The following is a 56,972-nucleotide window of genomic DNA, read 5'->3' on the forward strand; positions in this document are numbered from 1 at the left end:
ATCAATGCCTTCTGGGCGTCCGTGTAGTAGGTTCGCGTCCGATACTTCATCTGCAACACTCCTTCTGCCTCAGCAGTGGTTAGTGTGTTGCATCGACCAGTTGAATCCGCCGCCGAAAGCTGACTACTTGCCATTCAGTGCCAGCCGCTTCTGCGCGGCTTGGAAGATGCGACCCCGTGCGAGTCGCATGGCTTGGCCGCGCTGTTGGCTCTCCGGCGAGACCGTCGAGTTCACGGCCACGACCAAGTCCAGCGGCGGGTGAACCCAAATGACTTGGCCTGCATAGCCGCTTGCGATGTACGTCGGACCGGATGCGGCCCACCAGCCCAGTCCGTACGGCAAGCCGACGGGCGGCCCGCCGGCACTTTGAGGTTTAACCAGCTGCGCCACGAACCCGGGGGACAGAACTTGGTGGTCTGCCCATCGACCGTCATGTAGCAGCAGAGCGCCGACCTTGGCCATATCCACCGTTCTCATCCACGCACTGTTGTGAACGTACTGGGGCTCCCGTAAAGCCAGTGGCGTCACAAGTTGGTCGCGTACCAGCTCGGCGATGCGGCGGCCGGTGATCCGTTCGAGAATGCCTTGAACCATGAGCGGACCGCTGTTGTCGTAAGCGAAGCGCTCGCCTGGGGCTGCACGAATCGGCCGGGCCCAAGCCGCCGCTGGAGCGAGTGGCGCGGCAGTCCCTGCGGCGTCATCGACCTCAAAGCCCGTTGTCATGGCGAGGAGGTGTCGAAGCGTGATGGCCTGCGAACGAGGGTCCGAGTTGAGGGCGCGCCACTCTGGGACGAGGTCGACCACCGGCTGTTCCAACGAAGCAAGCTGCCCGCGCTGCAGCGCGGTTCCCACCAGCAGGGCCATGGCGCTCTTGCTGACAGACTGCGCGTCTCGCAGCGTATCGGGATTGCCATCACGGTCGTACTCGTACACCTTGCGGCCTTGGAGAACGACCACGACGCTTTGGACATCACCCAGGGTCGTGGCAATACCTTCGTCGAAACCCTCGAAGATGGCTGCATCGAGGCGCTGCTCTTGGGGGGTCGACATTCGCCAAGGCGGTAACTCCTGCGCAAAAGCGGTGGCCGCAACCATCGAACAAAGCCAGACGACGAATCTCCGCATCTTGCCCCCGCAGTTTTTTGTCGCGTACGCGGCATGCACGTTGAAACCCTGAAGAGGGTCGGATGTCCGCACGCTCGCGTTCAGACGATTCGCACCGACAGGTTCGGCAAGCCGTCGATGTGGATCTCGATCAGATCGCCGCGCACCACCGGCCCGACGTTTTCCGGCGTGCCGGAATAGATGATGTCGCCGGGCATCAGCTCGAAGGCCTGCGACAGCCGGCTGATCTGCTCGGCCACCGACCAGATCATGTATTTGAGCGTGGCGCTCTGCTTGGTCTGGCCGTTCACCTTGAGCCAGATCGCACCGTCGGCGAAGTGTCCGACCCTCGCCACCGGGTGGATGGGGCCGACCGGTGCCGAGTGGTCGAAGCTCTTGCCGATCTCCCACGGCTTCTTCTGGTCGCCCATCTCACGCTGCAGGTCGCGCCGCGTCATGTCGAGCCCCAGCGAATAGCCGTACACCAGACTCAGCGCATCGGCGGCGGCGATGTTGCGCCCGCCTTTGGACAACGCCACCACCAGCTCCACCTCGTAGTGGTAGTTCTTCGTCAGCGTCGGGTAGGGGTGGTCGGCCACCACGCCGGGCGTGACCACCTGGATGGCGTCCGCCGGCTTCTGGAAGAAGAAGGGCGGCTCGCGCGTGGGGTCGGATCCCATCTCGCGCGCGTGCGCCGCGTAGTTGCGACCGATGCAATAGATGCGCCGCACCGGAAACGCCTGGTCGGTGCCCACGATGGGAATGGTCACCGACGGTACGTCGAACGGCGTCCGGGTCGATCCGCTGCGGCCCGTCGGGCTCGCGCAGCCGGCCAGGGCCCCGGCCACCGTGGCCGCGCCGCCGACCATCAGATGGCGTCGTGTGTTGCTGCTCATGGATGTGTCTCCTGCTGTTGTTGGCATGTCTGCGTCATGGCGTGCCACGGCGAGCGGGCCATTGTGCGAGCCGAGTCACCGGTCCGGCTAGGCGGGAATCCCCCGGGTGCCAAGCCAGCTTCACTCAACTGACGACTCTGCGGCCAGCCAAGCCACCATGGTGTGAAGGACGCCGGCCGCGTTGACATGGGCCAGGCGGGCTGCAGCGCCGCAGCGCCCCGTCCGACGCTTCCGGCGCAGAACGGCCGGTACCTTGCAGCCAACTTCCGGAGCCGACACCATGAAACGATCCCTGTCCCGACAACTCGCCAAGGCACCCGTCCTGCTGGCCGCCGCTGTTGTCGCGGCACTCCTTGTCGCCGGATGCGCCGTGTCGCCGAACACCACGATCCGGTCGGTGCCGCAGGTCGACCTGGAGCGCTTCATGGGCGATTGGTACGTCATCGGCAACATCCCCACGCGGCCCGAGCGCAGTGCCTTCAACGCGGTCGAGTCGTACACGCTGCAGCCCGACGGCACGATCGCCACGCGGTTCCGGTACCGCGAAGGCGCCTTCGACGGCGAGCTCAAGACGATGAACCCGGTCGCTACCGTGGTGCCCGAAACCAACAATGCGGTCTGGGGCATGCAGTTCATCTGGCCGATCAAGGCCGAATACGTGATCGTCGACATCGACAGGGACTACCAGCTGACCATCATCGGCCGCAGCGACCGCGACTACGCCTGGATCATGGCGCGCACGCCGAAGATTCCCGAGACGTCCTACCAGACGGCGGTGGCGCGCCTGAAGGAGCTCGGCTACTCGGTCGACAACCTCCGCCGCGTGCCGCAGCGTTGGCCGGAGGCGCCGGCGACGGCTGCGAGTCCGTAGCGCCTGGCGCCTTCCACGCAGGGCATCCGCCTGCTCTGGGCGCAGCCACGGTGGCTCCCCACCGTTCGCCGACAAGTGTCACGCCCGCTTCATGGGGGCGTCATGCCCGCTGCCTACGCTGCGCGCTTCTCCGACTCCTGTCCTTTCTTCCCATGTCTCAGTCCAACGATCCGCGCGACCTGCGCCCGACACTCCATGGCACCGGCAACCCTGCCCGTACCGATGCCGCACCTGCCGTGAGCGCGAGCGACGGCGAGGCGCGTCGTCGGCTCCTCAAGCTCGGCGCCACGCTGCTCACCGTCGGCAGTGGTTCTCTGCTGGCCGCCTGCGGCGGTGGCGGCGATTCGGCGGCGGCGCCCGCGGCCCCCGGCGCGCCCTCGGGCAACACGCCGACACCCGCGCCTGCCCCGGCGCCCGAAGCCGCGCCGGCACCAACGCCGACGCCGATCTCGAGTTTTGCGCTCGCCGTGCTGCCCGACACGCAGTTCTATTCGCGCTACGCGACCACGGCTGAAAGCAGCCAGTACCAGACGCGCTTCGGCAACGAGCCCTTCTCGGCCCAGACGGGCTGGATCGCAGAGAACGCCAAGGCGCTGAACATTCCCTTCACCATCCATCTTGGCGACGTGGTCGACCAGGTGCGCCTGCCCGATCAATGGAAGGTGGCAGACAGCGCGATGAAGGTGCTGGAAACCGCCAAGCACCCGTACAGCGTGCTGGCCGGCAACCATGACGTGCTCAATGATGTCGACTACGGCATCGACCCGGTCGGCGGCACCGATGCGAACCGCACGCTGGCCAACGAGCCCTACCTGCAGTGGTTCGGCAAGACGCGCGCCGCGGCGCAGTCGACCTTCGGCGGGCGCGACGCGAGCGGCTTCCACGAATACCACGTGTTCGAGGCGCAAGGGCAGAAGTTCATGGTGCTGTCGCTGTCGTGGCGCGCGTCCGACGCCGGCATCGCCTGGGCGCGCAACGTCATCGCCAGCCACCCGACGCTGCCGGTGATCCTGGTCAACCACCAGCTGCTCAACATCGCCGCCGACGGCGTGAGCCCGCTGGAAACCGCGTACGGCCTGATGCTCTGGCAGAAGCTGATCCGCGACAACGACCAGATCTTCATGACGCTCAACGGCCATCACCACGGTGCGGCCCACCTCACGAAGACCAACGATTTCGGCCACGCGGTCGAGGAGATGGTGGTCGACTACCAGATGGCTTACCAGGGCGGCAACGGCCTGATGCGCCTCTATGAATTCGACCTGACGAACAAGAAGATCAAGGTGTTGTCGTTCTCGCCGTGGGTGCCGGAAAAGCCGGCCGCGACGTTGACCTCTTTCGACCAGGCGGTGCTCACCACGGCCAACGAGGCGTTCACCATCGACATGGACTTCAGCCAGCGCTTCAGTGGGTTCAACAAGAGCTTCGGCGTCGGCGAGGCGACCATCGCCACGTCGCTGGTGGCGCAGGCCAAGGCCAAGATCCTGGCGAACTACACCGAGCCGATGGTGACCGCACCGCGCGCCGCGGCGAACACCGAGGACTACCCGAAGGTCGCGAACACGCTGGCCCACTGGCGCTTCTTCGGCGGCACGGTGAACCAGCCGGTGCCGGTGGGCACCGTGATCGCCGACGTGACCGGCGCCAACCCGCTGCGCCGCGACGCGCTGAACCAGGGCGGCAGCCAGGGCGCAGTGGCCGGCGACATTGTGTGGAGCGATGACCGCCACTTCCTGTCGGCCGCGCCAGGTTCGGTGCGCTTCCTCAACACCGACAAGAACCTGCCGCGCCTGAGCTACTTCCTGACGGACGCCGCCGCGCCCCTGAACGCCCAGACGCTGGAGAGCGGCTACACGATCGAGGCCTTCATCAAGATCGACACCGGCTGGACCAGCGGCAAGCAGGCCTGGATGAATGTCATGACGCGCGACGGGCGGCGCGGCAACCTGGCGGGCTATTCGGGCGGTGACCCGGAATCGCCACCGCTGCTGTTCGCCATCTCCAGCCTGCGCGAAGTGCAGTGGGAAATCGTGCCGAGCCAGGGCACGCGTTCGCCGCGCACCAACTGGTCGGGCGAGATCATCGCCGGCGGCTGGGTGCACGTGGCGATCGTCAACGACCCCAGCTCGCACAACACCACGATGTACGTGGAAGGCGCGCCGGTGCTGCGCAATACCAGCAATGCGCAAGGCCTGGCGACGCTGTCGGCGGCGATGCCGTGGGTGGTCGGCGGTGGCTCGTGGGACGGTGCCCGCGCCGACGGCTTCTTCGGCAACATCGGCGAGGTGCGTGTGGTCGCGGCGGCATTGACGCCGTCGCAATGGCTCACCGCCCGCGCCAGTTGACTTGATGCGCTGAGCGGCTAGCTTTCGCCCAGGAAGCCGCCGCTCTGGTGCGCCCACAGGCGGGCGTAGAGGCCATCGCGCGCCAGCAGCGTCTGGTGGTCGCCTTCTTCCACCACGCGGCCATCGTCGAGCACGATGAGCCGGTCCATCGCCGCGATGGTCGAGAGGCGGTGCGCGATGGCGATCACCGTCTTGCCCTCCATCAGCCGGTAGAGGCTCGCCTGGATGGCCGCCTCGACCTCGGAGTCGAGCGCGCTGGTGGCTTCGTCGAGCAGCAGGATGGGCGCGTCCTTGAGCATCACGCGCGCGATGGCGATGCGCTGGCGCTGGCCGCCCGACAGCTTCACGCCGCGTTCGCCGACATGGGCCTGGTAGCCCTCGCGGCCCTTCGCGTCGCCCAGCGTGCCGATGAAGTCGTGCGCTTCGGCGCGCTCGGCGGCGGCGCGGATCGCGTCATCGCTCGCGTCGGGCCGGCCGTAGGCGATGTTGTCGGCCACCGAGCGGTGCAGCAGCGAGGTGTCCTGCGTGACCATGCCGATGTGCTCGCGCAGCGAATCCTGCGTCACTTGTGCGATGTCCTGCCCGTCGATCAGGATGCGGCCACCGTCCAGGTCATGAAAGCGCAGCAGCAGGTTCACCAGCGTCGACTTGCCCGCGCCCGAGCGGCCGACCAAGCCGATCTTCTCGCCGGGGCGCACCACCAGCGTCATGTCGTCGATGACGCGCGGGCGGCCTTCGGCGTAGCGGAAGCTCGCGTGCTCGAAGCGCACCTCGCCGTGCGGCACCTGCAGCGTCTTCGCGGCCGGCTCATCGATCACGGTGCGTGCGCGCGACAGGGTCTTCATGCCGTCCTGCACCGTGCCGATGTTCTCGAACAGGCTGGTCATCTCCCACATGATCCAGTGCGACATGCCCTGCAGGCGCAGCGCCATCGCGGTTGCCGCGGCCACGGCGCCCACGCCGACAGCGCCCTGCGACCACAACCACAGGCCCATGCCCGCCATGCCTGCGGTCAGGCCCATGCTGAGGATGTGGTTGGTGATCTCGAAGGCGCTCACCAGCCGCATCTGCGCCTGGCCGGTGGCCTGGAACGTCTGCATGGCCGATCGCGCGAAGCCGGCTTCGCGCTGGGTGTGCGAGAACAGCTTGACGGTGGCGATGTTGGTGTAGGCGTCGGTGATGCGCCCGGTCATGTCGGCGCGCGCATCGGCCTGCGCCTTGCCGATCACGCCAAGGCGCGGCACGAACCACATCAGCTGCACGATGTAGAGCAACAGCCAGATCACGAAGGGAATCATGAGCTGCGTGTCGAGCACGGCAGCCAGCACGATCAGCGTGATGACGTACACACCCATCGCCACCAGCACGTCGGCCAGCACGAAGATGGTGTCGCGCACGGCCAGCGCGGTCTGCATCACCTTGGCGGTGACGCGGCCGGCGAACTCGTCCTGGTAGAAGGCCATGCTCTGGCCGAGCATGAGGCGGTGGAAATTCCAGCGCAGCCGCATCGGCAGGTTGATGGCCAGCGTCTGGTGCTTGACGATGGTCTGCAGCCCGACCACCGCGATGCTCGCGACCAGCGCGACGGCCAGCCAGGTGAGCGTGGTGCCGCGGTCTTCCCATAGCCTGGCCGGCACCTGGCCACCCAGCCAGTCGACGATGCGCCCGAGCATGGCGAACAGCAACGCCTCGAAGGACGACATGGCGGCCGTGAGCAGCGCCATGGTCGCGATCTTGCCGCGCAGGCCCGCCGTGCAGGCCCAGAGGAAGGCGAAGAAACCGTCGGGTGGCAGCGTGGGCTCGGCGGCGGGGTAGGGGTTGAGCAGTCTCTCGAAGAAGCGGAACAAGGCGGGATGTCTCGGTGGCGGCGCGGCCAGGGCCGGCGCGGCAGTGTCAAGCGGTGAAGGGCATCGACTTTAGCGGCCCCGCCGACGCCGCGCCCGCGTCAGGACTTTGCGGCCACCATCTGCTGCACCCGCACCGCCAGCGCATCGAGCGTGAAGGGTTTGGTCATGACTTCCATGCCCGGGTCGAGGTGGCCGTTGCCGACCACCGCGTTTTCTGCGTACCCCGTGATGAACAGCACCTTGAGATCGGGCCGCCCCGCGCGTGCGGCGTCGGCCAGCTGTCGGCCGTTCATGCCGCCGGGCAGGCCGACGTCGGTGATCAGCAGAACGATCGGTACGTTGCTCTGCAGCAGCGCCAGGCCGGTGGCGCCGTCTTCGGCCTCCAGGATGCGATAGCCCAGCTCGACCAGCACATCGCTCACCAGCGCCCGCACCGTCGGCTCGTCGTCCACCACCATCACGGTGCCGGCGCCGGCATGCGGCGCTTCGCCGGCGCCGGCCGGCAGCTCGTCGACTGCTTCGATCTCGTAGTGCCGTGGCAGGTACACGCACATCGTCGTCCCCAGTCCGGCTTCCGAATAGACGCGCACCTGCCCGCCTGACTGGCGTGCGAAACCGTAGACCATCGACAGGCCCAGGCCGGTGCCCATGCCGATCGGCTTGGTGGTGAAGAAGGGCTCGAACACGCGTTGGGCCACGTCAGGCGCCATGCCGGTGCCGGTGTCGGTCACGCAGAGCGACACGTACTGGCCCGGCTGCAGGTCGCGTTCCTTCGCGACGCGCTCGTCCATCCACTTGTTGGCCGTCTCGATCGTCAGGCGACCACCGCCGGGCATGGCGTCGCGTGCGTTGAGGCACAGGTTGAGCAGCGCGTTTTCGAGCTGGTGCGGGTCCACCTGCGTGATCCACAGGCCCACCGCGCCCACCACCTCGAGCTGGTTCTCCGGGCCGATGGTGCGGCGGATCAGGTCTTCCATGCCGCGCACCAGCCGGTTGATGTCGGTCGCCTTCGGGTCCAGCGTCTGGCGGCGCGAGAAGGCCAGCAGCCGGTGCGTCAGGGCGGCCGCGCGCCGTGCCGCACCCTGGCCGACGTTGATGTAGCGCTCCAGGTCTTCATGGCGGCCCTGCTTCAGGCGGCGCTGCATCAGTTCGAGGCTGCCGGTGATGCCAGCCAGCAGGTTGTTGAAGTCGTGCGCCAGCCCGCCGGTGAGTTGGCCGACGGCCTCCATCTTCTGGGCCTGGCGCAGCGCCTCCTGCGCGGCCTCGCGCTCGCGGGATTCGACGCGCAGGCGCTCCAGCGCGTCCTCCACCTCGCGCGTGCGTTCGCCGATGCGCTGCTCGAGGCTGCTGTTGAGCGCGCGCAGGGCGTTCTCGGCCAGCACCCGTTCGGTCACGTCCGAGCCTTCGGCGAACACGCCGGTGGCCGCGCCGTTGGCATCGAGGATCGGCTGGTAGACGAAGTCCAGAAAGCGCTCGGCCAGCGGCGCGCCGGATTCGCGCTGCAGCATGATGCGGCGCGCGCTGCCCACGAAGGGCGTGCCCCGGGCATAGACCGTGTCGAGCAGCTCGAAGAAGCCCTGTCCGGTCAGTTCCGGCAGCGCGTCGCGCAGCGGCATGCCCTCGACGTTGCGGTGGCCGATGAGCTGCTGGTAGGCGTCGTTCATCAGCTCGATGACATGCGTCGGCCCGCTCAACACGCACATGAAGCCCGGCGCCTTGCGGAACAGGCCACGCAGGCGGTCGCGTTCCGCGGTGCTGGTTTCGAGCGCTTCGGCATTCGAGAGGCTGGGTGCGATCTGCCCGGCCAGCAGCTGCACGAAGCTCAGGTAGTCGGCGGTGATCGGTCGGTAGGGATTCGTTCCGCACACCAGGAAGCCGGCCGGTCGCGCTGCGCCCTGCGGCGGCAGCGACACCACGAAAGCCGCGGGGGACGGAAGGTTCCACGGGCCACGCGGCACGTCGGGCAGCCCGTCGAGCGAGACCACGAACGAGGTCTCGCCCGCCAGCAGCCGCCCGACCTGCCAAGGTGCATCGGCGCCGGGGGCCAGGCGCCGGGGCGCCAGCGCGTGTCCGTCCTCGATGCCCGTCGCGCAACGCAGATGCGCCTCGCCAGCGGCGTCGAACAGGTACATCAGCGCGAAGGGCAGGTCGCGCGGCGCGCGGCCCAGGGCTTCATGGGCGGCCTCGACCACCGCGCGGCGCGTATCGGCGCCCGTCAGGCTCGCGCTGAGCGCGCGCAGCAGTTCGAGCCGCCGCTCGCTGATGACGCGGGCCGTGACCTCCGACACCGCGCAGAAGAGGCCCTCGACCTTGCCCTGGTCGCCCAGCAGCGGGCTGTACGAGAAGGTGTGGTAGGTCTCCTCGGGGTAGCCGGCGCGTTCCAGCAGCAGCATCATCGAGTCGTCCCAGGTCGACTCCCCCTTCTTGTAGACCGTCTCGATGCGGCCCTTGACGTCGTCCCAGATCTCCGCATACAGGTCCCGGGTCGGCATCGCCAGCGACCTCGGATGCTTCTGGCCGAGCGTGGGGCGGTAGGCGTCGTTGTAGAAAAAGGCGACGTCGGGCCCCCAGCCCAGCCACATCTCGAAGCGGGAGGTCAGCAGGATGCGCAGCGCCACCTTCAGGCCCTCGGGCCATTGCGCAGGGGACCCGAGCGGGGTGGACGCCCAGTCGTGCTGCCGCATGAGCTGCGCCATCTCACTGTCGCCCACGAAGATATCGTCGTAGGTGGCGGGCGGACGGGCGGGGTCGATGGCTGGCGGCTGCTGCGTCATTTGGGCGACGACGGTAGCAGCCCTTCGGGCGCTGGCGCGTCGGACAACTGCCACGCCGTGCAGCGGCAGCCAGGCGCCGGGCTCAGCTCTTGTGCGGCGCGATCAGGTACTTCTCGCCGGTGGCACGTTTGTTGTAAAGCGCCATCGCGTCGAGCGACAGCACCTCGGCCAGCGAGAGCTCCCCCGCATAGCGGCTCGCGAAGGTGGTCTTCAACTCGGCCGCCACGCGCTGCTTGAGCACCTGCGCGGCGACCGGGCCGATCTTCTGCAGGAAGGGGAACAGCAGCCAGCCGCCCATGCCCCAGGCCATGCCGAAGTTGCGGCGGAACTCGGTCGGCCGCGTGTCGAGGCCGCCGTAGAGGTAGACCTGCTTGTGCGTGCTGGTGCCGTAGCGGCTGTAGACGGTGGCGGTGCGCACCAGGGCGGCTTCCATGCAGCCGAGGATCTGCCCGGCCAGCGGGCCACCGCCGGTGGCGTCGAAGGCGATCGTCGCACCGGTCGCCACCAGCGCCTCGGTCAGGTCGTCGACAAAGCTCGGGGCACTGGCGTCGCACACGTGCACCGCGCCCTGCGACTTCAGCAGCGCCACCTGTTCGGGCTTGCGCACGATGTTGACCAGGGCGATGCCGTCCTTCAGGCAGATGCGCTGCAGCATCTGGCCGAGGTTCGACGCCGCGGCCGTGTGGACCAGCGCGGTATGGCCTTCGCGCTTCATCGTTTCGACCATGCCGAGGGCGGTCAGCGGGTTGACGAAGCAGGACGCGCCTTCGGCCGGCGTCGCGTCGTCGGGCAGCCGCAGGCACTGGTCGGCCGCGATGACGCGGTACTGTGCGTACATCGCGCCGCCGATCAGCGCGACCGTCTTGCCGAGCAGCGCCTGCGCTGCGGGCGAGGAGCCTGCTTCGACCACCACGCCCGCGCCTTCGTTGCCGACCGGCATCGATTCACCCAGCCGGCCGGTCATCGCCTGCATCGCGGCCTCGGGCACGCGCGCGGCCACCACCGGCCGCGCGGGCGTGCCGGACACGGCGGCTGTCTTCATGTCCGCGGCGCCGAAAAGCAGGCCGAGGTCCGACGGGTTGATCGGCGCGGCCTCGAGCCGCACCACCACTTCATCGGGTCCGGGCGTGGCGATCGTCACCTCGGCCAGGCTGACCTCCAGTTGGCCGGACGGCGTGATGAGGGAACGGAGTTCGAGGGCGGTGCGGTCGGTGGCGAAGGGCATGTCGGAATCTCCGGGGCGGGAAGGGGCGGCCAGTCTAGGCGCTACCTCCATTCATTGCCTGCTCGCGGGCGACAGCGCTTGGCCAAGGAAATCGATGAAGCTGCGCAGCTTGGGCGCCATGTACTGGCGGCTGGTGTAGACGGCAAAGAGCGTCACCGGCGCCACGCTGTAGGCCGGGATCAGTGGCACGAGGCGGCGGGCCGCGATGTCCTCGTCGACCAGCCAGGCCGGCAGGAAGGAGACACCCAGGCCGGCGCGCACTGCGTGCAGCGTGAGGTTGGTGTCGTCGGAGCGCAGCACCGGGCTGAGCCGCAGCGGCGCCTGCCGCCCGCCGGGCCCGCGCAGCGTGAAGCCTTCCAGGTTCACGTAGCTCGGCACGATGGCGCCGAGCCGCGCCAGGTCGGCCGGTGTGGCGGGCACACCGTCGCGCGCCAGCAGGTCGGCCGCGCCCACCAGGTGGAACTGCACCTGGCACAGCGGCCGTGCGATGAGCGCGGGGGAGGGCTCGTGCGTGGCGCGCAGCGCCAGGTCGTAGCCGTCGGCGGCCAGGTCGACCTTGCGGTTCTCCAGGTGCATGTCGACCAGCACCTCGGGGAAGGCTGCACGGTAGTCGGCCAGCACCCGGGCGATGCGCGGCGTGGCACACCACACCGGCGCGCTGACCTTCAACTGGCCGCGCGGCGCCTCGTTCTTGCGGCCGATGGCGGCCTCGGCGGCGTCGAGCAGGTCGAGCGCCTGCGCGCTCTGCGCGTACCAGGCCTCGCCGGCCTCGGTCAGGCTCAGGTGGCGACTGGAGCGGTTGAGCAGACGTGCGCCCAGCGACTTCTCCAGCTGCGCGACATGCTTGCTGGCCATCGGCGCCGAGATGTCGAGCCGACCGGCGGCGGCGGCGAAGCTGCCGGCGTCCACCACCTCGCGAAACACCCGCAGGCTGGTCAGACGGTCCATGGTTGATTTCCTCTGGAGAAATGATGCGTTGAATGCTAGCCCATCGATTTCCAGAGGTGAAATCTCTAGACTCGTGGGCAAGGAGCATTCCATGACCACGAGCGACACGACCCTTCCGACCTATTTCATCTCGCACGGCGGCGGCCCCTGGCCCTGGATGAAGCGCGAGATGGGCGATGCCTACGCCCAACTGGAGGCTTCGCTGGCCGACATTCCGCGTCAGATCGGCCGCACGCCGCGCGCGATCCTCATGGTGTCGGCCCATTGGGAGGCGCCCGTCTTCACGGTGCAGGGCAACCCCCGCCCACCGATGATCTACGACTACGGCGGCTTCCCCGCCCACACCTACCAGGTGCACTACGACGCCCCCGGTTCGCCCGAGCTGGCGCAACGCGTGCGCACGTTGATCGAAGCCGCCGGCCTGCCGTCGGGCATCGACGCGGCACGCGGCTACGACCACGGCATGTTCTCGCCCATGGCCGCGATCTACCCGAAGGCCGACGTGCCGGTGGTGCAGCTGTCGCTCAAGCGCGGGCTCGACCCGGCCGAGCACCTGGCGCTCGGCCGCGCGCTGGCGCCCCTGCGCCGCGAAGACGTGCTCATCATCGGCAGCGGCCTGAGCTACCACAACCTGCGCAATTTCGGCCCGCAGGCGCGCGACGTCTCGAAGGCCTTCGACGACTGGCTCGACCAGGCCGTGGTGCAGGCCAGCCCGGCCGAGCGGGTGGCGCAGCTGATCGACTGGGCGTCGGCACCGGCCGCACGCATCGCGCATCCGCGGGAAGAGCACCTGATCCCGCTGATGGTCGCGGTCGGTGCGGCCGAGGGCGAGCAGGGCGAGCGCGTCTACCACGAGGACGCCTTCATGGGCGGCATCGCGGTGTCGAGCTTTCGCATCGGCACCCTCTGAAGCGTGCCGCGGGAGGCGGGCAGAATCGGTCGGGTGAATCCACCCACCCCTCTCTCCGCTGGCAACGAGGCCGACGCGCTTCGCCTGATCGCGCAGATCGATGCGCTGTCCACCCACCACGACCCGATGCACCAGGGTGTGCGCGTGCGCTGGCGCCGCTTCGGCCCTGCCCAGTCGGATCGGCCTCCGCTGGTGTTGCTGCACGGCGGGCACGGCAGCTGGCTGCACTGGATCCGCAACATCGAGGCCCTGTCGGCCGAACGCGTGCTCTGGCTGCCCGACATGCCCGGCTTTCATGACTCCGACGTGCCGCGCGCCATGGTCGCGGGCGATGCGCCGCTCGACCCCTTGCTCGAAGCGCTCGGCGGCACGCTCGACACCTTGATCGGTGCCGGCACGCCGATCGACCTGGGCGGCTTTTCCTTTGGCGGCCTCAGCGCCGCGAAGTTCGCGGCCCGGCGCGGTGCGGTGCGCAAGCTGGTGCTGCTGGGCAGCGGCGGCCACGGCACGCTGCGTCGCATGGCCGTCCAGATGATCAACTGGCGCGCCGCGTCCGACCGCACCGCCGAAGCTGCCGCGCTGCGCCACAACCTGGCGGCGCTGATGCTGCACGACCCGACCGCCATCGACGCGCTCGCCTTCACCATCCACGACATCTCGTGCCACGGCACGCGCCTGCGCAGCAAGGAGATCTCGCTGGCCGGCGGGTTGCAGCAGGCGCTCGAAGCGCACGCCGGCCCGCAGTTGCTGGTGTGGGGCGAGTTCGACGTGACCGCCGATCCGCGGCCGCTGGTGGCGCAACTGACCGGCGGGCATCCGCAGCGGCGCGGCACGGTGATCGACGGTGCGGGCCACTGGGTGCAGTACGAGCGTGCCGACGAGACCAACCGGTGGCTGGGCGACTTTCTGGCGTAGCCGCGTCGGGTGTCGCGTCCGACAGCGACGGCCACGAGGCATCGCCACAATCCACGCCATGACCCTCGACACCCGAACCCAGAAGCAGCGGATGCTCGCCGGCGATCTGTACGACGCCGGCGACGCCGAAATCCAGGCTGATCTCGCGGCCACGCGCGAATGGCTGGTGCGCTACAACGCCTCGCTGGGCGCCACCAGCGCCGAGCGTCGACAGCTGCTCGTCGAGCGCTTCGCGGCCGTGGGCCAGGGCGCCGGCATCCGCCCGCCGTTCCATTGCGACTACGGCTTCAACATCCGCGTGGGCGAGGGCGTCTTCCTCAATTTCAACTGCGTGATCCTCGACGTCGTCGAGGTGACGATCGGCGACAAGACGCAGATCGGCCCCGGCGTGCAGATCCTCACGGCCGATCATCCCCGCACGCCCGTCGAGCGAGAATCGGGGCTGGAATTCGGCCGGCCGATCCGCATCGGACGCAACGTCTGGATCGGCGGCGGCGCCATCGTGCTGCCCGGCGTGACCGTCGGCGACGATGCGGTGATCGGCGCGGGCAGCGTGGTCACCCGCGATGTGCCCGCCGGTGCTACCGTGGTGGGCAACCCGGCGCGCCAGCGCCCATCCAACCCAGGAGCCTCCCGATGACCGAGTCAGCCGATCCCCGCGATGCCACGCCCGTGACCCCGTTCACCTTGTCCCGCACCTTCGACGCGCCGCGCGACCAGGTGTGGAAGGCCTTCACCGAACTCGCGCAGTTGGAAAAATGGTGGGGCCCCAAGGGCTTCGCGATCCGCCTGGCGCGGCTCGATCTCCGGCCGGGCGGCATGTTCGTCTACGCGATGGAGGCCGGCGGCCAGACGATGTGGGGGCGCTTCGTCTACCGCGAGATCGAAGCGCCGGGCCGCATCGTCTTCGTCAATTCCTTTTCCGACCCGCAGGGTGGCCTGACGCGCGCGCCCTTCGCCGACGCGTGGCCGATGGAGATCCTCAACACCTGGACCTTCACCGAATCGCACGGCAAGACCACCCTTGACATCCAGGGCGTGCCCTTGAACGCCAACGCGGTCGAGACGGCGGTGTTCCTGGCCGGCTTCCCGTCGATGCAGATGGGCTTTGGCGGCACGCTCGACCAGCTCGCTGCGCATCTGGCGGCGCAGGCCTGACCGAGCGTGCCCGGCCCAGCTACCAGCGATAGCCCAGGGTGGCAGTGACCGTGCGGTCCTGGCCGTAGAACTGCGCCCGGTTGGCGGTCGTCACCTCGTCGGTGAGATTGGCGACATTGATCGAGAAGCGCACGGGCCCGGCGTCGTAGCGCACGGCCGCGTCGATCAACGTATACCCCGCGTTCCAGTAGCGGTTGTAGGTGTCGGCCACCGTGGGGCCAACGCGGCGCACACCGGCGCCGACGCTCCAGCCGCGGGCCGCCTCACTGCGAAAGGCGTAGTTCAACCAGAGCTTGGCGGTTTGCCGAGCGGTCTGAAAAGGGCGCTTGCCGAGCTCCGCGGGATCATTGCTGCGCGTGATCTCAGCGTCGAGATACGTGTAGCTTGCGATCAGATCGACGCCGGCGCTCAAGCGCGACTTGCCTTCCAGCTCGAGACCGCGTGCCCTGACCTCGCCCGTCTGCACGCGCAGCAGCGGGTTGGTGGGATCCAGGGTGGTGACATTCTGGCGACGCAGGTCGAACACCGCCGCGGTGAGCAGATGGCCAGCGCCCGCGGGCTCGAACTTCACGCCCAGCTCGAACTGCTCGCTCGTCTCTGGTTGCGGGGTCCCCCGGTAGTTGCTGCCGACGACCGGCACGAAGGCGGTCGCGTAACTGGCGTAGGGCGAGATCCCGTTGTCGAAGCGGTACATGGCGCCCACGCTGCCGGTGGTCTTGCCGTCCTCGGCAGAGGCTTCGGTCGCGCCGGCCCGCCGCACGGTATCGGCCCGGTCATGACGCACCCCGGCGGTCAAGATCCACCGGTCCCAGCGCATCTGGTCCTGGGCATAGAGCCCAAGCTGACGCAGTTCCGCGGTACTTGGGGCGGTCACCGGTGCGCTGAAGGCGCGTCCGTAGATCGGATTGAAGATGTCCAGGACGGGTGCATTGCCAAAGCCGATGTCCTCGCTGCCGGAGAAGCGCTGGTAGTCCAGGCCCAGCAGGAGCGTGTGGCGCAGTGGCCCGGTCGCGGCTTCCTTCTGCAGGCTGGTGTCCACCGTGGTGACATCGCTCTTGCTGCGGGAGATGAGCGATGCCCGGTTGACGCTGCGCTGGTCGCCGCGAACCGCCGTCGCATACACGTGCTGATAATCCAGCTCGAAACTGGCTCGGCGCAGCTGCTGACGCAAGGTCAGCGTCTCGTCGAAGCGATGCTCCAGCAGATAGCCCAGCGAGTGCATGTCCCGGTCGTAGCGGTCGAACGCGGGCTCGCCGGCGAAGGTACGCACAGGAATCCGCCCCTCTGCATACGTGCCGAGAAGTGACTGGTTCGGCCACCAGCTCTTGGGCGTCATGCGGTCGCGCGTGACGTCTGCCAGGATCGTGAGCGAGGTCTGCGCCGTGGGCTTCCAGGTCAGCGCGGGCGCAATGTACATCCGGTCGTCCTGCGAGTGGGCCGTCTGCGTGCGGCTGTCGCGGCCCATGCCATTCAACCGGAACATCAGCGTACCGTCGGCGTCGAGCGTCCGTCCCAGATCGAAGCCGGCCTGATAACGGCCATGATTGCCCGCGCTCAGGCTGACCTCGCTGACCGCATCGCTCGTCGGGCGCTTGGAGACCTGGTTGACGATGCCCCCCGGGCCGCCTTGCCCGTAGAGGACGGCGGAGGGGCCCTTGAGCACTTCGACGCGCTCGACACCCTGGGGTTCGGTGAGCCAATCACCGTAGGTCCCGGTCTTGAAGACCCTCAGGCCATCGCGATAGAGGGTCGCGTCGAAGCCGCGAATGTTCAGGCTCGCGTATCGCAGGTCATAGCCGGTGACCTCGGTCAGCACGCCAGCCGTGTAGCGCAGGGCCTGCTCGACGGTCTGGACACCTTGCGCCTCCATCTGGTCGCGCGTGACGACCGAGATGGACTGCGCGATCTCCGAAATGGGTGTGTCCGTCTTGGTGGCCGTGGCCGTGCGACGCGCGATGAAACCCTCCACCCGGCTGCTGGCCGTCTCCGCCGGGGCGCTCGCCGTGACGGTGACGGCCGCCAGCGTGCTGGCACGCCCGTCACCCGCCGGCAAGACGGTCACCGTCGAGGCGGAGCGAACGTAGGTGAGGCCCGTGTTCTCCAGCGTGCGATCCATCGCCTGCTGCAGATCGAAGGAGCCATTCAAGGCCGGGGCGAGGCGGCCCTCGAGCAGGGCGGCCTCACCCCCGATCGAGACACCGAACTGGCGCGAGAGGACGCCCAGGCGGATGGGAAGTGCCTGCGCGGAAAGGGCCAGTGGCGTTTGTGCCACGGCCAGGGACGAAGCGCTCTGCGCATGGACCTGGCCGCCCGTGAGGACCAGGACGTTGGCACACATCGCGGCGGCCGCTGCCAGCGGCTTGACGCGGGCGATCCAGGCGACGGGATGACGAGTGACGGCATGCGGGAAAGGGAGTAGGGGCTGCGCGGCAGGCTTGCTCATGTTCGAAGGTCCTTGGGGTTGGTTCGAACAGAAGACAAGTTCGAGGGCCAATACCCCCCAAAAACCCCCCAAAAAAGATCCGCTTGACGGACTGGGGGACGCGTTCAGCGGCGAACCTGGATGTCGGTCGCGCCGTCTGCAGCACGCCGGACCTGGACCGGCACCATCAATGCCAATGCATCGAGGAACCCCTGCAGATCGCGGAGGGCAAAACGGCCGGAGACACGCAGCCGCTCAAGGCGTGCGTCCGTGTCGAGTCGAATCGGCTGCCCAAGGTAGTCGTTCCAGCGCGCCACCACCTCGGAAAGCGGCGTGTTGCGAAAGACGAGCCAGCCCTGCGTCCAGGCGGCCACATCGGCCACATCGATCGCCCAGGGTGCCCGCAGGCCCGTTGCATCCGTCTCGACCGCCTCTCCGGGGCCGAGCGCGAGCGAACCGGCCGCAGCTGGCGCGTTCGTCGCACGCACGAGGACGCGTCCCTCGGCAACGGCCACGCGCATGCGGCCCTCGCGTGCCGACACCGTGAAGGTGGTACCCACGACCTGCACGCTGCCCCAGGCGCAGGTCACGATGAATGGCCGCTCCGCATCGTGCGTCACGCCAAAACGCGCCTCTCCCTCGAGGAGATGCACCGTACGCCGATCGCGGAACAATTGCACCCGCGCAGCAGTGAGCGCGTCGAGGTCCAGTCGGGTGCCATCGTCCAGCGTGCGGGTCAGCGTGCGGCCGCGCGGGGTGTGCAGCGCGAAAGCTTCCAGCGGCTGCCCCCAGTAGAACCGGGCGCCTGCGACCGCCGCTGCAGTGAAGCCCAAGACGCCGAGCAGGCCCATGGCCCGGCGTCGAGACAGAGGCCGGTCCTCGGCCCGTGGGGGCATGGGCAGCAGCGCACGTGCTTCGCTTTGCCCCGTCAACTGCCAGATGCGCCATGCGGTGGCGGCCGCCTCTTCGTTCTTGGGGCTTTGCTGGCGCCAAGCCAGGAGCGCCGCCTCGGCCGCCTCTGAAAGCTGCGGATCCGCGCGTTCCATGCGTCCCAACAAGGTGAGGGCGTGCGCCACCAGCCGGCGGGGTGCCCGCCTTTCCTCGGCGCCAAGCAGCCCATCATTGCCTTGAGGGTGGGTCATCGCGGTGCTGGAGGTCTTAGTCAGTGTCTGAAAGCCGGCCGTAGCCGGCGCAGTCGAGCAAGGCGCGCGTCATGTGATGTTCCACGGCCTTGAGGCTCAGGTCCAGGTGGGCACATGTCTGGGCATAGCTCAACCCATGAATGCGCACCAGCACGAAGACTTCACGCCGCTTGCGCGGCATGCTCGAGAGCAGCCGCAAGAGATGCGCCAGCTGCTGTCGCGCCATGACTTCGCGCTCCACGGAAGGGACGCTGTCGTCCCGGACCACGGCCAGCGTCTCGAGCATGCGCAGCTCGGCGGCCCGGCGAACGATCTGGTTGGTCCATATGTTGCGCGCAGCCTGGAAGAGAAGCGCCCGCGGCTCGCGGATGGTGCCGCCGCCATGCTGAAGCGCGAACACGCGCATGTAGGCCTCCTGGACTACATCGGCGGCAGCGTCGCCGTTTCCGGCCTTGCGAATGAAGTACCGCAGCAGTTCTCGGTAGTGACGCTCTGGCACAGGGAGTCAGGAGTTTTGAAAGTCACAGAGGAGCAGCACCGGGGCGCTTGCCAGCCCGGCGCACGCCATGCAACGCCTCCTGAATTGTAAATGAGAATGAGTGTGATTTGCCAATGCTCGGTCGGATGGTCGCCTTGATTTTTCGACGCCGCCTGCCGAGCCCGGCGCGACGGTCACCGCGGCGTTGTCCGCCCCGTGGATGCCGCCTCGTTCAGCGCAGCTCGAACAGCGCCGCCGCGTTGCCCCAGGCCACGCGCTGCGCCACGTCGGGCGGCAGGTCGGCCAGCCAGGTGCGGTAGCCGCGCATGATCTCGTCGTAGGCGCTCCAACGCTGGTTGACCCAGGTGTCGGAGCCGATCACGAAGCGCCCCGGGTACTTCAGGATGAGCGCCCGCCATTCGGGGCACAGGGTGCCGTCGCCGCAGGTCAGGCCCGGCCGGTACGAGAGCTCGCCCATCAGCAGCGGGTAGCGCTCGAGCAGCGCCTGCACCCGCTCGATCGGCGCGCCGCCGATGCCCGTGTGCGCCCAGATCAGGCGAAGGCGCTGCCCCTTCGACGGTGCGTTGGCCATCAGCAGGTCGATCGCCACATCGTCGACATGCGCCAGCACTGCGAGCTGCTGCTGCTCGGCCAGCACCATCAGCTTCCTGGCCACCGGGCCGTTGGCGTTGGCGCTGTCGTACAGGTGGAATTCGCCGAGGCCGCGGTACGGGCCGCTCGGCGTGCCGCGCGCCAGCTCGGCCTGCACCATGTCGTAGATGGTGTCGTCGCGGAACCAGCTGCCGTAGTCGTCGCGGTTGCGGTAGAGCCGCACGAAGGGCACCACGCGCACGCCGGCGGCGCGGGTCTCGCGCGACGCCGCCAGCGTCTGCGTGCCGGCGTTCGGCCGCGAGTTGGCGATGATCGCGCGCACGTCGTTGCGCTGGAAGCGTGCCAGCGCCTCGGCCGGCGGGTAGGGCCCGGTGTTGCCGTCCCACGCCTCCTGGTTGTAGTGCAGGTGCGTGTCGAACAACGGCCCTTGGTAGCCGGCCGCAGCGTTCGTTCGGGGCTGGGCGTGGGCTGCCGGAACAAGCGCCGAGAAGGCGGCGAGGAGCAGGGCGGCGATCGGCGCGGAGACGGTCATGCGGTCCTCGAAGGATGGACGGGTGGGCGGGTGGGCGGGTGAACGAGGCCGATTATCTCGGTCCTTGTCGGGCGCACCGGCCGCACCTGGCGCGCCGCCTCAGAGCCTCTCAGACTGCGCCGTGCGCCTCCACATACAGCGCATAGAGCGAATGGCTGCTCGTCATGTAGAGACGGTTGCGTTTCGGCCCGCCGAACTCCAGGTTGGCGCAGCGCTCGGGCAGGCGGATGAAGCCGATCGGCTTGCCCTGCGGGTTGAAGATCTTCACGCCGTCCATCTCGTCCGAACGGGCGTTCGGCAGGTAGGCCTTCATGCCACCGCCGATGTCGGTCGGCTCGGCCGCCAGTGCGCCGGTGTGGCCCCAGCCGCACCACAGGTTGCCGTCGCGGTCGACGCGGAAGCCGTCGAAGGCGCCCGGGCCGCCAGCGTCGATCAGCTTGGCCTTGTTCGACACGCTGGCGCCGTCGGCCGCGACGTCGTAGCTCCAGATGCTGCGGTTCGGCGTGCCCTTCCACTCGACGACGTAGAGCTTGCGCTCGTCCGGCGAGAAGGCCAGGCCGTTTGGGTTCACCAGGTCGGTGATCACCGCCGCGAGCGTGCCGTCTTTCGCGATGCGGTAGACGTTGGTCGTGGCCTGTTCGGGCGTAGCGCGCGAACCTTCCCATTCGCCGTTGATGCCGAAGGTCGGGTCGGTGAACCAGATGCTGTCGTCGGACCGCACGACGATGTCGTTCGGCGCATTCAGGCGCTTGCCTTCGAAGCTGTCGGCCAGCACGGTCATGCGGCCGTCCTTCTCGGTGCGCACGATGCGCCGCGTCACCGAGTGTTCGCAGCTGATGAGGCGGCCCTGCCGGTCGCGGGTGTTGCCGTTGGCGTAGTTGACGTTGGTCTTGTGCACGCCGAAGGTGTCGGTCTTCTCGTCGTACTTCATCAGCCGGTTGTTCGGGATGTCGCTCAGCAGGAGGTAGCCCTGCTCGGGGAAGTACACCGGGCCCTCGGCCCACCGCATGCCGCTGCCCAGTTGCTCCAGCGTGCTGCTGTAGATGCGGTACTTGGCGAAGCTCGGGTCGAGGATCATCACCGCCGGGTCGGGGTAGCGCTGGCTCGGCCGGAAGTCGAAGGCCTGTGCGCCGGCCAGGCCGCTGAGGGCGGCAGCGCCTGCGCCGGCGGCCGTCTTGAGGAATTGCCGGCGCGGATTGCCGATGGTGTGGTGCATGGTGTGTCTCCTTTTGTGGTTATCGGTTCGGGTCAGTGGGCCGCGCTCACGAGCGGCCTGCCCGCGAAGAAGGCCGCGAGGTTGTCCTCCACCCGTTGCGCCATGGCCGCGCGCGTCTCGTGCGTGTTGCTGGCCAGGTGCGGCAGCAGCACGACGTTGTCGAGCGCGAACAGCGCCTCGGGCACCTTCGGTTCGTCCTCGAACACGTCGAGGCCGGCACCGGCGATGCGGCCGTTCTGCAGGGCTTCGACCAGGGCCTTCTCGTCGACCACCGTGCCGCGCGAGATGTTGACGAGATAGCCCGTCGGCCCAAGCGCTTCGAGGATCTCGCGCGACACCAGGCCGCGCGTCTCGGCGCCGCCCGCGCTCGCCACGACGAGGAAGTCGGCCCATTCGGCGAGTTCCTTCAGCGAGCCCGCATAGACATGGTCCACATCGCTCAGCGGCGTGCGGTTGTGATAGCGCACGTCCATGTCGAAGCCCGACGCGCGGCGCGCGATCACGCGGCCGATGCGGCCCATGCCGAGGATGCCGAGCTTCTTGCCCGATACCTTGGTGGCGAGCGGGAACTGGCCTTTCAGCCAGTCGCCGCGCCGCACGAAGCGGTCCGATGCGCTGAAGCGGCGTGCCACGTCCATCACCAGCGCGAAGGCGGTGTCGGCCACGCAGTCGTTGAGCACGTCGGGCGTGTAGCCGACGGCGATGCCGCGGGCGCGCGCGGCACCGAGGTCGATCGCGTCGAGGCCGACGCCGAAGCTCGAGATGACCTGGAGGTTCGGCAGGGCGGCGATGAGCGCGGCGTCGGCGCCGAAGCGGGCCGAGGTCGCGACGCCGACGAAATCGCGCCCATGCGCCGCGAGAAAGGCTTTCGGGTCGGCCTCCTGGTGCAGCAGATGGACGTCGTAGGTGGCAGCGAGTCGGGTTTCGAGGGCGGGCAGCAGCGGGCCGATCTGGAGCAGGCGTTGGGGCATGAAGAAATTCGCGTCAGAGAAAAAGAAGGAGAAGCGTACCGCTCACTCGGCCTGGATGCCCGCATCCTTGGCGACCTTCGACCACTTCACCATCTCGGTGCCGATGAAGTCGCCGAACTGCTGCGGCGTGCCGTTGCCGGGCTCGATGCCGTTGTCCTGCAGCGTCTTGCGCACCTCGGGCATCGCGAGGATCTTGTTGACCTCGGCATTGAGCTTGGCGACCGTGGCCTTGGGCGTGCCGGCCGGCGCGAGCAGGCCGCCCCAGGTGCTGGTCTCGTAACCCGCCACGCCGGCTTCCTGCATGGTGGGAACGTCGGGCAGCACGGAGGAGCGCTTGGTCGTCGTCACCGCCAGCGCGCGCAGGCGCTCGGCCTTGATCTGCACGTTGGCGGCAGCCACCGTGTCGAACATGAGCGAGGTGCGGCCGCTGATCAGATCGGGGTGCGCCAGCGTGCTGCCTTTGTACGGGATGTGCGTCATGTCGAGGCCGGCCATCGACTTGAACAGCTCGCCCGAGAAATGCGGTGCACCGCCGTTGCCGCTCGACGCGAAGCTCAGCTTGCCGGGGTTGGCCTTGCCGTAGGCGATCAGTTCCTTCACCGATTTCACCGGCAGCGTGGGCGAGACGATCAGCACCAGCGGCACCACGTGCGTCAGCGCGACCGGCTCGAAGCTCTTGACCGTGTCAAAGGGCAGCTTCTTGACCATGCTGGGGTTGATCGCATGGCTGCTGGCGACCAGCACCAGCATGTGGCCGTCGGGCGGGCTCTTGGCGACCAGGTCGGTGCCGATGATGCCGGTCGCGCCCGCGCGGTTGTCGATGACCACCGGCTGGCCCCAGGCCTCGGTGAGCTTCTGGCCGATGAGGCGCGCCGCCAGGTCGATCGCACCGCCCGGCGAGGCCGGCACGACGATGGTGATCTGCTTGCTCGGGTAGGTCTGCGCCTGCGCGGGCAGCACGGCGGCCACCGCCAGTGCGCACGCCAGTTGAAGTGCTCGAAGTGGAGACGCCATGGTCAAACTCCCTTTTCCTTGCGCCAGCCGTCGAAGGCGGCGCGGGTTTCTGCATTGGGTGGGTAGGTGCCGGCCAGCCGGGCACCGCCTTCGATGCGTTCGAGGATGAAGGCCTCCATCTTTTCCTGTTCGACCGCGTCGCGCGACACCTCGTCGGCCAGGTGCTGCGGGATCACGACCACGCCTTCGTCGTCGCCCACCATCACGTCGCCCGGATACACCGGCACGCCGCCGCAGCCGATCGGCACGTTGAGGTCGATGGCATGGTGGTGAATGAGGTTGAGCGGCGCGCTGCCTCCGGCGCAATACACCGGGAAGTCCATCTGCGAGATCGGGCCGCTGTCGCGCACCGGGCCGTCGGACACCAGGCCCGCCGCGCCGCGCACCTTGAGCCGCGTCGTGAGGATCTGGCCACCCGACGCCACGCGCGTTTCGCCGCGGCAGTCGATCACCAGCACATGGCCCGGCGGCACGCTCTCGATGCCCTTGCGCTGCGGATGGTTCGGGTCGTCGAAGGCGCTGATCTGGTCGATGTCCTCGCGCGCCGGGATGTTGCGCATGGTGAAGGCCGGGCCGACCAGGTTGCCGCCGCTGGGCGTCGTGAGGCGGCGCACCTGCTGCAGGTAGACGTTGCGGAAGCCGCGTTTGAAGAGCTGCGTGCAGAGCGTGGCGACGCTCACGTGGCGCAGGCGTTCGCGGGTGTCGTCGGAGAGCGTTGTGGTGTCGGAGAGCGTTGTGGTGTCGGTCATGGATTGATGGGGAAGATGAAAACTCAGTTGGCCGTGGCGCCGGACTTGCGGACGAGCTCGCCCCAGCGCGGGATCTCTTTCTGCATCAGCGCGGCGAGGTCGGCCGGCGAACCCGCCACCACCTCCATGCCGAGCTGATTCGTGAGCTTGTCCTTCACCTCGGGCGTGAGAAGGATCTTGTGGATCTCGGACGCCAGCCGCTGCGCGATGGGCGCGGGCAGGTTCTTCGGCGCATACACCGCCTGCCACGACGCCATCTCGAAGCCCTTCACGCCGGCCTCCTGCATTGTTGGCAGCTCGGGCGCCAGCGCCATGCGCTTGGCGGTGGTCACGGCCAGCAGCTTGAGCTTGCCGGCCTGTACCAGCGGCAGCGCCGCGGTGATCTGGTCGAACATGAAAGTGACCTGGCCCGACGACACGTCGAGCATCGCCGGCGGCGTGCCCTTGTACGGAATGTGCGTGAGCTTCACGCCGATCATGTCGGCCAGCATCTCGCCAGCGAGGTGCGTGGACGTGCCGGCACCCGACGACGCGAAGGTGCGCCGGGCCGGGTCCTTCTTCAGCAGCGCGATCAGGTCGGCCACCGAGTTGACGCCGAGCGCAGGGTCGACGATCAGCACGTTGGGCAGGAAGGCCACGAGCGAGATCGGGTCGAAGTCCTTCACCGGGTCGTAGGGCAGGTTCTTGTACAGGCTCGCGTTGATGGCATGCGTGCTGATGGTCCCGCCGAAGAGCGTGTAGCCGTCGGGCTTGGCCTTGGCGACGTAGCCCGCGCCGACGGCACCCGCCGCACCGGGCCGGTTGTCGACGATCACCGGCTGGCCGAGCGCGTCGCCGAGCTTTTGCGCGATGACGCGGCCGATCACGTCGGTCGAGCCGCCGGGCGTGAAGGGCACGACATAGGTGATGGGGCGCGACGGCCACTTGTCTTGCGCGAGCGCACTGCGTGCGCCGAGCAGGGCGCCAGGTGCCAGCAGCGAGGCGCCGGCGAGGAGCAGGCTGCGGCGATGGGGGTGAGGTGCTGTCTTCATGCTTTTCTTTCGTCTTGTCTCTCTTGTTCGCAAGGGTCGTGGATGTCAGTGGATTTCGGGCTCGCCCTGGCCGGCGCCCTCGGCGTAGTCGGGCGCGAGGAAGTCGAAGTCGCAGCCGGTGTCGGCCTGCTGCACGTGCTTGAGGAACATCACGCCGTAACCCCGGCTGAACTTGGGAATGGGCTTTTGCCAATCGGCGCGGCGCTTCGCGATCTCCTCGTCGCTCACCGCCATGTCGATGCGGCGCGCCTCGATGTCGAGCGTCACCAGGTCGCCGTCGCGCACCAGCGCCAGCGGCCCGCCCACATGCGATTCGGGCGTGACGTGCAGCACGCAGGCGCCGTAGCTGGTGCCGCTCATGCGGGCGTCGCTGATGCGCACCATGTCGCGCACGCCTTCCTTCAGCAGCTTCTGCGGGATCGGCAGCTGGCCCCACTCGGGCATGCCGGGCGCGCCCTGCGGGCCGGCGCTCTGCAGCACGATCACGCTGTCCTTCGTGACCACGAGCTCGGGCGAATCGATGCGCGCGGCCAGGTCGTCGTAGTTCTTGAAGACGACCGCCGGGCCGGTGTGCTTGCGCAGGTGCGGCTCCATGGCCGCGGGCTTGATGACAGCGCCCGAGGGCGCGAGGTTGCCGTGCAGCACCGCGAGGCCGCCGCTTTCGAGCAAGGCCTCGCTGCGCGGGCGGATCACGTCGGCGTTGAAGGTCTTCGCGTCGGCGATGTTCTCGCCCAGCGTGCGGCCGTTGCAGGTGCGCTGGCTGCCGTCGATGAGCGACCCCATCTCGCGCAGGAAGGCGCGCAGGCCGCCGGCGTAATAGAAGTCCTCCATCAGGTACTTGCCGCCGGGCCGCAGGTTGGCGATGACGGGCGTGCTGCGCGCGAGTTCGTCGAAGCGGGCCAGGTCGAGTGGCACGCCCGCGCGCCGCGCCATGGCGATCAAATGGACGATGGCATTGGTCGAGCCCCCGAGGCCGAGCACCGCGGTGACCGCGTTGTCGAACGACGCCGGCGTGAGGATGTCGAGCGGCTTCAGGTCTTCCCACACCATCTCGACGATGCGCTTGCCGGTGTGCGTGGCCATCATCGCGTGGCGCGAATCGACCGCGGGGATCGACGATGCGCCCGGCAGCGTGAGCCCCAGCACTTCGGCCGCGCTGGTCATGGTGCTGGCCGTGCCCATGGTCATGCAGGTGCCGGCCGAGCGGGCGATGCCGTCTTCCACGTCCTGCCAGTCGTCTTCGGTGATGTTGCCGGCGCGCAGCTCGGCCCAGTACTTCCAGGTGTCGGAGCCCGAGCCCAGCACGCTGCCCTTGTAGTCGCCGCGCAGCATCGGGCCGGCGGGCACGAAGATGGTTGGCAGGTTCATCGCGAGCGCGCCCATCACCAGGCCCGGCGTGGTCTTGTCGCAGCCGCCCATCAGCACCACGCCGTCGGCCGGGTAGGAGCGGATCAGCTCCTCGGCCTCCATCGCGAGCAGGTTGCGGTAGAGCATGGTGGTCGGCTTCTGGAAGGCCTCGCCCAGGCTCATCGCCGGGATCTCGACCGGGAAGCCTCCTGCCTGCCACACGCCGCGCTTCACTTCTTCCACGCGCTGCTTGAAGTGCGTGTGGCAGGAGTTCATGTCGCTCCAGGTGTTGAGGATGGCGATGACCGGCTTGCCCAGGTAGTCGTCGCGGCTGAAGCCCATCTGCGCGGTGCGCGAGCGGTGGCCGAAGCTGCGCAGGTCCTTGACGCCGTACCAGCGGTGGGAGCGGAGGTCTTCGGGTTGTTTGCGGCGGGGCACAGGAGGGGGTGGGGCGGGTGGTGGGGTGGCGGTCATCGCGGTATGTCGGCAGTCGTCGTTGATATTGAATGTTAGCGCTGTCATTTCTGATTGAACCAAGGGTTTACCTCTGGTTTTGCGCGGAAACTCGAATCTGGTTGTGTCCGCTGTCAGCGGATGTCCGCAGGGTGCGGAGAGCGGCGGGCGCGTGTCAGACGCTGTCGCGTTCGATCAGCGAGAAGCCCAGGTCGATGACCTTCTGTGCCACGTCGATGCCCTTGGCGCGCTCGACGATGAAGCGCGCCGCCTGCCGCCCGATGGCCGTGCCGTCGATGCGCACCGTCGTGATGGCGGGGTGCGCATGCTGCGCGAAGGCGAGGTCGCCGAAGCCCATCACGCCCAGGTTGTCAGGCACGCGCAGACCGCGCGCATGCGCCTCGGTGATCACGCCATGCGCCAGCGCGTCGGAGCTGCAGACCAGCACGTCGGTCTTCGGATGCGTCGCGAGCAACTCGGCCAGCGCGCTGCGGCCGCTGCCCAAGGTGGTGGGGGCCGGCACGGTGTGCACCGCCACCTTCTGCACGCCCAGGCTCGCCATCGTCTGCTCGAAGCCGGTGCGCCGGAGCTCGGCGCGCTGGTCGTCGCCGGTGACGACCGCGGGGTCCCGGTAGCCCTTGCCATGCAGGAAGCGCGCGATGGCCGCACCGACCTTCTCGTGCGAGAAGCCCACCAGCATGTCGACCGGCGTGGGCGTCAGGTCCCAGGTCTCGACCACCGGGATGCCCGAGGCAAGCAGGCGACGGCGGCCTTCGGCCGAATGCATGATGCCGGTCAGCACGATGCCGTCGGGCCGGCGGCCGATGATGGCGTCGATCAGCGCGTCCTCACGCGAGTGGTGGTAGCCGCTCTGGCCGAGCATCAGCTGGTAGCCGGCTTCGTCCAGCGCCTCGGTCAGCGCCTGGATGGTTTCGAGGAACACCGGGCCGGCGATGGTCGGCACCAGCGCCGCGACCAGCCGGCTGCGATTCGACGCCAGGCCGCCCGCCAGGCGGTTGGGCACGTAGCCGGTGCGCTCGACCGCTGCGCGCACTTTCTCGCGCGTGTCCGGCGACACCAGGTCGGGCGTGTTGAGCGCGCGCGAGACGGTGATGGTCGACACGCCCGCCAGCTTGGACACGTCGCTGAGCGTGATGCCGCCGCTGCCGCGCCGGGCCGCACGGCCGGGAACAATCTGTTGGATCACGAAAGGAACACTCTGGAAGTTGGCGATAGAGAAGGGCGCCAGCGTGGCGTTTCATTATCTCCAGTGTCGCCCTGCCGACCTTCTCTGCGCGTGGACGCTCAGGCGCTGTGCCGCAGGCGATCGCGGAGGGGCGTTCGGAGGCCCAAAGGTTGCCATGCGTAACGAAAGGCGACTGCTCTAGAACCTTCGGGCTACTTTTGCAAGGCTGTCTTCGGGAATTCGAGGGTAGTGCTTTCCCTTGGGGACATCCCCCGAATCCAAGGCGCCGCTGCATCATGGTCCATGACCAAGCTTTTCCTTTATGTGCTCAGCATGGGCGTGTCCGTGGCGCTCGTCCGGTACGTGGGTCCGACCGCACTTCTTGCGGTGTTCGCACTCTGCGGCTGCACCTTTCTGTTCTCCACGGGCGCGGTGTGCGAGTCGTCCGAGACGGACAGCGACCACGGGTTCGCTTGAACGCTGGCAGCCACGCCTCGAGCGTGCGCTATGGCGTCGATCGGCGTCGACATTTGACGTGACCTGACGCGGTAGGTGCTGCGCAGGTGAGTTCTCAGGACCGCCAGAACTGAAAGAGCGACCGCTTGAGCGGGCGCTGGGCGGCCTCGACGGGCGCATGGGCCGGCATCGTCCGGGCCGACCGGCGCCGCAGTTCGACCTCGTGCTCATGGGCGTGGCCCCGGGCATGCAGGCTGCCTCTCATTGCTTCGGACCGCCACCTTCTCGCACGGCTGAAAAGTTCGTCATCGGAGAGGTCAGCCAGTACGGTCATGGCTCGATTCTGGCGATCTCGCATGGCAGCATGTGTGAAGGATTGCACGCTCGGCGGCGACGGATGACAAAAAGAACGAGCGCACGCCGGCCCACGTCACGGTGACTCCGCTGAGCGGACATGCGCTGTCACCAGAAAGGCGTTGCCCATCGGCAGAATACTGTATAAAAATACAGTTAACAGTCGATTCCGCCATGGGCCAACCTTCCCTTTCCTCGTCCCCCTTATCTCTTTCCTTTGCCTCTGCCCGACACAATGTCTGGCGCGGCGACGAATTGGGTGCGGCCGACATGCAGGTGGAGGCCACCGGTCATCCGGCGCTCGACGCCGAACTGCCCGGCGGTGGCTGGCCGGTGGGCGCCATGACCGAACTGCTGCAGGACCGGCCCGAAGCGCATGTTTGGCCATTGCTGCTGCCTGCGCTGGCCCGAGCCGTGGCCACGCGCGGTGGGCCGGTGGTGCTGATTGGTGCGCCGCACGAGCCTTTCGGGCCGGCCTTGGCGGCCGGTGGGTTGCCCACCGAGGCGCTCCTGTGGGTGCGCAGCGACGCATCAGCGGCCCGGATGTGGGCCTGCGAACAGGCCTTGCGCTGTGCCGACGTGGCGGCCGTCATGGCCTGGCTGCCGCAAGCGCGGGTGGGCGAGCTGCGCCGCCTGCAGCTGGCGGCCGCGCAGCACGAGGCGCTGCTGTTCGTGATGCGGCCCGAGGCCGTGGCGCAATCGGCCTCGCCGGCACGGCTGCGCCTGCAACTGGTGGTGGCCGACGGCGGGCAGATGGACGTGCACCTGCTCAAGCGCCGCGGCCCGCCGCTCGCACAGCCGCTGACCTTGCCGGCCCGCAGCGAACGCATGGTGGCGCTGCTGGCGGCCAGCCAGTGGCGGCGCCAGCGTCGCGAGCAGCAGAATGCCCTCCAGATCGCCCCTGTCCAGGGTGCGACCGTCGTGCGCCTCGATGTGCGCAGCAGGCGCAGAGAGGAGGGCACCCATGCAGTGGATCGCCTTGCGGTGGCTGCCTGAAGACAATGCCGCAGTGCCTTCTTCGGAAGGCGCTGCGCCCGTCCGGCCTGCCCCCGAACTGCCGCTGTCCCTCGAGGCCCTCGGCTGGTGGGCATTGCGCTACACGCCGCGCGTGGCCTGGCTCGACGAGGCGCTGGTGCTCGAGGTCTCGGCCTGCGAACGGCTGTGGGGCGGCCTGCAGCCCCTGATGCGCCTGATGACCGCCTGGAACCCCGTGCCCGGCAGCCGCCTCCAGAAAGCGCAGGGCGCCACCAGCCTGGTCGCGCTGGCGCGGCTGCGCCTGTTCGCACTCGGCCAGCAACCGCCGACCGACATTCCGGCGGCCCTGCCCCTGCACACGCTGACAGCCGCACGCGAACATCTCGACGTGCTGGCCCGCATGGGTTGCCGTACCTGGGGCGACGTGGCAGCGCTGCCGCGCGGCGGGCTGTCGCGGCGCTTCGGCGCGGCGCTGCGCGAGGCGCTCGACAGGGCCTGGGGCCTGCGCCCCGAGCGTCACACCTGGCTCACACTGCCCGACAGCTTCGAGCAGAAGCTGGAGCTGCCTGCCCTGGCCGAGAACGCGCACGAGCTGATGTGGTCGGCCAACCGGCTGCTGGCGGCGCTGCAGGTGTGGCTGCGCGTGCGCCAGCGCGGCGTGCTGGCGCTGGAACTGGAATGGACGCTGGACCTCAAGCGCTACAACGGCGTGAACCTGCCGCCGCATCAGCACATCACCGTGCGCACCGCCGAGCCCACGCAGGACATGGCGCACCTGCGCCGCCTGATGAACGAGCGGCTCGCGCTCACCCAACTGGCCGCGCCCGCGAGCTGGTTGCGCTTGCGCTCCAGCGAGACCACGCCCTGGGCCGGCGCCAGCACCAGCTTCCTGCCCGAGGACAACCGCAAGGGCGACAAGCTGCACGAGCTGGTCGAGCGGCTCAGCGCCCGGCTGGGTGCACGCGAGGTGCTGGTGCCGGTGGCGCAGGCCGATCACCGGCCCGAAGGCATGCAGGGCTGGCGGCCGGCGCTGCGCAAGGGGGCGCCACCGGTGAAGTTGAAGCCTGCCAGGTCCGCGGACACGGTGGCCCAGCAGCCCGATGCGCTGTTTCCGCCCTGGCTGCTGCGCGAACCCCTGCCCCTGGAGATGCGCGACGGCCATCCCTGGTACCAGGGCCGCCTGCGCAGCCTGGTCGGCCCGCAGCGGCTCGAAGCGGGCTGGTGGAGCGACGGTGACGACGACGAAAGCGGCCACCCGGCGGTGCGCGATTACTACATCGCCGAGAGTCCCGAAGCGGGGCTGGTGTGGGTCTTCCGCGAACGGCCATCGCGCTGCTTCGCGTCCGGCGAGGTGCGCTGGTACCTGCAGGGGCTCTATGCCTGAACTCACCGACAAGCAGATCCAGGCGCGGCAGCCTGCGCGGCTGCGTTCGCTGCCCCTGAGGCCCCCCACGCCGATGCGCGGCCTGCCCGACTACGCCGAGCTGCACTGCCTGACGAACTTCAGCTTTCAGCGTGGTGCTTCGACGCCGCAGGACCTCGTGACGCAGGCCTACCACCTCGGCTACCAGGCATTGGCCATCACCGACGAATGCTCGGTGGCGGGCATCGTGCGCGCCCACGTCGCGCTGCGCGAGCATCCCGCGGCCATGGATGAATGGGAACAAGACAACCCCGACAAGCCGCCGCTCACGCGCAACCCCGATTTCCGGCTGCTCTTCGGCAGCGAATTCCGCTTCGAGCGCTTCAAACTGGTCGTCATCGCCCACGACCTCGAAGGCTGGGGCAACCTCTGCGAATTCATCACCGCGGCGCGCACCGCCGAGGCACCCAAGGGCGCGTACCAGGTGCGTTGGGACGGCAGCGACGTCGCGTCGCTGCAGCACTGCGAGATCCTGCTGGTGCCGCACCGCGCGCCGGGCGGTGCGATGGATGTCGCATCGATGCGTGCCGACGTGGCCGCCGCCCAGGCGCTGTACGGCGACCACCTCTGGATCGCGGTCGAACTGCTCAACGAACTCGACGACGACCTGTGGCTGATGACGCTCGAAGACGTGGGCGAGGCCACCGGTGTTCCCCTGGTCGCCGCCGGCGACGTGCACATGCACAAGCGCTCGCGCAAGCGGCTGCAGGATGTGGTCACGGCCATCCGCGAGGGCAAGCCGGTGGCCGAGTGCGGCTTCGCGCTGCAAGGCAATGCCGAGCGACACCTGCGCTCGCGCATCCGGCTGGACAATCGCTATCCGGCCGCGTTGCTGGCGAACACGCTGACGGTGATGGGGCGTTGCCGCTTCGACCCCGACGACATCAAGAAGCACTATGCGTACCCGCTGGAGCTTCTGGGCAGCGGCGAGACGCCGGCGCAGACGCTGGTGCGCAAGACCTGGGAGGGGGCGCGCAACCGTTACCCCGATGGCATTTCGGACAAGGTGCAGATGCAGGTCCGGCACGAACTCGATCTCATCATCGAGAAGCGCTACGAGATGTTTTTCCTCACGGTGGAAGACATCGTCGCCTTTGCCCGTTCGAAGGAAATCCTCTGCCAGGGCCGCGGTTCGTCAGCCAACTCGGCGGTCTGCTACTGCCTCGGCATCACGGCCATCAACCCGGACACGGGGCACCTGCTGTTCGAGCGCTTCCTGAGCCGTGAACGCAACGAGCCACCCGACATCGACGTCGACTTCGAGCACCAGCGGCGCGAAGAGGTCATCCAGTACATCTACGAGAAGTACGGCCGCGACCGCGCCGCCATTGCCGCCGTGGTCATCTGCTACCGAGCCCGCAGCGCCCTGCGCGACGTCGGCAAGGCGATGGACGTCGACGAGCGCCTGGTCGACGAGTTCGCCAAGGACCATTACTGGTTCGATCAGACCGTGCTGGTGGACCGCCTCGAAGAAGCGATGGACCGCACCGGCGTGCGCGAGAGCCTGCAGAAGTTGCAGCTGTGGCTCGAACTCACGAACGACCTCAAGGGCTTTCCGCGCCACCTGAGCCAGCACGTCGGCGGCTTCGTGCTCACGCAGACCAAGCTCACGCGCCTGGTGCCGATCGAGAAGGCCTCCATGAAGGATCGCTCCGTCATCCAGTGGGAGAAGAACGATCTCGAGGCCATGGGCATGCTCAAGGTCGACGTGCTGGCGCTCGGCATGCTGAGCGCGATCAAGCGCGGGCTCGACTTCGTGAATCGCTGGCGCGGCACCTCGCTGGAGATGCATCACATCGCGAACGACGACGAGAAGGTCTACGACATGATCTGCGCGGCCGACACCATCGGCGTGTTCCAGATCGAGAGCCGGGCGCAGATGTCGATGCTGCCGCGCCTGCAGCCGCGCACCTACTACGACCTGGTGGTCGAGGTCGCCATCGTGCGGCCGGGGCCGATCCAGGGCGGCATGGTGCATCCGTACCTGAAGAACCGCGAGAAGGAACGCAAGGGCGAGCCGATCGAGTACCGCTACCCCAAGTTGAAGGAAGCGCTGGGCCGCACGCTGGGCGTGCCGATCTTCCAGGAGCAGGTGATGCAGATCGCGATGATCGCCGCCAGGTTCAGCTCCGACGAGGCCGATGGCCTGCGCCGCGCGATGGCGGCCTGGAAGCACACCGGGCACATCGAGAAATTCCAGAGCAAGCTGATCGAAGGCATGGTCGACAACGGCTACGACCGGCCTTTTTCGGAAGCCATCTTCGAGCAGGTCAAGGGTTTCGGCGAATACGGTTTCCCCGAGAGCCATGCCGCCAGCTTCGCGTTGCTGGTGATCGTCAGCAGCTGGCTCAAGTGCCACGAGCCGGCCTGCTTTCTCGCGGCGATGCTCGATTCGCAGCCGATGGGTTTCTATTCGGCATCGCAGCTGGTGCAGGACGCGCGGCGCCACGGCGTGGAAGTGCGGCCGGTCGATGTCATGGTGAGCGAGCGCCACAGCACGCTCGAGGCGCGTGCGCCGGATGCGCCGCGCATGCCGAGCGGTACCGACCCGCAGTACGCTGACTTTCTGGGGCGGCCCGACCCGCCGGCGGTGCGCCTGGGACTCGGGCAGATCGTTTCGCTCAGTGAGGCCGGCATGAAACGCCTCGTCGAAGCCCGCGCCTTCGCGCCCTTCACCAGCACCGAAGACCTGGCCGTGCGTGCCGACCTCGACGCGAAGGACATGGCCGCGCTCGCCGGCGCCGATGCCCTGATGCGCCTGTCGGGCCACCGCCGCCAGCAGGTGTGGGACGCGACGGCCACACGGGGCATGGGTGGGCGTGCGACAGGCTTGCTCAAGGGCGTGCCGATCCACGAAGCGCCGCTGCTGCTGCCCGCCGCATCGGAGGGCGAGGAGATCGTCGGCGACTACGCGTCGCTCAACCTCACGCTGCGCCGTCACCCGCTCGCGCTGCTGCGCCCCCGCATGGCGCGCTTCAAGCTGCTGAGCGCGCAGGAACTGAGCGATGTGCCCCACGGCCGCACCGTGCGCGCCTGCGGCATCGTCACCATGCGCCAGCGGCCGGGCACGGCCAAGGGCACGATCTTCGTGTCGCTGGAAGACGAGACCGGCATCGTCAACGTGATCGTCTGGAACGACCTGGTCGAGGAACAGCGCGAGCCCTTGCTCAAGTCGAAGCTGCTGGCGGTGCAGGGCGTGTGGCAGCGCGACACGGCCAGCGGCGGCCAGGTGCGGCACCTGTTGGCGAAGCGCTTCAAGGACCTCACGCCCTGGCTGGGCCGGCTCGCCGAAGGGCGGCGCAGCCGGGACTTTCATTGAAGGGGGCGTCCGGGCGCTGAGTTGGCATTTGTGATCGGTTTGTGAAATCTGCGCCGACGGATCGCTCGACGCGCGCGATCCCGCACTAGGATCGATGGGCTGCCCATGCAACCCATCGAAAGCCGCCCACCCCAACTTCTCGTCGTCGACCACGACGGTGCGTCGAGTGCGGCCCTCTGCGAGATGCTGGCCTCGCTCGGGTACGACCTTGCGCAGGCGAATGGACTCGATGCAGCGGCGACTCGCTTGGTCGGCAGAAACGCAGACATCGTTCTTCTTCATGTCGACGGGGTCCCCACGGAAGGTCTCGGCCCGGCGATCTGCCGACTGCGGCAAGCGTCGGGGACGTCCTGGATGCCTGTGCTGCTGCTGGCGCAGCGCGCCGACGAGCCAGCGGTGGCGCAGGCGCTTCAAAGCGGGGCTGACGATGTGCTGGTGCTCCCCATTGGGGGGGCGCTGCTCGACGCCAGGCTGACCCGATGGTCGCAGACGCTGCAGCGGCAGCTGTCGATGGCGCGCCTGGCGCAGCGGCAGCGCGACATCCAGGACAACATCCTGGATTCGGTCCTGACGCTCGATGAAGATGGCCGAGCCGTCGAAGCCAACCTGGCGGCGTGCCAGACCTTCGGCGGGGGCACGCCGGACGCGCTGGTGACCCGAGACATCGCGGTGGTGGCCGGTTGTGCGCGAACCGCGCTGCTCGCAGGGGGGCGCATGTCGCTGCGGCGTGGCGACGGCAAGCACTTTCAAGCCGACGTGTCGGTCAGCCAATGGATGGAAGGGCAGGGCACCCGCACGACGCTGGTCGTTCGCGACCTGACCGAACAACTGCGCATCGACCGCATGCGCGACGAATTCGTCGCCACGGTCAGCCACGAACTGCGTACGCCCTTGACCTCGGTCCTGGGTGCCATCGGCCTGCTGACCTCGGGTGCGGCCGGCGCACTGCCCGCCCAGGCGATTCCCCTGGCCGCGGCGGTGCAGCGCAACGGTGTGCGCCTGAGCAAACTGATCGACGACATCCTCGATCTGACCAAGCTCGAAGGCGATCGGATGGCCTTGCGGCTCAAGGTGCAGCCGCTGGCGCGCGTCATCCAGGAGGCCATCAGCGCCAACCAGGGCTATGCCAGCGGTCTCGGCGTCTACCTGCGTGCCGAAATGGCAGCGCCGGCTCTCGCCGATGCGCTGGTGTCGGTGGATGCCGATCGCCTGCAGCAGGTGTTCGGCAACCTGCTGTCCAACGCGATCAAGCATTCGCCCCGCGGCGCAACGGTGGTGGTGCGGCTGAGCACGCGTTCGGACGGACTGTGCGTCAGCGTGTCCGACAGCGGGCCAGGCGTGGCGGCCGACTTTCGCCAGCGGCTGTTCGAGAAGTTCTCGCAGGAAGACAGCAGCGACCGCCGCTCGCAGGGCGGCGCCGGCCTGGGCCTGTACATCGCCCGCCTGCTCGTCGAGCAGATGGCCGGCAGCATTTCCGCCGACACGCCGGAATCCGCGGGCGCGACATTCAGCGTGTGGCTGCCCCGAGTGCCTTCGCAAGCGCAGGTATTCCTTGAAGGACAGGACAGCCATGCAGGATAAATTGCGCCGCGTCATGTGCGTCGAGGACGACGCGGACATCCGGATGATTCTGGAGTTCAGCCTGGGCACCGTTGGCGGCTACGAGGTGTGCATGTGTGCCAGCGGCCACGAAGCGGTCTTTGCCGCCCAGGTTTTCAAGCCGGACCTCATCCTGCTCGACGTGATGATGCCCGGGTTGACCGGCCCGGAAACCTTGAGCGCCTTGCGCGAACTGCCCGCCCTGGCGGGCGTGCCGAGCGTGTTCCTCACGGCCAAGGCCATGCCGGACCAGCTCGAGGAATTGATGCAATACGGCGCGACCGGTGTCATCGTCAAGCCCTTCGACCCGATGCGATTGCCCCGCGACATCCTCATCTACTGGGAACATGGACGTGCGCCCCACGCTGGTTGACCCTCTGCCCGCGGGCACCGAACAGGCTTTTTTCCGTGTGCAGGCGCGTTTTGTCGATGGTTTGCCCGCAAGATGGGCTGCCATCCATGCGGCGCACGACACCGCGCAGCGCCAGGCCTTGCTGCATCGATTGAAGGGCGCCGCCGGGAGCTTCGGCTTCGCTGCCTTGAGCGGTGCTGCGCACCGAGCCGAGGAGGCTGCCTTGCACGCCGACCCGGCGGCCCTCGGGGCGGCACTGCACGACATCTCGACGGAAATCGACGTGCTGACGCGCGGCGATGGCGCTTCCAACCCGTAGGCAACCCCTGAGAACACTCCATCATGAAGATCAATTCGAGCGTCCTGGGCAACAGCACGCTCGTCATCCAGCTGCGGGAAGAAAGCCTCGATGCCAGCAACGTGCAGGTCTTCAAGGACGAGATCCAGGCCCTGTTGAAGCACCACACGCGCGTGGTGTTCGATCTGGAGGGCGTCCGCTTCATCGACAGTTCGGGCATCGGGGCGCTGCTGTCATGCATGCGGCAGATGCGTCAGCGCCAGGGTGAGGTGCGACTGTGCCGCTTGTCGGCGACGGTGATTGCGCTGTTCGAGCTGATGCGGCTCGACCGCGTGTTCACCCTGTGCACTACCTGCGAGGAAGCCACCAACTTCGACACCTCCGGGAGTGCGTCGCCACCATGACGCCAGCGAGCGTGTCCGCCGGTGCCGGACGACGGTGGAGCCTCTGCGAGATCGCTGTTTTTCGATGAACACCGCGAAAGACCTGGTCGACAAGGCGGTGGGTGCCCGTGTCCGGCGGTTTCGAGCGATCTGCATCTTGCTCGGCGCCACGGTGCTTGCCGTCGGGATGGGCGAAATATTCATCGATTGGCAGGCATCGGAGGACGAAGCGGTCGAATCCCAGGCCATGTACGCGCGCGTGGCCGAAGGGCAACTCGCCACCACGTTGGACGTGGTTGAAAGCAACTTGCGAAGGACGCGAGACGCGGTCGAGCCGTGGCCCGCCGACGCCGATCCGGTGGTCAGCCATCGCCTGCTGGTGGATGCGGTGCGCGGGCAGCCCGTGCTCCGGAGCATGTCGGTGCTGGACGGAAACGGTCGGGTGCTGGCCAGTTCGAATACGCAGAACGTCGATGCCGTCGTTGCGCTCAGCGCACTCGGTGGCATCTCGGCGAGTGCCGAAGGTCGCGTCGGTCCGCCTTTCGCGGCACGCGATCTGCGACAGCTCGCCGATGGTGGCGTGCAGCCCGCTGGCGACGCCGGGCTGCCGCTGGTCATGACGACCTGGGGGCAGGCACGCGCGCCCATGCTGCTCGTGGCGGTGCTCGATCCAGGTCGGCTGGCGTCGGAGCAACGCCTTCTCCTCGGTGACGCCGCCCTCCGGGCGGCCGTCATCTCGGCCGACGGACAACTGGTGTCGGCCGGGAGCGGCGTGCCGCTGAACGTTGCAAGCAGGTCGGCGGGATTGACGGCACTGAGCCGTGCAGGCACAGGCGCCGGGCAGGGAACGTACATCGACAAGGGCTTCGACGGCGAGCCCGCCGTGGGGGCATACCGCCGGCTCCGTGCCTGGCCACTGCTCGTGGTCGTCGAGCGGCCGTACGCCGAAGTCTGGGAGGCGTTGGGGGTGCAACTCTGGTGGGCCGTGGCAGGAGCCGTTGCCTCGCTGGCGTGCATCGCGATGGGGTACCTGCTGGTGCACAGGGGGCATGCCAACGAGCTGGCGGCGCACAGAAAAGTCGCCGGGCTGCTGGCACAGGCGGCCGCCAACGAACAGCGCTGGCAGTTCGCGCTGGAAGGCGCGGGCGATGGCCTCTGGGACTGGAATCTCGTCACGAACGACTTCCACCATTCGGTCCGCGCCTTGTCGATGCTGGGCTACGCCGAGGGAGAAGTGGGTGGGCGGCAGGAGGACTGGGCTGCATTGATTCATCCGCAGGACGTCGTCCGTGTGCGCGCGGCACGGATGGCGCACCTCGAAGGCAAGACGCCGCTCGTGCACGAGGAGATGCGCGTGCGGTGCAAGGACGGCAGCTGGAAGCAGATCCTCACGCGCGGCATGGTCACGCAGCGCGACGCAGAAGGCCGGCCTGCACGGATGACGGGAACCCTGACCGACGTGACGGAGCAGCGCGCCGCGGAAGCGGCGCTGGCGATGAGCCAGGCGAGGCGCGAGGCCGTCCTCCAGAGTTCGCTGGACGCCATCATCACGATCGACGACGACGCGCTGATCGTGGATTTCAACGCCGCGGCCGAGGCCATGTTCGAGCGGCGGCGTGCGGATGTGTTGCAGCAGCCCCTGCACGATCTGCTGCTGCCGCCCGAACAGCGCGGACCCTTCCTGCGCGCCGTGCGGCGCTTCAAGCGAACGGCGGATTCGCCCTTGCTGAACCGCCGGCTGGAGGCGGCTGCGGTCCGGGCCGACGGTTCGGTTTTTCCGATCGAGTTCAGCATGGTGGCGGTCAAGGTGGGCGACCGGCAATGGTTCACCGCCACGATGCACGACATCTCCGAGCGAAAGCGGGTGGAACGTGCGCTCAGGGACAGCGAGGCGCGCGCGCTCAACATCTTCGAGCAGGCCGCCGTGGGGGTGATCCAGCAGGCCGCCGATCGACGTTTTCTCCGGGTCAATCAGACCCTGTGCCGGATGTTGCAGTACACGAACGACGAGTTCATGCGCATGACGCCCGACGACCTGATCCATCCCGACGATGTCACGGCAGGCGTGGAGGGCGTGTCCAGGTTCGCGCGCGGAGAGATCAGCAGCTTCGTGCAGGAGAAGCGGATTCGTCGCAAGGACGGCAGCTACATCTGGGTGCGCCTGACCGCCTCCATCGGGCACGACGCACCGGGCCAGCCCTTCTACGTGATCGGGATCGTGGAAGACATCCAGGCCCAGAAGATGGTGCAGCACGAACTCGATGCGGCGCGCCGGCGCGAGGCGCAATTCGCCGTCCGTGTGCAGCAGGAACTGCTGGTGACGCCTGCACGGTCGGCGCTGCCCTGCGTATGGCTGAGCAACTACACCCGCCCGTCCGACGGCGTCGATGGCGACTTCTTCGAGTTGCTTCAACCAGGTCCCCACTGCGTGGATCTCATCGTCGGCGACGTGATGGGAAAAGGGGTCAACGCGGCCCTGATGGGCGCGGCGGTCAAGATGCAGCTGGCGCGCTCGCTGATCGAACTCATGACGACGGATGCCGGAGGCCTGGGCGTGGCCCCCGAACCGGCGCGAATCCTGACGGCGGTGCACGACGCGATGACGCCGCATCTTCAGGCGCTCGACGCGTTCGTGACGCTGTGCTACGTGCGCATCGACCGACGTGCCGGGACTTTGACCTGGGCCGGATGCGGTCACGAGGAGCCGGTTCTGGCGACCGCCGACGGTGCATCGATCACGCTGCATAACCAGCAGCCTCCGCTGGGCGTGCTCGACGACGCCTGCTTCCACCAGGACACCCTGCCTGCAGGGCCGGGCGACTGCCTGCTGATGCATTCGGACGGCGTGTCGGATGCGATCGACGCGCAAGGGGAGCGCGTCGGTTCCGCACGCGTACGACAGACCTTCCTTCGGCTGGCGCGCAGCCACGTCGCGCCGGGGGCGGTGCTCCAGCTTCTGCGTCACGACATGTTGAACGGCGCCACGCTCACCGACGACACGACGCTGCTGGTCGCACGCATTTGCGCGCTCGACGACTACACCCGGCTCGACCTAGCATGCGATACGGCGTCGTTGCCGGCGCTGCGCCGGCTGGTGGAGACGCAGGCCCGCGCGGCGTCTGTGGGCGAGATCGACCGGGGCCTGTTCGCCGTGGCCGTCACGGAGGTGTTCACCAACATCGTCCGGCACGCCACCGGTCTGCTCGATGGCGCGTCGATCGAAGTGTTCGCGCATCGCGGCAAAGAGCGCCTGACGATCGAACTGGTTCACGTGGGCGACCCCTTCAGCCCCCCTTCGGAGCTTCCCCCGACCCACTTCGAGACCTTGCCTGAGGGCGGCTTCGGTCTGGCGATCATCTGGAAGGCGGCCGACCAGGTGGTGTACGACCATCACGCCGGCGTGAATACCACGCGCCTGTCGATCGGCGCGGACCGGGCCCTCAAGCATTGATGAGGGATTCCGATCATTGGTTTGTTGGCCGTTGTTTCACTAAACTGAACGATGCACATCGCTCTGGTCGAAGACGACGACGATCAGCGTGAGTTGCTCGAACTCTGGCTCACCGGCGACGGTCGGAACACGGTGGCGTCTTTCGGCACGGCAGCTGCCCTGTGCGCGTCGCTGGCCACCGGGCGATTCGACATCCTCATCCTCGACTGGTTTCTACCGGATGCGACCGGCGCGCAGGTGCTGGACTGGGTGCGACAGCATCTGAGCGGCGCGCTTCCCGTCATCGTGGTTACGGCAAGGGAGGACGAGGCGACCGTCGTCGCCGCGCTCGCCGCGGGGGCCGACGACTACGTCGTCAAGCCGCCGAAACCCCTGGAACTGCTCGCGCGCATCGAAGCCGTGGTCCGGCGCGCGCAGCCGTCGGGCACGCTGGTCCTGCGCGTGGGCGTGTATGAGATCGACATCGCTCAGCGCCGCCTGTTCGTGGACAACGTACCGGTGGCGCTGACGCAGAAGGAGTTCGACCTCGCGGTGTACGTCTTCCAGAACCCCGCGAAGCTCTTCACCCGCGATCACCTTCTCAGCAGAATCTGGGGCCTGGACGCCGACATCGACACCCGCACGGTCGACACCCATGTCAGCCGATTGCGCAAGAAGCTCAGGCTCGACGGTTCGACCGGCTGGAAGCTGGCCTCGGTCCACGGCGTGGGGTACCGGTTCGATCGCGCCGAGAGTTTCGTCGAGCCGGGCTGAGCGGGGCCCCTCCCGCACGTGCAAGACGTGTTGCGTGCCACGGAGAAGACAGCCCGTCGGTGTGAAAGAAATCACGGCGACGCAGATGCGCCGGCGAGTTTGCATTTCGATCACAAGTCCGTTGTCGTGCCGTCGTTCAATCGCATGCACCACGACCACTCCCTCATCGCATCACGGCCTCGGCAAGAACAACATCATGAAAACATTTGTCTTCGGTATCGCGCAACGGCTCTATGCGTTCTCGTTCGTTCTGATCGCCACCATGGTCGTTCTGGCGGTCATGGCATGGAGCCAGTTGTCGAACGTCGAGGCGATTGCCAAGAGCACGGGCAGCGTTCGCGTACAGCAACTGCAGCGCATCGCCAGCACGGAACTGAGCGTGTCGCAGATGGGGTTCTGGGTGCGGGAGGCCATGCTGGCGCGCGACAAGACCACCAGGGATGCGGCGCTCGGACACCTGGAGACGCTGAAGCGGGTCATCGACGCGAACGACGCGGCGTTCATGAACGACACGCCGCCGTCTGCCCGCGCTGCCTTCGGCATCTGGGGGGCCCTGGAGAACGAGTATTGGCCGATGCAGGCCCATCTGATCAAACGGGTTCAGGCAGAGCAGCTCGACGAGGCGCGGAAGTTGCAGGTCGAGCAGACCGGCCCGACGCTGCTTCGTCTGACCAAATGGCTGGGCGAGGAGCGCAAGCGCCAGGAAGACATCCTGAAGTCGGAGCTGGCAGACGTCGTGGCGGCTGCGGCCAAGACGCGCATGGAACTGCTGGTGCTTTCCGCATTCATTGCAGCAGGCCTGATGGCCCTCGCTTTCTATCTGTCCATGTTGCTGCGTCGTCGGGTGGCGACTTCCCTGGCGGTGGCGGATCGGGTGCGCGACGGCAATCTTTCCACCGAGGTGGTGGATCTGGCGCGCGACGAGTTCAGTCCACTGCTGGCGGCATTGAGTGCCATGCAGGCCTCCCTCAAGGGCGTGGTCACCACGGTGCGCGAGAACGCACGCACCGTGGCGACGGCCTCGGGTGAGATTTCTGCCGGCAATCAAGATCTGTCGTCGCGTACCGAACAGCAGGCCAGTTCGCTCGAGCAGACGGCAGCCTCGATGGAGGAGCTGACCTCGACCGTCAAGCAGAACGCCGACAACGCACGCCAGGCCAATCAACTGGCCGTATCGGCATCGGAAGTCGCCGTGCGTGGCGGCAGCGTGGTCAGCCAGGTGGTCGGCACCATGAGCGCGATCAACGCGTCGAGCAAGAAGATCGTCGACATCATCGCGGTCATCGACGGCATCGCCTTCCAGACGAACATCCTGGCCCTGAATGCGGCGGTCGAAGCGGCGCGTGCCGGCGAACAGGGCCGCGGTTTCGCGGTGGTCGCCTCCGAAGTGCGCAGCCTGGCGCAGCGCTCGGCGGCAGCGGCCAAGGAAATCAAGACCCTCATCGACGACTCGGTCAGCAAGGTCGGTGCAGGCAGCGAGCAGGTGAGCGAAGCAGGCCGCACGATGGACGAGATCGTCGGCAGCGTCCGCCGCGTCACCGACATCATGGGCGAGATCACCGCAGCCAGCCACGAGCAGACGCAGGGCATCGAGCAGATCAACCAGGCGATCTCGCAGATGGACCAGGTGACGCAGCAGAACGCTGCCCTGGTGGAGCAGGCCGCCGCGGCTTCGGGCGCGTTGCAGGAGCAGGCCATGGGCTTGGTCGAGGCTGTCAGTGTCTTCAACCTCGGCACTGCCGATGACGGGCATGCTGTCTCCACGACACCTGCGCGCCGCGTCTCGGGTGTGGTCTCAGGCACGTCGAAAAAGCAGACGCCCAAGCCGCTTTCACCGACGCCAAGCACGCGTCGACTTCTGACGCCAGCCACCCAGCCTTCGAAGAACGAGTCGGCAGAGTGGGCGGAGTTCTGAGCGCTACGCGCCACTGGTCGTTCAGTCATTCACACGGGCAATTGCGCCGACGTTTCGGTCGGGCGGCCCAAGGCAACACAAGATGATCACCCCCTCCAAGCACACGATGACCATGGGACCGACATTCTCACAATGGGAGCACCTGACGAACGAGTACCGACAAGGGCTGGAGGCGCTGCGCCGCGGCGACACCAGCGGTTCGAAGCAAATGATGCGACTCGCGCGTGAGATTCAGCTACTCGGTTTGCGCTGCAGCGATCCATTGCACATGGCCCAGCCGACCGATTGGTCCGCTTCGCAGATGGAAGCGCTGGCGCCGCAAACCGTGCGGCCCAGCGTGGGCCAACGCTTCGCACGCATCTTCTCGACGATGCAGGCATGAGCACCGACAGTGCCTGCGATTCGTCGGCCACTGAATCGCCCTCACTGCCATGGGCTGGCGTGGACATGGACAGGGGTGAGCCCGATCTGGCCTACCTCCTGACGGCGCAGATGCTGGTGAGGAGGGACAAGGCCGCAGCGATGTCCCGGCTCGGCATCCGTCTCGAGTTGGCCGAGCTGCTGGAACAGCTGTCGCCGCGCCAGATAGCCCGTATCGCCGCATTGCGATGGCTGTGCGACCTGTCATTGGCCGACATCGGCGCGCGCGAGTGTCCCGACCCACCGCATCGCATTGCTACAATTTGCGACTGAAGCCAGATGTTTCCTTGTCAGGAGGTCCAGCGAGACGACCCTCTTGACTTAAGGCAAACGCATGACTTCGTTCAGCGCCCTGGCCATGGCCAGCCGCGACCCTGGTGCCGCTCGCGCACCATCCGCCCCCTCTCTCCGATTCCCCCGACGCCGTGTCAGCCTGGTGGCCCTCGCCATCCAGGCCCTCCTGTGGCAGGCGGCGCCGGCGTTCTCGCAAACCGCGCAGACCACGCCGCAGCGGCCCGCCGCCAGCACCTCGCCAGACAGCAAGGAAACGCTTGCCGAAGTCAAGGTGACCGCCGATGCGCTGCGCCAGGAAGCCGGCACGCGCACCGTCATCACGCAGGAGGACATCGAGAAGACCGGTGCCACCGGCATGGGCGACGTGATGCGCTACCAGCCGCTGGTGGAAGCGCCCGGCACGGTCACCGGCAGCACGCGCGGGGCGAGCCGCTATGACCGCAGCGGGACCACCGGCTACAACATCCGCGGCATCGAAGGCAATCGCATCGGCCTGGACGTCGATGGCATCGAGATGCCCGACGCCATCAGCCGCGCACCGCTGACCAACCGCGCGCAGGACGGCACCTTCGGCATGGGCCGCGACTTCATCGACCCGGACATCTATTCGGCGGTCGACATCCAGTCGGGCACGACCAATTCGCAGCGCACGGCGGGCGGCATCGGCGGCGTGGTGAGCTTCCGGAGCAAGTCGCCGGAAGACTACGTGAACGAGAACAAGCCGCTCTACTTCGGCGGCAAGCTGGGCTACAACGAGGCCAACAGTGCCTGGACCCAAGCCGTGACGGCGGCAGGACTGTCGGGCGACTACGCCGGCATCCTCAGCTACGTGCGCCGCGATGGCCATGAGACGAAGAACAACAGCGACATCGTCAACAGCTACCCCGAGGACTGGCACTCGGACGCACTGCTGCTCAAGGGCAGCGTGCGCGTGAACGCGCAGCACAAGCTCGAGATTGGCGCCGACCTCTACCGCAAGCAGAACGACAGCAGCTTCGAGGCCTGGAACACCGCCGCCACCGCCGTGACCGGCACGTCGACGCAGAACGCCCAGACCGAGCGCAAGACTTTCCACCTGGCCCACACCTGGACGCCCGGCGCCGGTGGCCTGGTGGACCTGCTGAACACCCGCGTGTACCTGCAGGACACGGACATGGACGACGTGACCGACACGTTGACCTTCGCCACGCGCACCACGCCGCGCAGCACGGCGCGAGACATCTCGCAGAACACCACGCGCCAGGTGGGCTTTTCCAGCGTCGGCGAGAAACGCCTGGACAACCACCTGCTGAAGTTCGGCGTGAACTACTCGCAGACCAAGAACGAGCACCCGTTCTCCTCGACGTCGGATTCGTCGACGCAACAGCCTTTCCCCGACACCACCACCGACCGGGCCGGCCTCTTCCTCGAGGACACCATCGACTTCCAGGTCGGCGGCAGGCGCCTGGCCGTGGTGCCGGGTCTGCGCGTGGACCGGGTCAAGCCCAGCATCCGCAATGCGGACAGCTTCGGCAACAGCCGCATCACCGCAGCGCAGCTGGAGACGATGTACGGCAGCACGTCGGGGACTACCATCGCCAGCCCGAGCCTGGCCGTGCTCTACGACATCCAGCCGACGCTGACCGCCTACGCGCAATGGAAGCGCAGCGGCCGCGCACCCACCAACAGCGAAGTCTTCGGCTACTGGAACGGCGGCGGCGGCACCTATGCGCTGGTCGGCAACAAGGACCTCAAGAAAGAGACGAGCGATTCCTTCGACATGGGGCTGAAGGGCTCGCCGACGCCGGGCGTGGTGTTCAACAGCTCGGTCTTCTACACGCGCTACAAGGACTTCATTTCCTACACGCGGTACACGCGTGCGAACACCCCGGCGTTGTTCACCAACATCCAGTCGAACCTCAGCATCCTGTACCAGGCCAGCAACCGCGACGAGGCGACCATCTACGGCACGGAGCTGAGCGCGCGGCTCGAGCACGGCACCTGGTCGCCCGCTGCGAAGGGCATCTACAGCACCTGGGCGCTGGGCTACAGCAAGGGCAATTCGAAGTCCAACTTCGCCGGCGACAAGAAGGTGGACCTGGACTCCGTCCAACCGGCCAAGGCCATCATCGGCGTGGGCTACGACGCCCCGGAAAAAGCCTGGGGCCTGAACCTCACCGGTGTCTTCGTGAAGGGCAAGCAGGCCGTCGCGACCAACCGCCAGGCCTTCAGCAACGACCCCGGCGTCACGCTCACCGATTCGACGACCGAACAGTTCCGCGTGCCCGGCTTTGCCCGCTTCGACCTGTCCGCCTACTGGCGCCTGACCAAGAACATGCGCCTGGCCGGCGGCATCTACAACCTGGGCGACAAGCGGTACTGGGCCTACAGCAATGCCCGCAGCCTGCAGCCGTCGTCGGCCCAGGACCGTCGCCAGATCGAGCTCTCCACGGCGCCGGGGCGGACCTTCGCAGTCAGCCTGAACGTCGACTTTTGACACCCACCGATCCACCCACCCAAGGACCATCACCATGAAGACGCTTCACACGACCCTTCTCGCCGCAGCGGCCACCGTGCTGCTGTCGGCCTGTGCCGGCAACGCGCCAGCCACATCCACGCCGGGGGCGCAGGCCGCAGCCGCGGGCCAGCCCGCGCGACCGGCCGGCGGGCACGGCCTGGACCCCTTCCTCGGCAGCTACGACACCAACCGCGACGGCGTCGTCACGCGCGCCGAGTTCGACGCCGTCCGCGTGCAGCGCTTCCGTTCCGGCGACAAGAACGGCGACGGCGTGCTGAGCGAAGACGAATACGTTGCCGAGTTCGAGGGGCGCCTGAAGCGCCAGTACTTCGACGAAGGACGCCAGCCCGACAAGGCGTACGAGAACAGCATCAAGCAGGCGCACGTGCGCTTCGGCATTGTCAACCGCGCGCGCGACGGCAAGTTCACGGCGGCCGAAGATGCGGCCATCGCGGACAAGACCTTCAAGGGCCTGGACACCAACAACGACGGCAGCGTGTCCAAGGCGGACCCGCAGCGCCCGCCTCAGGCGCGCGGCAATGACAGCTAGAACCAGCCCCTGGCTGGGTGCGGTGGCGTTGGCCTGGGCGACCGGGCCCGCGGCGGCGGCGTCGCTCACGCTGCAGCTCACCTTGCCCGAAGTGGCCGCGGCGTCGTACTACCGCCCCTACCTGGCGGCATGGGTCGAGAAAGCCGACGACAGCAAGGCGGCGATGGGCACGCTGGCCGTCTGGTACGACACGCGCCTGCGCGACAACCAGGGCCGGGGCTGGCTGCGCAACCTGCGCACCTGGTGGCGCGCCGGCGGCGAGCAGTTGGCGCTGCCCGTCGACGGCGTCACCGGCGCCACGCGGCCGGTCGGCACGCATGCGCTGCATTTCGCCGGTGCGACGGGCGCGCTGGCGGCGCTGCCGGCAGGGCGCTACCAACTCGCCGTGGAGGTGGCGCGGGAGCAGGGCGGCCGCGAACTGCTGCGCGTGCCTTTCGAGTGGGGCGGCGCAGCCAATGCGGCGCAGGCCAAAGGCGAGAAGGAGTTGGGTCAGGTGACGGTGAACGTCGACCCGTGAGGGCGTTCGTCTTTTGCCACCCGCCGGCGCTCGCATCGAGGGCGTCTTTTCGCTAACCTTCTGCCGATGATTGCCTTTGCCCTGCAGCGCGCGGCGGTCGGTGCGCCCATCGGTCCGCCGCCGCCTGCGCCGGACCTCCCGGTCCCGCCCAGCCCTCAAATCCCGCCGATGCCGCCCCCGGAAGGGGATCCGCCCGTCGTGGTGCCGCCCGTGACCGACCCCGGCAAGCCGGCGCCGGTGATCGAACCGCCGCCCGGCGACATCGTGCTGGGCCGTGCCCATGCACGGCGCCTGCGCGACATCTACCGCTCGGCCGGCTGGCCCTGCGGCGACCCGGTGGAGGTCGATCTGCTCGCCGCCGGGCTGCTGGAGCGCCAGCGATCGGCCTTTGGCCACGAAACGCTGCGGGTGACCGACCGCGGCATCGACCACATCGCCAGCTCGCTCGTCGTGAACCGGGCGGCGCTGTCGGCGCACGAAGCCCTGGTCGAGCAGGTGGCGCGCGAGATGACGCGCAGCGGCCGCATCGCCTGGCGCGGGCTGAGCCTGCGCGCCCGGCTGCCAGCAGCGGAGGAGGGCGGCAAGGCGCGCTGGTGCATCGCGCGGCCCGACGTGTTTTCGATCCGCAACACCAGCGTCGAGGCCTATGCGCAACCCATCGTCCACGAGATCAAGGTGCGGCGTGCCGACCTGATGGCCGATCTGCGCAAGCCCGACAAGCGCGCGGCCTACCTCGACCTGGGCGGCGAGTGCTGGTACGTGCTCGGGCCAGACGCCCGTGGCCGCCCCATCGCCACGCCGGAGGAAATCCCGGTGGAATGCGGCGTGCTGATGCTCGAGGGCGGGCGCCTCGTCGTGGCGCGGTCGGCCGTGCACCGGGCGCAGCCGCGCATGCCCTTCGGCGTCTGGATGGCGTTGGCCAAGGCCCAGCCCCTGGCAGGCTTCGACGAAGACGCCCAGGGACTGCTCTGCGGCGAGGGCTGAAAACGACCGCTTCGTCGTCGCTTCGCGCCGTCTGTCGGATGGGCTTGCGCGAATTGCTTCGAAATGTAAGATCGCCGGCCCGTCCGCGACGGTGCGGCAACGACGCCGCCAATTGCCAGGAGCTGCCCCGCCATGCAACCGGTTCTCGAGTTCATCCAGCGCCACGAGCGTTCGTACACCTACAGCGTCCGTGCGCCGCACAAGAGCACGGTGCACAGGGAGGCGTGCTACGTGGACCGCGGACTGACGTCGCTCGCCGCCTGTGTGTTCGATGCGGCTCAGGCGCTCAGCCACAACTTCCCCCGCGCCCATGTCCGCTACCAGGGGCTGTGCATGGGCGAGATCGAGGTCAGCCGGCTACGCGCCTGTTCTGAATTCATCGCCCAGCAGTTGAAGGCCGAGTACGCGCGGCGCTCCGTGCCCGAGTCGGCGGTGCCCATCGCCGCGGCCGGCTGAGCCAGGCGGCCGGCGCGCCGCCTTTCTTTATTCGAGTGCCGACGCGGGCCCGAAGAATTCGTAGCGCACCTGCCGGTCGGGCACGCCCAGCGTGCGCAGCGAGCGCTGCACCTGCTGCATGAACGGCTTCGGCCCGAGGAAATAGGCGTCGATGTCGCGCACGCCTTCGGTCGCAGCCGGCAGCCACTGCGCCAACGAAGCCGCGTCGATCCGGCCGACGGCATGCGGCGCCACCTCCACGTCGTCGGCGGCCGGCGCTTCGTCGTAGCAATAGAAGCGCTCGAACTGCGGATGCTGGTGGGCCAGCGCGTCGATGGCGCGGCGGAAGGCATGCACCTTGTGCGAGCGGGCGCAATGGATGAAGCGCACCGGCCGCGACGGCGTCCGGGCCAGCGCCGTCTCGAGCATGGCCAGCGTCGGCGTGATGCCGACACCGCCGCTGATCAGCACCAGCGGCCGCTCGCTGTCGGCCAGCGTGAAGCCGCCCGACGGCGGGAACAGCTCGACCACGCTGCCGACCTGCACCTGGTCATGCAGATGGGTCGACACCAGCCCGCCGGGCTCGCGCTTCACGCTGATGCGGTAGCTGCGGCCGTTCGGCGCGGCGGACAGCGAATAGTTGCGGCGCGTTTCCTGCCCGTTCACGTCGAGCCGCAGGCCGATGTACTGGCCGGGCGCGAAGTCGAGCACCGGCTGGCCGTCGACCGGTTCGAGGTAGAAGGACGTGATCTCGGCGCTCTCTGCCTCCTTGCGGGCCACGCGGAAGGCCCGCCCGCCGCGCCATCCGCCCGGCGCCGCCGCCTTGCGGTCGTACTCGGCCGCCTCGGCGCCGATCAGGATGTCGGCGAGCTGCCCATAGGCGGCCGCCCAGGCCTCGATCACCGCGTCGGTCGCGACCTCGGCGCCCAGCACCTCGCGGATCGCGCGCAGCAGGCAGGCGCCCACGATCGGGTAGTGCTCGGGCAGGATCTGCAACGCCACGTGCTTCTGCACGATCTGCGTCGCCAGGTCGCCCAGCGCTTCGAGCCGGTCGATGTTCTTCGCGTACATCAGCACCCCGTTGGCCAGGGCGCGCGGCTGCTCGCCGCTGATCTGATTGGCCTGGTTGAAGAGCGGGCGCACCTCGGGGTGCTCGTCGAGCAGGATCCGGTAGAAGTGCGTGGTCAAGGCTTCGCCTCCGGTTTCCAGCAAGGGGACGGTGGCGGTGACGATGGCTTTGTGCGCGGCGCTCAGCATGGGAATCCTTCGAAGGTGGCGTAGGGCTTTCTCTTTGCAATCGTCGTTCCAGCCTTGTCTTGCAGCAAAATCAAGGACTTAGCTTTGATGTATGTCGGTATGACGCGATTCGATTCGTGTCTTGATGACATGCATCGTGTCTCGATGACGACCAACCCGCTGCTCCAGTCCCTCATTCCGCTCGTCGGCGACATCGCCCGCGACCTGCCCGCGGCCGAGCGCTACCGGCGCCTGCTGCACGCCCTGCGCGTGCTGCTGCCGTGCGACGCAGCCGCGCTGCTGCGGCTCGAAGGCGACCTGCTGGTGCCGCTGGCCGTCGACGGGCTCAGTGCCGACACGCTGGGGCGGCGCTTTCGCGTCGACCAGCACCCGCGCTTCGCCGCGCTGCTCGAGGCCCGCGGGCCGCTGCGTTTTCCGGCCGACAGCCCGCTGCCGGACCCGTACGACGGGCTGGTCGACGGCCTGGACGGCCACCTGCCGGTGCACGACTGCGTCGGCTGCACCGTGCACCTGGACGACCGGCCCTGGGGCCTGCTGACGCTCGACGCGCTCGACCCCGACCGGTTTTCCGAGGCCGACCTGGCCACGCTGCAATCCTTCGGCCATCTCGCCGCGGCCACCGTCAGCGTGGCCGGCCGCATCGCGCAACTCCAGTCGCGCGTCGAGCGCGAGAGCCTGCGCGCCGAGGGCTTCCGGCTGGCGGCCGGGCCGCGCACGCGCAGCCTGATCGGCCGCAGCCCGGCCCTGCGCGAGTTGCAGAAGCAAATCGACCTGGTCGCCGGCAGCGACCTGCCGGTGCTCATCCAGGGCGAGACCGGCGTCGGCAAGGAACTGGTCGCCGAGGCGCTGCACGCGGCCTCGTCGCGCGCGGCGCGGCCGATGATCAGCCTGAACTGCGCCGCGCTGCCCGACACCCTGGTCGAGAGCGAGCTCTTCGGCCATGTGCGCGGCGCCTTCACCGGCGCGGTGGGCGAGCGGCCGGGCAAGTTCGAGCTGGCGAACGGCGGCACGCTCTTCCTCGACGAGGTCGGCGAACTGGCGCTGCCGGTGCAGGCCAAGCTGCTGCGCGTCTTGCAGAGCGGGCAGCTGCAGCGGCTGGGCTCCGACCGCGACCACCACGTCGACGTGCGCCTCATCGCGGCGAGCAACCGCAACCTGGCCGACGAGGTGCGGGCCGGGCGATTGCGCGCCGACTTCTACCACCGGCTCAGCGTCTATCCCTTGCCGGTGCCGCCGCTGCGCGAGCGCGGGCGCGACGTGCTGCTGCTCGCCGGCTTCTTCCTGGAGGAGAGCCGCTCGCGCCTCGGGCTGGGCGGGCTGCGGCTCGACGCCGGCGCACAGGCCGCGCTGCTCGCCTACGACTGGCCGGGCAATGTGCGGGAACTGGAGCATCTGCTCGGCCGCAGCGTGCTGAAAGCGCTGGGACGCCACGCGCAGCGGCCGCGCATCCTCAGCCTGGAGGCGGTCGACATGGACCTGCCGGGCAAGGCCAGTGGCGCGCGGGTCGACACGGCCGACGCTGCCGTCGCCGCATCGCCACCGGTCCCGTCGTTGGCGTCGTTGGCGTCATCGATACGCGGCGAGGGCCGCAGCCTGCGCGATGCCGTGCAGGCCTTCGAGCGAACGCTGCTTGTCGACACGCTGGCGGCGCACGGCTTCAACGGCGCGGCCGCAGCGCGCGCGCTCGGCATCGACCGCGGCAACCTGGTGCGCCTGGCCAGGCGGCTCGGGGTGTCGATGCAGCGCCCCGAGGCACGGGAAAATCCGCCGGTCGGCGGCCGTTGAACGGCGCGCCGCCGGGTCTCCTCAGCCCGCCGTGCTCTGCCGCTCGATCAGCCCAAAGCCGACGTCGATCACCGATTGCGCGATGGGCTTGCTGCGGCATCGGTCGACGATGAGGCGTGCGGCGATGCGGCCCATCTCCGGGCCGTCCACGTGCACGGTAGAGATCGAGGGCAGCATGTGGGCGCCGAAGTCGGCATTGCCGAAGCCGCAGACCGCCAAGTCTTGCGGAATGCGCATGCCTCGCGCCATGGCTTCGACCAACACGCCGTGCGCCAGCTGGTCAGAGCTGCAGCACACGGCTTCGAGCCGCGGGTCGGCGGCCAGCAATTCCGCGAGCGCAAGGCGGCCACGCTCGAGGCTGCTGGGCGCCGGGACGAGGGCCGTGGGCACCTCGCGGCCCAGCGCGGCCTGAAAGCCGTCGCGGCGCAGGCGGGCGCGCAGGTCATCGCCACTGGCGACGCCGATGTGCTGCCACTTCTTTTCCAGGAAATAGGCGCCCACGGCCTCGCCGACCTTTCGGTGCGAGAAGCCGACGAGCATGTCGATCGGCCGGTCGCTGAGGTCCCAGGTCTCGACGACGGGAATGCCGGAGCGCCGCAGGCGGTCCCGCGCCCGCTGCGATTGCACGAGGCCCGTGATCACTATGCCGTCGGGCCGGCGGCCGATCATGGTGTTGAGCACCGATTCCTCGACCTCGGCGTCGTACTGGGTCTGGCCAAGGATCAGTTGGTACCCCGAGGCGGCCAGCTCATTCGTCAGTGCCTGCACCGTCGGAAGAAATTGCGACACGCTCAGCGACGGGACGACCGCTGCGACCATCAGGCTGCGCTTGGACTTGAGCCCGCCCGCGAGGAGATTGGGGATGTAGCCCGTGGTCTCGGCGGCGGCCCGAACCTTGGCGATGGTCTTGTCCGAGACGATGTCCGGGTTGCTGAGGGCGCGCGATGCCGTGATGAGCGACACGCCTGCGGCCTTGGCAACGTCGTGCAGCGTGGCCGGCTTGGTGGGGGACGCAGCGTTCATGGAGGGATATGGAATGCGCGGCGCTCAGCTCGACGCGCGCTGGCGCGAACGATAGCAAACCCCGGGAACCCGGGAATACCCCGAATAAACGCGTCTTGACCGCGGAAATGACAACGATATCATTTCCTGTCCACGAGCCAGCCGCCGTGGGTTCCCTTCGAACAGGAGACATCATGAAAAGACTTTTGACCGCCCTCGCATTCGGCGTCGCCGCCTTGGCCGCACAAGCTCAGACCTGGCCCGACAAGGCTGTGACCCTGGTCGTGCCGTTCCCGCCCGGCGGCTCGACCGACCAGGTGGCGCGGGCGATCGCGCCCCGGCTCACGGACAAGTTCAAGCAGTCGTTTCTCATCGACAACCGGGCTGGCGCCACCGGCACCATCGGCGCGACGCTGGTCAAGCGGGCCGCACCGGACGGCGCGACCTTCCTCGTCACATCGCTGGGTCCGCTGGTCATCGTGCCGCACCTGATCAAGGGGCTGCAGTACGACGCGCTGAAAGACTTCGACCTGATCACCGTCGCGGTGGCGTCGCCCAACATCCTCGTGGTGCCGGCCAATTCGCCGCACAAGACCGTGGCCGACGTGATCGCGTATGAAAAAGCCAACCCCGGCAAGATGACTTTCGCCTCAGCCGGCAACGGCTCGAGCGACCACCTGACGGCAGAGCTGTTCTGGCAGCAGACCGGCACCCAGGGCATCCACGTGCCCTACAAGGGCGGAGCGCCAGCGCACACCGACCTGATGGGCGGGCAGGTCGATGCCTCGTTCCAGAATGTCAATTCGGTGGCGCAGTACATCAAGGGCGGCAAGATGCGCGCGCTCGCCATCACGAGCCCCAAGCGCTCGCCGATCTTCCCCGACGTTCCGACCCTGGCCGAAGCGGGCGTGAAGAACGTCGAGGTGGCGTCGTGGCAGGCCATCGTCGCGCCCAAGGGGCTGTCGCCCGCCGTGCGCGACAAGGCCCATGCGGCTTTCGTCGAGGCGCTGAACGACCCGAAGGTCAAAGAACAGTTCACGTCGATCGGCTTCGAAATGGTGGCCAACACCCCCGCCCAGTTCGCCGAGTTCCAGCAGAAGGAATACGCCCGCTGGAAGCAGGTGATCGACGCCGGCAAGATCACGATCGAGTGAGTGAAAGAAGGGGACTCGCGTGTCCCCGATGTTCCATCCCGAGTTTCCGCAAAGACCATTCATGACGACCGCTTCTGCGTCCGGCGACAGCATCGCCTGGGTTCGAATCTCCTCCTGCTACCTGCCGCTGGCCAACCCGATCAGCGACGCCAAGGTGCTTACCGGCCGGCAGAAGCCGATGACCGAGATCGCGATGCTGTTCGCCGAAATCGAGACCAAGGACGGGCACCGCGGGCTGGGCTTCAGCTATTCCAAGCGCGCGGGCGGGCCCGGCCAGTTCGCGCATGCCAAGGAAATCGCGCCCGCCCTGATCGGCGAAGATCCGAGCGACATCTCCAAGCTCTGGACCAAGCTGTGCTGGGCCGGCGCCTCGGTGGGCCGCAGCGGCATGGCGGTGCAGGCCATCGGTGCCTTCGACGTGGCGCTGTACGACCTGAAGGCGCGCCGCGCCGGCCTGTCGCTGTCGAAACTGCTGGGCTCGCAGCGCGACTCGGTGCGCTGCTACAACACCTCGGGCGGCTTCCTGCACACGCCGATCGAGCAACTGGTGGTCAATGCCGGCGCTTCGATCGAGCGCGGCATCGGCGGTATCAAGCTCAAGGTCGGCCAGCCCGACCGAGCACTCGACATCCGCCGGGTCGAGACGGTGCGCAAGCACCTGGGCGATCACGTGCCGATCATGGTCGACGCCAACCAGCAGTGGGACCGGCCAACCGCGCAGCGCATGTGCCGCGTGTTCGAAGAGTTCGACTTGGTGTGGATCGAGGAACCGCTCGACGCCTACGATTTCGAAGGCCACGCCGCGCTGGCCGCCACCTTCGACACGCCCATCGCCACCGGCGAGATGCTCACCAGTGCCGCCGAACACGGCGAGCTGATCCGTCATCGAGCCGCCGACTATCTGATGCCTGACGCCCCGCGCGTCGGTGGCATCACGCCGTTCCTGAAGATCGCCGCGCAGGCGGAGCATGCGGGCCTGAGCCTGGGCCCGCATTTCGCGATGGAACTGCATGTGCACTTGGGCGCGGTCTACGCGACCGAGCCTTGGGTCGAGCATTTCGACTGGCTGGAGCCGCTCTTCAACGAGCGCCTCGAGATCAAGGACGGCCGCATGCTCGTCCCGACACGGCCCGGCCTCGGCTTGAGCCTGAGCGAGCAGGCCTTGGCCTGGACGCGCGAAACGGTGGAAATCGGAACGCGTACCTGAGGCGCACGGGTCCTCAGACGGCCTCAGCTTGGGTGGGCTGTCCGGCACCTCGGATCAGGAATGGGGCTCAGCCGGAGTGGATGACTGGCCGAGAAGAGCCGGCTGTTCGGCGGATCGGCCGTAGCAATAGACAGTGCGCCGAAGAGGCGTGGAGCGGGTGAAGGGAATCGAACCCTCGTATGAAGCTTGGGAAGCTGCCGTTCTGCCATTGAACTACACCCGCAGCAGGCGTGGATTCTAACGATGCCAATCGTCACCCGTCGGGCGACAAATGTGAACTTTCCTCTTCACTTTGCGGTGCCGATGGCATATAAACGCCCGTCGGATCACCGTCGTTCCGATACGTGACCGACCACCTTGGCCCCCTCAGACCGCGAGGAGCCAGGCGTTCCGAGTCCAACAACAACCATCGAGGGCGCATCGTGATTGAACTGAAAACACCGCGGGGCTTGGCTGTGTCCGTGCCCGAGACGGAGGCGGAAGATCCGTCAGAGAAATTCTCCGTCGACGACGTCGAGGGGTTCCGCAACTACTACCGCGAGAACGGCTATGCGATCGTCAAGGGCCTGCTGACGCGCGAGCAGTGCGCCAAGATCCGCCAGTTGTGGGAGACGGAGGTCAAGCCCTTCGACGGCTTCATGTACCGCCAGGCCACGGCCAAGGTCGAGCGGCACGACAAGAACGACAAGGGCTGGATCATGAATCCGATCCTGAACCTTCAGAGCGTCGACCCGGGCAACTTCCCGCAGTTCCGTTCCTATGCCACCACCAGCATCCTGGGCGACGAACGCCTGGCCGGCGCTTTCGAGAGCCTGCTGGAAGACACGCCGAAGATCGTCCAGTCGATGTATTTCGAGGGCAACTCGGCGACCTGGGAGCACCAGGACAGCTACTACCTCGACTCGGAAACCATCGGCGAGATGGCCGCCGCCTGGATCGCGGTGGAAGACATCTCGCCGAAGGCGGGGCGCTTCTTCATCTGCCCGGGCTCGCACAAGATCAAGCTCGACGACCATGCGCTGTACAACAACATCGCCGAGAACCACGAGGGCTACATCCTCTCGGTCGTGAAGAAGATCAAGGAAGACAAGCTGCCGATCCGCGCCCCCGTGCTGAACCAGGGCGACGTGCTGTTCTGGAATGCGTGGACCATCCACGGCTCGCTCGACAGCCAGGACGCGACGCACTCGCGCTCGTCCATCACCTGCCATGCGATCCCGAACAAGAAGAAGTTCCTGCAGCTGCAGACGCGTACCTTCGACCTGCCCACGGAGAAGGTCAACCGCGCCTACATGTTCAAGCCGAAGGACCTGAAGAAGCCGAAGAACAGGCTGGTGTTCTTCATCGAGTCGCACTTCCCCGGCGCCTTCTACTGGCTGAAGAAGCGCGCGATCATCTACATGGTCAAGCGCAAGCACCGCATGGCGTGACGGCGACGCGCCGGCC

General features: G+C 67.9%; 47 protein-coding genes and 1 tRNA gene. 28 read left to right on the forward strand and 20 right to left on the reverse strand.

Annotation, left to right across the window (positions count from 1 at the left end):
* Positions 1–123 precede the first annotated feature (123 nt).
* The gene (locus ACSFA2_RS24335; protein ID WP_435457905.1) at positions 124–1,050 is read right to left on the reverse strand and encodes a serine hydrolase domain-containing protein; all 927 of its coding nucleotides are present in this window, start codon (positions 1,048–1,050) and stop codon (positions 124–126) included.
* Positions 1,051–1,205: 155 nt separating this feature from the next.
* The gene (locus ACSFA2_RS24340; protein ID WP_435457906.1) at positions 1,206–2,000 is read right to left on the reverse strand and encodes a fumarylacetoacetate hydrolase family protein; all 795 of its coding nucleotides are present in this window, start codon (positions 1,998–2,000) and stop codon (positions 1,206–1,208) included.
* A 280-nt stretch (positions 2,001–2,280) separates the two neighbouring features.
* On the opposite strand from ACSFA2_RS24340, the gene ACSFA2_RS24345 reads away from it, so the two are divergent.
* Entirely contained in the window at positions 2,281–2,871 is a 591-nt protein-coding gene (locus ACSFA2_RS24345) for a lipocalin family protein (protein ID WP_435457907.1), read from the forward strand.
* A 152-nt stretch (positions 2,872–3,023) separates the two neighbouring features.
* Positions 3,024–5,216 (forward strand): LamG-like jellyroll fold domain-containing protein, encoded by a 2,193-nt coding sequence (locus ACSFA2_RS24350; RefSeq protein WP_435457908.1) that lies wholly within the window; start codon positions 3,024–3,026, stop codon positions 5,214–5,216.
* A gap of 17 nt (positions 5,217–5,233) precedes the next feature.
* Here the strand turns inward: ACSFA2_RS24350 and ACSFA2_RS24355 are convergent, their stop codons facing one another.
* From ACSFA2_RS24355 to ACSFA2_RS24370, 4 genes are all read right to left on the reverse strand, one after another.
* Positions 5,234–7,063, reverse strand: a complete 1,830-nt coding sequence (locus tag ACSFA2_RS24355; protein ID WP_435457909.1) for an ABC transporter ATP-binding protein — start codon at positions 7,061–7,063, stop codon at positions 5,234–5,236.
* A 98-nt stretch (positions 7,064–7,161) separates the two neighbouring features.
* Positions 7,162–9,837 carry an ATP-binding protein gene (locus ACSFA2_RS24360; RefSeq protein ID WP_435457910.1) on the reverse strand — a complete coding sequence of 892 codons (2,676 nt, stop codon included), beginning with the start codon at positions 9,835–9,837 and terminating at the stop codon, positions 7,162–7,164.
* Positions 9,838–9,919: 82 nt separating this feature from the next.
* Positions 9,920–11,062 carry a zinc-binding dehydrogenase gene (locus tag ACSFA2_RS24365; RefSeq protein ID WP_435457911.1) on the reverse strand — a complete coding sequence of 381 codons (1,143 nt, stop codon included), beginning with the start codon at positions 11,060–11,062 and terminating at the stop codon, positions 9,920–9,922.
* 51 nt (positions 11,063–11,113) lie between these two features.
* A complete protein-coding gene (locus ACSFA2_RS24370; RefSeq protein WP_435457912.1) occupies positions 11,114–12,010 on the reverse strand; it encodes a LysR family transcriptional regulator in 897 nt (298 codons plus the stop codon).
* A gap of 91 nt (positions 12,011–12,101) precedes the next feature.
* On the opposite strand from ACSFA2_RS24370, the gene ACSFA2_RS24375 reads away from it, so the two are divergent.
* From ACSFA2_RS24375 to ACSFA2_RS24390, 4 genes are all read left to right on the forward strand, one after another.
* Positions 12,102–12,920 (forward strand): DODA-type extradiol aromatic ring-opening family dioxygenase, encoded by an 819-nt coding sequence (locus ACSFA2_RS24375; RefSeq protein ID WP_435457913.1) that lies wholly within the window; start codon positions 12,102–12,104, stop codon positions 12,918–12,920.
* Positions 12,921–13,046: 126 nt separating this feature from the next.
* Positions 13,047–13,835 (forward strand): alpha/beta fold hydrolase, encoded by a 789-nt coding sequence (locus tag ACSFA2_RS24380; RefSeq protein ID WP_435457970.1) that lies wholly within the window; start codon positions 13,047–13,049, stop codon positions 13,833–13,835.
* A 58-nt stretch (positions 13,836–13,893) separates the two neighbouring features.
* Complete coding sequence (locus ACSFA2_RS24385) at positions 13,894–14,475, forward strand: sugar O-acetyltransferase (RefSeq protein WP_435457914.1); 582 nt, start codon at positions 13,894–13,896, stop codon at positions 14,473–14,475.
* Positions 14,472–14,993, forward strand: coding sequence for an SRPBCC family protein (locus ACSFA2_RS24390; protein WP_435457915.1), 522 nt, complete (start codon positions 14,472–14,474; stop codon positions 14,991–14,993). The genes ACSFA2_RS24385 and ACSFA2_RS24390 overlap by 4 nt, the downstream gene beginning before the upstream one ends.
* A gap of 19 nt (positions 14,994–15,012) precedes the next feature.
* Here the strand turns inward: ACSFA2_RS24390 and ACSFA2_RS24395 are convergent, their stop codons facing one another.
* From ACSFA2_RS24395 to ACSFA2_RS24445, 11 genes are all read right to left on the reverse strand, one after another.
* The gene (locus ACSFA2_RS24395) at positions 15,013–17,436 is read right to left on the reverse strand and encodes a TonB-dependent siderophore receptor (protein ID WP_435457916.1); all 2,424 of its coding nucleotides are present in this window, start codon (positions 17,434–17,436) and stop codon (positions 15,013–15,015) included.
* A gap of 104 nt (positions 17,437–17,540) precedes the next feature.
* Complete coding sequence (locus ACSFA2_RS24400) at positions 17,541–18,557, reverse strand: FecR family protein (protein ID WP_435457917.1); 1,017 nt, start codon at positions 18,555–18,557, stop codon at positions 17,541–17,543.
* Between the two features lie 16 nt (positions 18,558–18,573).
* A complete protein-coding gene (locus ACSFA2_RS24405) occupies positions 18,574–19,056 on the reverse strand; it encodes an RNA polymerase sigma factor (RefSeq protein ID WP_435457918.1) in 483 nt (160 codons plus the stop codon).
* Between the two features lie 211 nt (positions 19,057–19,267).
* Positions 19,268–20,179, reverse strand: coding sequence for an amidohydrolase family protein (locus tag ACSFA2_RS24410; RefSeq protein WP_435457919.1), 912 nt, complete (start codon positions 20,177–20,179; stop codon positions 19,268–19,270).
* A gap of 109 nt (positions 20,180–20,288) precedes the next feature.
* Positions 20,289–21,395, reverse strand: coding sequence for an SMP-30/gluconolactonase/LRE family protein (locus ACSFA2_RS24415; RefSeq protein WP_435457920.1), 1,107 nt, complete (start codon positions 21,393–21,395; stop codon positions 20,289–20,291).
* Between the two features lie 32 nt (positions 21,396–21,427).
* The gene (locus tag ACSFA2_RS24420; protein ID WP_435457921.1) at positions 21,428–22,366 is read right to left on the reverse strand and encodes a 2-hydroxyacid dehydrogenase; all 939 of its coding nucleotides are present in this window, start codon (positions 22,364–22,366) and stop codon (positions 21,428–21,430) included.
* A 42-nt stretch (positions 22,367–22,408) separates the two neighbouring features.
* A complete protein-coding gene (locus ACSFA2_RS24425; protein ID WP_435457922.1) occupies positions 22,409–23,380 on the reverse strand; it encodes a tripartite tricarboxylate transporter substrate binding protein in 972 nt (323 codons plus the stop codon).
* 2 nt (positions 23,381–23,382) lie between these two features.
* Positions 23,383–24,129 carry a ribonuclease activity regulator RraA gene (locus tag ACSFA2_RS24430; RefSeq protein WP_435457923.1) on the reverse strand — a complete coding sequence of 249 codons (747 nt, stop codon included), beginning with the start codon at positions 24,127–24,129 and terminating at the stop codon, positions 23,383–23,385.
* Positions 24,130–24,152: 23 nt separating this feature from the next.
* Positions 24,153–25,160 (reverse strand): Bug family tripartite tricarboxylate transporter substrate binding protein, encoded by a 1,008-nt coding sequence (locus tag ACSFA2_RS24435; protein WP_435457924.1) that lies wholly within the window; start codon positions 25,158–25,160, stop codon positions 24,153–24,155.
* A 45-nt stretch (positions 25,161–25,205) separates the two neighbouring features.
* Positions 25,206–26,945 carry an L-arabinonate dehydratase gene (gene araD, locus ACSFA2_RS24440; RefSeq protein ID WP_435457925.1) on the reverse strand — a complete coding sequence of 580 codons (1,740 nt, stop codon included), beginning with the start codon at positions 26,943–26,945 and terminating at the stop codon, positions 25,206–25,208.
* A 190-nt stretch (positions 26,946–27,135) separates the two neighbouring features.
* The gene (locus ACSFA2_RS24445; protein WP_435457926.1) at positions 27,136–28,167 is read right to left on the reverse strand and encodes a LacI family DNA-binding transcriptional regulator; all 1,032 of its coding nucleotides are present in this window, start codon (positions 28,165–28,167) and stop codon (positions 27,136–27,138) included.
* Positions 28,168–28,449: 282 nt separating this feature from the next.
* Here ACSFA2_RS24445 and ACSFA2_RS24450 point away from each other — a divergent pair, with 282 nt between their 5' ends.
* The 18 genes from ACSFA2_RS24450 to ACSFA2_RS24535 all read left to right on the forward strand — a co-directional run bounded on the left by ACSFA2_RS24450 (position 28,450) and on the right by ACSFA2_RS24535 (position 49,142).
* Positions 28,450–28,623 carry a hypothetical protein gene (locus ACSFA2_RS24450; RefSeq protein WP_435457927.1) on the forward strand — a complete coding sequence of 58 codons (174 nt, stop codon included), beginning with the start codon at positions 28,450–28,452 and terminating at the stop codon, positions 28,621–28,623.
* 507 nt (positions 28,624–29,130) lie between these two features.
* On the forward strand, positions 29,131–29,952 hold the full coding sequence (gene imuA, locus ACSFA2_RS24455; RefSeq protein ID WP_435457928.1) for a translesion DNA synthesis-associated protein ImuA: 822 nt from the start codon (positions 29,131–29,133) through the stop codon (positions 29,950–29,952).
* Positions 29,921–31,315, forward strand: coding sequence for a Y-family DNA polymerase (locus tag ACSFA2_RS24460; protein WP_435457929.1), 1,395 nt, complete (start codon positions 29,921–29,923; stop codon positions 31,313–31,315). The genes imuA and ACSFA2_RS24460 overlap by 32 nt, the downstream gene beginning before the upstream one ends.
* Entirely contained in the window at positions 31,308–34,673 is a 3,366-nt protein-coding gene (locus ACSFA2_RS24465; RefSeq protein ID WP_435457930.1) for an error-prone DNA polymerase, read from the forward strand. Before ACSFA2_RS24460 ends, ACSFA2_RS24465 begins: the two co-directional genes overlap by 8 nt.
* Positions 34,674–35,027: 354 nt before the next feature.
* A complete protein-coding gene (locus ACSFA2_RS24470; RefSeq protein WP_435457931.1) occupies positions 35,028–36,254 on the forward strand; it encodes a sensor histidine kinase in 1,227 nt (408 codons plus the stop codon).
* On the forward strand, positions 36,244–36,645 hold the full coding sequence (locus ACSFA2_RS24475) for a response regulator (RefSeq protein WP_435457932.1): 402 nt from the start codon (positions 36,244–36,246) through the stop codon (positions 36,643–36,645). The genes ACSFA2_RS24470 and ACSFA2_RS24475 overlap by 11 nt, the downstream gene beginning before the upstream one ends.
* Complete coding sequence (locus ACSFA2_RS24480) at positions 36,620–36,943, forward strand: Hpt domain-containing protein (RefSeq protein WP_435457933.1); 324 nt, start codon at positions 36,620–36,622, stop codon at positions 36,941–36,943. Before ACSFA2_RS24475 ends, ACSFA2_RS24480 begins: the two co-directional genes overlap by 26 nt.
* A 23-nt stretch (positions 36,944–36,966) precedes the next feature.
* On the forward strand, positions 36,967–37,326 hold the full coding sequence (locus tag ACSFA2_RS24485) for an STAS domain-containing protein (protein ID WP_435457934.1): 360 nt from the start codon (positions 36,967–36,969) through the stop codon (positions 37,324–37,326).
* A 64-nt stretch (positions 37,327–37,390) separates the two neighbouring features.
* Positions 37,391–40,756, forward strand: coding sequence for a PAS domain S-box protein (locus ACSFA2_RS24490; protein ID WP_435457935.1), 3,366 nt, complete (start codon positions 37,391–37,393; stop codon positions 40,754–40,756).
* 51 nt (positions 40,757–40,807) lie between these two features.
* Complete coding sequence (locus ACSFA2_RS24495; protein ID WP_435457936.1) at positions 40,808–41,509, forward strand: response regulator transcription factor; 702 nt, start codon at positions 40,808–40,810, stop codon at positions 41,507–41,509.
* Between the two features lie 196 nt (positions 41,510–41,705).
* Positions 41,706–43,424 (forward strand): methyl-accepting chemotaxis protein, encoded by a 1,719-nt coding sequence (locus tag ACSFA2_RS24500; RefSeq protein ID WP_435457971.1) that lies wholly within the window; start codon positions 41,706–41,708, stop codon positions 43,422–43,424.
* A gap of 82 nt (positions 43,425–43,506) precedes the next feature.
* Positions 43,507–43,806 (forward strand): hypothetical protein, encoded by a 300-nt coding sequence (locus tag ACSFA2_RS24505; RefSeq protein WP_435457937.1) that lies wholly within the window; start codon positions 43,507–43,509, stop codon positions 43,804–43,806.
* Positions 43,803–44,117, forward strand: coding sequence for a flagellar transcriptional regulator FlhD (locus ACSFA2_RS24510; protein WP_435457938.1), 315 nt, complete (start codon positions 43,803–43,805; stop codon positions 44,115–44,117). The genes ACSFA2_RS24505 and ACSFA2_RS24510 overlap by 4 nt, the downstream gene beginning before the upstream one ends.
* A gap of 61 nt (positions 44,118–44,178) precedes the next feature.
* A complete protein-coding gene (locus ACSFA2_RS24515) occupies positions 44,179–46,614 on the forward strand; it encodes a TonB-dependent hemoglobin/transferrin/lactoferrin family receptor (protein ID WP_435457939.1) in 2,436 nt (811 codons plus the stop codon).
* Positions 46,615–46,648: 34 nt separating this feature from the next.
* Positions 46,649–47,185 carry an EF-hand domain-containing protein gene (locus ACSFA2_RS24520; RefSeq protein WP_435457940.1) on the forward strand — a complete coding sequence of 179 codons (537 nt, stop codon included), beginning with the start codon at positions 46,649–46,651 and terminating at the stop codon, positions 47,183–47,185.
* Positions 47,175–47,702: a DUF2271 domain-containing protein gene (locus ACSFA2_RS24525; protein ID WP_435457941.1), complete on the forward strand. Its 528-nt coding sequence runs from the start codon at positions 47,175–47,177 to the stop codon at positions 47,700–47,702. Before ACSFA2_RS24520 ends, ACSFA2_RS24525 begins: the two co-directional genes overlap by 11 nt.
* Before the next feature lie 66 nt (positions 47,703–47,768).
* Positions 47,769–48,686, forward strand: a complete 918-nt coding sequence (locus ACSFA2_RS24530) for a hypothetical protein (RefSeq protein WP_435457942.1) — start codon at positions 47,769–47,771, stop codon at positions 48,684–48,686.
* A gap of 132 nt (positions 48,687–48,818) precedes the next feature.
* Positions 48,819–49,142, forward strand: coding sequence for a hypothetical protein (locus ACSFA2_RS24535; RefSeq protein ID WP_435457943.1), 324 nt, complete (start codon positions 48,819–48,821; stop codon positions 49,140–49,142).
* A 27-nt stretch (positions 49,143–49,169) separates the two neighbouring features.
* On the opposite strand, the gene hmpA is transcribed toward ACSFA2_RS24535, so the two are convergent.
* Complete coding sequence (gene hmpA / locus ACSFA2_RS24540) at positions 49,170–50,378, reverse strand: NO-inducible flavohemoprotein (protein WP_435457944.1); 1,209 nt, start codon at positions 50,376–50,378, stop codon at positions 49,170–49,172.
* 144 nt (positions 50,379–50,522) lie between these two features.
* On the opposite strand from hmpA, the gene norR reads away from it, so the two are divergent.
* On the forward strand, positions 50,523–52,163 hold the full coding sequence (gene norR / locus ACSFA2_RS24545) for a nitric oxide reductase transcriptional regulator NorR (RefSeq protein ID WP_435457945.1): 1,641 nt from the start codon (positions 50,523–50,525) through the stop codon (positions 52,161–52,163).
* 21 nt (positions 52,164–52,184) lie between these two features.
* Here the strand turns inward: norR and ACSFA2_RS24550 are convergent, their stop codons facing one another.
* Positions 52,185–53,186, reverse strand: a complete 1,002-nt coding sequence (locus ACSFA2_RS24550) for a LacI family DNA-binding transcriptional regulator (protein WP_435457946.1) — start codon at positions 53,184–53,186, stop codon at positions 52,185–52,187.
* A gap of 173 nt (positions 53,187–53,359) precedes the next feature.
* Between ACSFA2_RS24550 and ACSFA2_RS24555 the strand changes: the two genes are divergently transcribed.
* Together ACSFA2_RS24555 and ACSFA2_RS24560 are read left to right on the forward strand one after the other, a co-directional pair.
* Positions 53,360–54,319, forward strand: a complete 960-nt coding sequence (locus ACSFA2_RS24555; protein WP_435457947.1) for a Bug family tripartite tricarboxylate transporter substrate binding protein — start codon at positions 53,360–53,362, stop codon at positions 54,317–54,319.
* Positions 54,320–54,380: 61 nt separating this feature from the next.
* Positions 54,381–55,526 (forward strand): L-talarate/galactarate dehydratase, encoded by a 1,146-nt coding sequence (locus tag ACSFA2_RS24560; RefSeq protein WP_435457948.1) that lies wholly within the window; start codon positions 54,381–54,383, stop codon positions 55,524–55,526.
* A 149-nt stretch (positions 55,527–55,675) separates the two neighbouring features.
* On the opposite strand, the gene ACSFA2_RS24565 is transcribed toward ACSFA2_RS24560, so the two are convergent.
* Positions 55,676–55,749: transfer RNA gene (locus ACSFA2_RS24565), tRNA-Gly, on the reverse strand.
* Positions 55,750–55,948: 199 nt separating this feature from the next.
* Here ACSFA2_RS24565 and ACSFA2_RS24570 point away from each other — a divergent pair.
* Positions 55,949–56,956, forward strand: coding sequence for a phytanoyl-CoA dioxygenase family protein (locus ACSFA2_RS24570; RefSeq protein ID WP_435457949.1), 1,008 nt, complete (start codon positions 55,949–55,951; stop codon positions 56,954–56,956).
* Positions 56,957–56,972 lie beyond the last annotated feature (16 nt).

Origin of the sequence: Variovorax cryoconiti (genome assembly GCF_051216395.1) — a bacterium.
GTDB lineage: Bacteria > Pseudomonadota > Gammaproteobacteria > Burkholderiales > Burkholderiaceae_C > Variovorax.

Excerpts from the sequence above, each read along its gene's own strand:
- ACSFA2_RS24465 (WP_435457930.1), top strand. The coding sequence starts at position 31,308 with ATGCCTGAACTCACCGACAAGCAGATCCAGGCGCGGCAGCCTGCGCGG.
- ACSFA2_RS24430 (WP_435457923.1), bottom strand. The coding sequence starts at position 24,129 with ATGACCGACACCACAACGCTCTCCGACACCACAACGCTCTCCGACGAC.
- ACSFA2_RS24550 (WP_435457946.1), bottom strand. The coding sequence starts at position 53,186 with ATGAACGCTGCGTCCCCCACCAAGCCGGCCACGCTGCACGACGTTGCC.
- ACSFA2_RS24450 (WP_435457927.1), top strand. The coding sequence starts at position 28,450 with ATGACCAAGCTTTTCCTTTATGTGCTCAGCATGGGCGTGTCCGTGGCG.
- ACSFA2_RS24375 (WP_435457913.1), top strand. The coding sequence starts at position 12,102 with ATGACCACGAGCGACACGACCCTTCCGACCTATTTCATCTCGCACGGC.
- ACSFA2_RS24505 (WP_435457937.1), top strand. The coding sequence starts at position 43,507 with ATGATCACCCCCTCCAAGCACACGATGACCATGGGACCGACATTCTCA.
- ACSFA2_RS24520 (WP_435457940.1), top strand. The coding sequence starts at position 46,649 with ATGAAGACGCTTCACACGACCCTTCTCGCCGCAGCGGCCACCGTGCTG.
- ACSFA2_RS24395 (WP_435457916.1), bottom strand. The coding sequence starts at position 17,436 with ATGAGCAAGCCTGCCGCGCAGCCCCTACTCCCTTTCCCGCATGCCGTC.
- ACSFA2_RS24485 (WP_435457934.1), top strand. The coding sequence starts at position 36,967 with ATGAAGATCAATTCGAGCGTCCTGGGCAACAGCACGCTCGTCATCCAG.
- ACSFA2_RS24410 (WP_435457919.1), bottom strand. The coding sequence starts at position 20,179 with ATGACCGTCTCCGCGCCGATCGCCGCCCTGCTCCTCGCCGCCTTCTCG.
- ACSFA2_RS24370 (WP_435457912.1), bottom strand. The coding sequence starts at position 12,010 with ATGGACCGTCTGACCAGCCTGCGGGTGTTTCGCGAGGTGGTGGACGCC.
- ACSFA2_RS24470 (WP_435457931.1), top strand. The coding sequence starts at position 35,028 with ATGCCTGTGCTGCTGCTGGCGCAGCGCGCCGACGAGCCAGCGGTGGCG.
- ACSFA2_RS24490 (WP_435457935.1), top strand. The coding sequence starts at position 37,391 with ATGAACACCGCGAAAGACCTGGTCGACAAGGCGGTGGGTGCCCGTGTC.
- ACSFA2_RS24500 (WP_435457971.1), top strand. The coding sequence starts at position 41,706 with ATGAAAACATTTGTCTTCGGTATCGCGCAACGGCTCTATGCGTTCTCG.
- ACSFA2_RS24420 (WP_435457921.1), bottom strand. The coding sequence starts at position 22,366 with ATGCCCCAACGCCTGCTCCAGATCGGCCCGCTGCTGCCCGCCCTCGAA.
- ACSFA2_RS24365 (WP_435457911.1), bottom strand. The coding sequence starts at position 11,062 with ATGCCCTTCGCCACCGACCGCACCGCCCTCGAACTCCGTTCCCTCATC.
- ACSFA2_RS24495 (WP_435457936.1), top strand. The coding sequence starts at position 40,808 with ATGCACATCGCTCTGGTCGAAGACGACGACGATCAGCGTGAGTTGCTC.
- ACSFA2_RS24560 (WP_435457948.1), top strand. The coding sequence starts at position 54,381 with ATGACGACCGCTTCTGCGTCCGGCGACAGCATCGCCTGGGTTCGAATC.
- ACSFA2_RS24530 (WP_435457942.1), top strand. The coding sequence starts at position 47,769 with ATGATTGCCTTTGCCCTGCAGCGCGCGGCGGTCGGTGCGCCCATCGGT.
- ACSFA2_RS24345 (WP_435457907.1), top strand. The coding sequence starts at position 2,281 with ATGAAACGATCCCTGTCCCGACAACTCGCCAAGGCACCCGTCCTGCTG.
- ACSFA2_RS24515 (WP_435457939.1), top strand. The coding sequence starts at position 44,179 with ATGACTTCGTTCAGCGCCCTGGCCATGGCCAGCCGCGACCCTGGTGCC.
- hmpA (WP_435457944.1), bottom strand. The coding sequence starts at position 50,378 with ATGCTGAGCGCCGCGCACAAAGCCATCGTCACCGCCACCGTCCCCTTG.
- ACSFA2_RS24385 (WP_435457914.1), top strand. The coding sequence starts at position 13,894 with ATGACCCTCGACACCCGAACCCAGAAGCAGCGGATGCTCGCCGGCGAT.
- ACSFA2_RS24535 (WP_435457943.1), top strand. The coding sequence starts at position 48,819 with ATGCAACCGGTTCTCGAGTTCATCCAGCGCCACGAGCGTTCGTACACC.
- ACSFA2_RS24555 (WP_435457947.1), top strand. The coding sequence starts at position 53,360 with ATGAAAAGACTTTTGACCGCCCTCGCATTCGGCGTCGCCGCCTTGGCC.
- imuA (WP_435457928.1), top strand. The coding sequence starts at position 29,131 with ATGGGCCAACCTTCCCTTTCCTCGTCCCCCTTATCTCTTTCCTTTGCC.
- ACSFA2_RS24480 (WP_435457933.1), top strand. The coding sequence starts at position 36,620 with ATGGACGTGCGCCCCACGCTGGTTGACCCTCTGCCCGCGGGCACCGAA.
- ACSFA2_RS24425 (WP_435457922.1), bottom strand. The coding sequence starts at position 23,380 with ATGGCGTCTCCACTTCGAGCACTTCAACTGGCGTGCGCACTGGCGGTG.
- ACSFA2_RS24400 (WP_435457917.1), bottom strand. The coding sequence starts at position 18,557 with ATGACCCACCCTCAAGGCAATGATGGGCTGCTTGGCGCCGAGGAAAGG.
- ACSFA2_RS24435 (WP_435457924.1), bottom strand. The coding sequence starts at position 25,160 with ATGAAGACAGCACCTCACCCCCATCGCCGCAGCCTGCTCCTCGCCGGC.
- ACSFA2_RS24390 (WP_435457915.1), top strand. The coding sequence starts at position 14,472 with ATGACCGAGTCAGCCGATCCCCGCGATGCCACGCCCGTGACCCCGTTC.
- ACSFA2_RS24415 (WP_435457920.1), bottom strand. The coding sequence starts at position 21,395 with ATGCACCACACCATCGGCAATCCGCGCCGGCAATTCCTCAAGACGGCC.
- ACSFA2_RS24340 (WP_435457906.1), bottom strand. The coding sequence starts at position 2,000 with ATGAGCAGCAACACACGACGCCATCTGATGGTCGGCGGCGCGGCCACG.
- ACSFA2_RS24475 (WP_435457932.1), top strand. The coding sequence starts at position 36,244 with ATGCAGGATAAATTGCGCCGCGTCATGTGCGTCGAGGACGACGCGGAC.
- ACSFA2_RS24350 (WP_435457908.1), top strand. The coding sequence starts at position 3,024 with ATGTCTCAGTCCAACGATCCGCGCGACCTGCGCCCGACACTCCATGGC.
- norR (WP_435457945.1), top strand. The coding sequence starts at position 50,523 with ATGACGACCAACCCGCTGCTCCAGTCCCTCATTCCGCTCGTCGGCGAC.
- ACSFA2_RS24525 (WP_435457941.1), top strand. The coding sequence starts at position 47,175 with ATGACAGCTAGAACCAGCCCCTGGCTGGGTGCGGTGGCGTTGGCCTGG.
- ACSFA2_RS24510 (WP_435457938.1), top strand. The coding sequence starts at position 43,803 with ATGAGCACCGACAGTGCCTGCGATTCGTCGGCCACTGAATCGCCCTCA.
- ACSFA2_RS24360 (WP_435457910.1), bottom strand. The coding sequence starts at position 9,837 with ATGACGCAGCAGCCGCCAGCCATCGACCCCGCCCGTCCGCCCGCCACC.
- ACSFA2_RS24380 (WP_435457970.1), top strand. The coding sequence starts at position 13,047 with ATGCACCAGGGTGTGCGCGTGCGCTGGCGCCGCTTCGGCCCTGCCCAG.
- ACSFA2_RS24335 (WP_435457905.1), bottom strand. The coding sequence starts at position 1,050 with ATGTCGACCCCCCAAGAGCAGCGCCTCGATGCAGCCATCTTCGAGGGT.
- ACSFA2_RS24460 (WP_435457929.1), top strand. The coding sequence starts at position 29,921 with ATGCAGTGGATCGCCTTGCGGTGGCTGCCTGAAGACAATGCCGCAGTG.